The sequence below is a fragment of the Mycobacterium sp. 29Ha genome, from assembly GCF_032883055.1.
Classification (GTDB): Bacteria; Actinomycetota; Actinomycetes; order Mycobacteriales; family Mycobacteriaceae; genus Mycobacterium; species Mycobacterium gallinarum.
The window spans coordinates 1-56,619 of record NZ_JAMQTI010000027.1 but is presented as its reverse complement, the minus strand read 5'-3'; the positions used below and the strand labels follow the sequence as shown (position 1 = coordinate 56,619).

Annotated in this window: 56 protein-coding genes and 3 tRNA genes (1 of these 59 only partly in view); 30 read left to right on the top strand and 29 right to left on the bottom strand. The window is 65.9% G+C overall.

What is annotated here, in order from left to right; translation table 11 throughout:
* Positions 1–124, top strand: partial view of a DUF4407 domain-containing protein gene (locus M1248_RS27310; RefSeq protein WP_317150303.1) — the 3' end only. Its footprint begins 1,586 nt before the window's first position; only the last 124 of its 1,710 coding nucleotides appear in the window; its start codon lies off the left edge, out of view; it ends in the stop codon at positions 122–124.
* 10 nt (positions 125–134) lie between these two features.
* Here M1248_RS27310 and M1248_RS27305 read toward each other — a convergent pair whose 3' ends face one another.
* The 3 genes from M1248_RS27305 to M1248_RS27295 all read right to left on the bottom strand — a co-directional run bounded on the left by M1248_RS27305 (position 135) and on the right by M1248_RS27295 (position 2,089).
* A complete protein-coding gene (locus tag M1248_RS27305; RefSeq protein ID WP_317150302.1) occupies positions 135–749 on the bottom strand; it encodes a dihydrofolate reductase family protein in 615 nt (204 codons plus the stop codon).
* 37 nt (positions 750–786) lie between these two features.
* Positions 787–1,578, bottom strand: a complete 792-nt coding sequence (locus M1248_RS27300) for a DUF4239 domain-containing protein (RefSeq protein ID WP_163735117.1) — start codon at positions 1,576–1,578, stop codon at positions 787–789.
* 145 nt (positions 1,579–1,723) lie between these two features.
* On the bottom strand, positions 1,724–2,089 hold the full coding sequence (locus M1248_RS27295) for a hypothetical protein (RefSeq protein WP_317150301.1): 366 nt from the start codon (positions 2,087–2,089) through the stop codon (positions 1,724–1,726).
* Positions 2,090–2,192: 103 nt separating this feature from the next.
* Here M1248_RS27295 and M1248_RS27290 point away from each other — a divergent pair, with 103 nt between their 5' ends.
* Together M1248_RS27290 and M1248_RS27285 are read left to right on the top strand one after the other, a co-directional pair.
* Positions 2,193–2,738 (top strand): TetR/AcrR family transcriptional regulator, encoded by a 546-nt coding sequence (locus M1248_RS27290; RefSeq protein ID WP_163735123.1) that lies wholly within the window; start codon positions 2,193–2,195, stop codon positions 2,736–2,738.
* 154 nt (positions 2,739–2,892) lie between these two features.
* Positions 2,893–3,759, top strand: coding sequence for a PP2C family protein-serine/threonine phosphatase (locus M1248_RS27285; RefSeq protein WP_317150300.1), 867 nt, complete (start codon positions 2,893–2,895; stop codon positions 3,757–3,759).
* A 191-nt stretch (positions 3,760–3,950) separates the two neighbouring features.
* On the opposite strand, the gene M1248_RS27280 is transcribed toward M1248_RS27285, so the two are convergent.
* From M1248_RS27280 to M1248_RS27270, 3 genes are all read right to left on the bottom strand, one after another.
* Positions 3,951–5,315 (bottom strand): flavin monoamine oxidase family protein, encoded by a 1,365-nt coding sequence (locus M1248_RS27280; protein ID WP_163735126.1) that lies wholly within the window; start codon positions 5,313–5,315, stop codon positions 3,951–3,953.
* A gap of 195 nt (positions 5,316–5,510) precedes the next feature.
* Positions 5,511–6,512, bottom strand: a complete 1,002-nt coding sequence (locus M1248_RS27275) for an alpha/beta hydrolase family protein (protein ID WP_317150336.1) — start codon at positions 6,510–6,512, stop codon at positions 5,511–5,513.
* Positions 6,513–6,626: 114 nt separating this feature from the next.
* Complete coding sequence (locus tag M1248_RS27270) at positions 6,627–7,643, bottom strand: TIGR03617 family F420-dependent LLM class oxidoreductase (RefSeq protein ID WP_410506735.1); 1,017 nt, start codon at positions 7,641–7,643, stop codon at positions 6,627–6,629.
* Between the two features lie 38 nt (positions 7,644–7,681).
* On the opposite strand from M1248_RS27270, the gene M1248_RS27265 reads away from it, so the two are divergent.
* The 8 genes from M1248_RS27265 (at position 7,682) to M1248_RS27230 (ending at position 15,001) form a co-directional block, all read left to right on the top strand.
* Positions 7,682–8,035 (top strand): Fe-S protein, encoded by a 354-nt coding sequence (locus M1248_RS27265; protein WP_317150299.1) that lies wholly within the window; start codon positions 7,682–7,684, stop codon positions 8,033–8,035.
* Positions 8,036–8,063: 28 nt separating this feature from the next.
* Complete coding sequence (locus M1248_RS27260) at positions 8,064–9,887, top strand: GAF domain-containing protein (RefSeq protein WP_317150298.1); 1,824 nt, start codon at positions 8,064–8,066, stop codon at positions 9,885–9,887.
* A 425-nt stretch (positions 9,888–10,312) separates the two neighbouring features.
* The gene (locus M1248_RS27255; RefSeq protein ID WP_317150297.1) at positions 10,313–10,798 is read left to right on the top strand and encodes a DUF5994 family protein; all 486 of its coding nucleotides are present in this window, start codon (positions 10,313–10,315) and stop codon (positions 10,796–10,798) included.
* Complete coding sequence (locus M1248_RS27250; protein WP_174262176.1) at positions 10,798–10,956, top strand: DUF6307 family protein; 159 nt, start codon at positions 10,798–10,800, stop codon at positions 10,954–10,956. Before M1248_RS27255 ends, M1248_RS27250 begins: the two co-directional genes overlap by 1 nt.
* A gap of 10 nt (positions 10,957–10,966) precedes the next feature.
* Positions 10,967–11,164: a hypothetical protein gene (locus M1248_RS27245; protein WP_163735139.1), complete on the top strand. Its 198-nt coding sequence runs from the start codon at positions 10,967–10,969 to the stop codon at positions 11,162–11,164.
* A gap of 185 nt (positions 11,165–11,349) precedes the next feature.
* The gene (locus M1248_RS27240) at positions 11,350–12,501 is read left to right on the top strand and encodes a glycosyltransferase (protein ID WP_317150296.1); all 1,152 of its coding nucleotides are present in this window, start codon (positions 11,350–11,352) and stop codon (positions 12,499–12,501) included.
* Complete coding sequence (locus M1248_RS27235; RefSeq protein WP_163735145.1) at positions 12,498–13,520, top strand: glycosyltransferase; 1,023 nt, start codon at positions 12,498–12,500, stop codon at positions 13,518–13,520. Before M1248_RS27240 ends, M1248_RS27235 begins: the two co-directional genes overlap by 4 nt.
* Positions 13,517–15,001, top strand: coding sequence for a glycoside hydrolase family 130 protein (locus tag M1248_RS27230; RefSeq protein WP_317150295.1), 1,485 nt, complete (start codon positions 13,517–13,519; stop codon positions 14,999–15,001). Before M1248_RS27235 ends, M1248_RS27230 begins: the two co-directional genes overlap by 4 nt.
* Before the next feature lie 58 nt (positions 15,002–15,059).
* Here the strand turns inward: M1248_RS27230 and M1248_RS27225 are convergent, their stop codons facing one another.
* Together M1248_RS27225 and M1248_RS27220 are read right to left on the bottom strand one after the other, a co-directional pair.
* On the bottom strand, positions 15,060–16,130 hold the full coding sequence (locus M1248_RS27225) for a tartrate dehydrogenase (protein WP_317150294.1): 1,071 nt from the start codon (positions 16,128–16,130) through the stop codon (positions 15,060–15,062).
* Complete coding sequence (locus M1248_RS27220) at positions 16,127–17,731, bottom strand: DASS family sodium-coupled anion symporter (RefSeq protein ID WP_317150293.1); 1,605 nt, start codon at positions 17,729–17,731, stop codon at positions 16,127–16,129. The genes M1248_RS27225 and M1248_RS27220 overlap by 4 nt, the downstream gene beginning before the upstream one ends.
* 365 nt (positions 17,732–18,096) lie before the next feature.
* On the opposite strand from M1248_RS27220, the gene M1248_RS27215 reads away from it, so the two are divergent.
* Positions 18,097–19,131 carry a glycosyltransferase gene (locus M1248_RS27215; protein ID WP_163738357.1) on the top strand — a complete coding sequence of 345 codons (1,035 nt, stop codon included), beginning with the start codon at positions 18,097–18,099 and terminating at the stop codon, positions 19,129–19,131.
* A 7-nt stretch (positions 19,132–19,138) separates the two neighbouring features.
* On the opposite strand, the gene M1248_RS27210 is transcribed toward M1248_RS27215, so the two are convergent.
* Both M1248_RS27210 and M1248_RS27205 read right to left on the bottom strand, forming a co-directional pair.
* Positions 19,139–20,317 carry a N(5)-(carboxyethyl)ornithine synthase gene (locus M1248_RS27210; protein ID WP_163735153.1) on the bottom strand — a complete coding sequence of 393 codons (1,179 nt, stop codon included), beginning with the start codon at positions 20,315–20,317 and terminating at the stop codon, positions 19,139–19,141.
* Positions 20,301–20,438 carry a hypothetical protein gene (locus M1248_RS27205; RefSeq protein WP_165799753.1) on the bottom strand — a complete coding sequence of 46 codons (138 nt, stop codon included), beginning with the start codon at positions 20,436–20,438 and terminating at the stop codon, positions 20,301–20,303. Before M1248_RS27205 ends, M1248_RS27210 begins: the two co-directional genes overlap by 17 nt.
* A 210-nt stretch (positions 20,439–20,648) precedes the next feature.
* On the opposite strand from M1248_RS27205, the gene M1248_RS27200 reads away from it, so the two are divergent.
* Genes M1248_RS27200 through M1248_RS27190 form a run of 3 tightly spaced genes read left to right on the top strand, consistent with a single transcriptional unit; the run spans position 20,649 to position 23,347 of the window.
* A complete protein-coding gene (locus M1248_RS27200; RefSeq protein ID WP_317150292.1) occupies positions 20,649–21,854 on the top strand; it encodes an acyl-CoA desaturase in 1,206 nt (401 codons plus the stop codon).
* Positions 21,855–21,856: 2 nt separating this feature from the next.
* The gene (locus M1248_RS27195; protein ID WP_163735159.1) at positions 21,857–22,564 is read left to right on the top strand and encodes a GAF and ANTAR domain-containing protein; all 708 of its coding nucleotides are present in this window, start codon (positions 21,857–21,859) and stop codon (positions 22,562–22,564) included.
* 27 nt (positions 22,565–22,591) lie between these two features.
* Complete coding sequence (locus M1248_RS27190) at positions 22,592–23,347, top strand: GAF and ANTAR domain-containing protein (RefSeq protein ID WP_317150291.1); 756 nt, start codon at positions 22,592–22,594, stop codon at positions 23,345–23,347.
* A gap of 1 nt (position 23,348) precedes the next feature.
* Here M1248_RS27190 and M1248_RS27185 read toward each other — a convergent pair whose 3' ends face one another.
* The 4 genes from M1248_RS27185 to M1248_RS27170 form a co-directional block, all read right to left on the bottom strand.
* Positions 23,349–24,155 (bottom strand): GAF and ANTAR domain-containing protein, encoded by an 807-nt coding sequence (locus tag M1248_RS27185; RefSeq protein WP_163735168.1) that lies wholly within the window; start codon positions 24,153–24,155, stop codon positions 23,349–23,351.
* A gap of 38 nt (positions 24,156–24,193) precedes the next feature.
* Entirely contained in the window at positions 24,194–25,828 is a 1,635-nt protein-coding gene (locus M1248_RS27180) for a fatty acyl-AMP ligase (protein WP_317150290.1), read from the bottom strand.
* 469 nt (positions 25,829–26,297) lie between these two features.
* Positions 26,298–28,094 carry a sulfatase-like hydrolase/transferase gene (locus tag M1248_RS27175; RefSeq protein ID WP_317150335.1) on the bottom strand — a complete coding sequence of 599 codons (1,797 nt, stop codon included), beginning with the start codon at positions 28,092–28,094 and terminating at the stop codon, positions 26,298–26,300.
* 1 nt (position 28,095) lies between these two features.
* The gene (locus M1248_RS27170) at positions 28,096–28,542 is read right to left on the bottom strand and encodes an SRPBCC family protein (RefSeq protein WP_317150289.1); all 447 of its coding nucleotides are present in this window, start codon (positions 28,540–28,542) and stop codon (positions 28,096–28,098) included.
* 56 nt (positions 28,543–28,598) lie between these two features.
* On the opposite strand from M1248_RS27170, the gene M1248_RS27165 reads away from it, so the two are divergent.
* Positions 28,599–29,033, top strand: coding sequence for a nitroreductase family deazaflavin-dependent oxidoreductase (locus M1248_RS27165; protein WP_163735176.1), 435 nt, complete (start codon positions 28,599–28,601; stop codon positions 29,031–29,033).
* A 53-nt stretch (positions 29,034–29,086) separates the two neighbouring features.
* Here the strand turns inward: M1248_RS27165 and recD are convergent, their stop codons facing one another.
* From recD to M1248_RS27135, 6 genes are all read right to left on the bottom strand, one after another.
* Complete coding sequence (recD, locus tag M1248_RS27160; protein WP_317150288.1) at positions 29,087–30,778, bottom strand: exodeoxyribonuclease V subunit alpha; 1,692 nt, start codon at positions 30,776–30,778, stop codon at positions 29,087–29,089.
* A complete protein-coding gene (recB, locus tag M1248_RS27155) occupies positions 30,775–34,062 on the bottom strand; it encodes an exodeoxyribonuclease V subunit beta (protein WP_317150334.1) in 3,288 nt (1,095 codons plus the stop codon). Before recB ends, recD begins: the two co-directional genes overlap by 4 nt.
* Before the next feature lie 2 nt (positions 34,063–34,064).
* A complete protein-coding gene (gene recC, locus M1248_RS27150; protein WP_317150287.1) occupies positions 34,065–37,310 on the bottom strand; it encodes an exodeoxyribonuclease V subunit gamma in 3,246 nt (1,081 codons plus the stop codon).
* A gap of 31 nt (positions 37,311–37,341) precedes the next feature.
* The gene (locus tag M1248_RS27145) at positions 37,342–37,566 is read right to left on the bottom strand and encodes a hypothetical protein (protein WP_163735187.1); all 225 of its coding nucleotides are present in this window, start codon (positions 37,564–37,566) and stop codon (positions 37,342–37,344) included.
* 2 nt (positions 37,567–37,568) lie between these two features.
* Positions 37,569–38,186 carry an HD domain-containing protein gene (locus tag M1248_RS27140; RefSeq protein WP_317150286.1) on the bottom strand — a complete coding sequence of 206 codons (618 nt, stop codon included), beginning with the start codon at positions 38,184–38,186 and terminating at the stop codon, positions 37,569–37,571.
* Between the two features lie 100 nt (positions 38,187–38,286).
* Positions 38,287–39,072, bottom strand: a complete 786-nt coding sequence (locus M1248_RS27135) for a DUF3060 domain-containing protein (RefSeq protein ID WP_317150285.1) — start codon at positions 39,070–39,072, stop codon at positions 38,287–38,289.
* A 92-nt stretch (positions 39,073–39,164) separates the two neighbouring features.
* Between M1248_RS27135 and M1248_RS27130 the strand changes: the two genes are divergently transcribed.
* Both M1248_RS27130 and M1248_RS27125 read left to right on the top strand, forming a co-directional pair.
* The gene (locus M1248_RS27130; protein ID WP_410506739.1) at positions 39,165–40,355 is read left to right on the top strand and encodes a glycoside hydrolase family 3 N-terminal domain-containing protein; all 1,191 of its coding nucleotides are present in this window, start codon (positions 39,165–39,167) and stop codon (positions 40,353–40,355) included.
* A 55-nt stretch (positions 40,356–40,410) separates the two neighbouring features.
* Entirely contained in the window at positions 40,411–41,553 is a 1,143-nt protein-coding gene (locus M1248_RS27125; RefSeq protein ID WP_317150283.1) for an FAD/NAD(P)-binding oxidoreductase, read from the top strand.
* Here the strand turns inward: M1248_RS27125 and mddA are convergent.
* The 9 genes from mddA to M1248_RS27080 form a co-directional block, all read right to left on the bottom strand.
* Positions 41,504–42,307: a methanethiol S-methyltransferase gene (gene mddA, locus M1248_RS27120; RefSeq protein WP_317150282.1), complete on the bottom strand. Its 804-nt coding sequence runs from the start codon at positions 42,305–42,307 to the stop codon at positions 41,504–41,506. The genes M1248_RS27125 and mddA overlap by 50 nt on opposite strands.
* A gap of 47 nt (positions 42,308–42,354) precedes the next feature.
* Positions 42,355–43,917 (bottom strand): HD domain-containing phosphohydrolase, encoded by a 1,563-nt coding sequence (locus M1248_RS27115; RefSeq protein ID WP_317150281.1) that lies wholly within the window; start codon positions 43,915–43,917, stop codon positions 42,355–42,357.
* 31 nt (positions 43,918–43,948) lie between these two features.
* On the bottom strand, positions 43,949–44,686 hold the full coding sequence (locus M1248_RS27110; RefSeq protein WP_317150280.1) for a hypothetical protein: 738 nt from the start codon (positions 44,684–44,686) through the stop codon (positions 43,949–43,951).
* Positions 44,687–44,847: 161 nt separating this feature from the next.
* On the bottom strand, positions 44,848–45,438 hold the full coding sequence (locus M1248_RS27105; protein WP_163735203.1) for a TetR/AcrR family transcriptional regulator: 591 nt from the start codon (positions 45,436–45,438) through the stop codon (positions 44,848–44,850).
* Positions 45,439–45,447: 9 nt separating this feature from the next.
* Positions 45,448–46,146 (bottom strand): crotonase/enoyl-CoA hydratase family protein, encoded by a 699-nt coding sequence (locus tag M1248_RS27100; protein WP_317150279.1) that lies wholly within the window; start codon positions 46,144–46,146, stop codon positions 45,448–45,450.
* Positions 46,147–46,329: 183 nt separating this feature from the next.
* Positions 46,330–47,331 carry a hypothetical protein gene (locus M1248_RS27095; RefSeq protein ID WP_410506738.1) on the bottom strand — a complete coding sequence of 334 codons (1,002 nt, stop codon included), beginning with the start codon at positions 47,329–47,331 and terminating at the stop codon, positions 46,330–46,332.
* 159 nt (positions 47,332–47,490) lie between these two features.
* Positions 47,491–48,159, bottom strand: a complete 669-nt coding sequence (locus tag M1248_RS27090; protein ID WP_317150277.1) for a DUF4352 domain-containing protein — start codon at positions 48,157–48,159, stop codon at positions 47,491–47,493.
* A 105-nt stretch (positions 48,160–48,264) separates the two neighbouring features.
* On the bottom strand, positions 48,265–48,975 hold the full coding sequence (locus tag M1248_RS27085) for an MBL fold metallo-hydrolase (protein WP_163735216.1): 711 nt from the start codon (positions 48,973–48,975) through the stop codon (positions 48,265–48,267).
* 13 nt (positions 48,976–48,988) lie between these two features.
* Positions 48,989–49,849 (bottom strand): NYN domain-containing protein, encoded by an 861-nt coding sequence (locus M1248_RS27080; protein WP_317150276.1) that lies wholly within the window; start codon positions 49,847–49,849, stop codon positions 48,989–48,991.
* Between the two features lie 88 nt (positions 49,850–49,937).
* Here M1248_RS27080 and M1248_RS27075 point away from each other — a divergent pair.
* The 12 genes from M1248_RS27075 (at position 49,938) to M1248_RS27020 (ending at position 56,515) form a co-directional block, all read left to right on the top strand.
* Positions 49,938–50,010: transfer RNA gene (locus tag M1248_RS27075), tRNA-Thr, on the top strand.
* Between the two features lie 36 nt (positions 50,011–50,046).
* Positions 50,047–50,120 (top strand) — tRNA-Met (locus M1248_RS27070).
* A 35-nt stretch (positions 50,121–50,155) separates the two neighbouring features.
* Complete coding sequence (gene rpmG, locus M1248_RS27065) at positions 50,156–50,323, top strand: 50S ribosomal protein L33 (protein WP_003929651.1); 168 nt, start codon at positions 50,156–50,158, stop codon at positions 50,321–50,323.
* A 54-nt stretch (positions 50,324–50,377) separates the two neighbouring features.
* Entirely contained in the window at positions 50,378–50,857 is a 480-nt protein-coding gene (gene hadA / locus M1248_RS27060) for a (3R)-hydroxyacyl-ACP dehydratase subunit HadA (protein ID WP_163735222.1), read from the top strand.
* A complete protein-coding gene (hadB, locus tag M1248_RS27055; RefSeq protein WP_163735226.1) occupies positions 50,844–51,272 on the top strand; it encodes a (3R)-hydroxyacyl-ACP dehydratase subunit HadB in 429 nt (142 codons plus the stop codon). Before hadA ends, hadB begins: the two co-directional genes overlap by 14 nt.
* Positions 51,273–51,275: 3 nt before the next feature.
* Complete coding sequence (gene hadC / locus M1248_RS27050) at positions 51,276–51,803, top strand: (3R)-hydroxyacyl-ACP dehydratase subunit HadC (RefSeq protein ID WP_163735229.1); 528 nt, start codon at positions 51,276–51,278, stop codon at positions 51,801–51,803.
* Positions 51,804–51,955: 152 nt separating this feature from the next.
* Positions 51,956–52,028 (top strand) — tRNA-Trp (locus M1248_RS27045).
* A gap of 78 nt (positions 52,029–52,106) precedes the next feature.
* The gene (gene secE, locus M1248_RS27040; RefSeq protein WP_317150275.1) at positions 52,107–52,529 is read left to right on the top strand and encodes a preprotein translocase subunit SecE; all 423 of its coding nucleotides are present in this window, start codon (positions 52,107–52,109) and stop codon (positions 52,527–52,529) included.
* Positions 52,530–52,654: 125 nt separating this feature from the next.
* Positions 52,655–53,377, top strand: a complete 723-nt coding sequence (nusG, locus tag M1248_RS27035; protein ID WP_410506737.1) for a transcription termination/antitermination protein NusG — start codon at positions 52,655–52,657, stop codon at positions 53,375–53,377.
* Between the two features lie 33 nt (positions 53,378–53,410).
* On the top strand, positions 53,411–53,839 hold the full coding sequence (gene rplK, locus M1248_RS27030; protein WP_317150273.1) for a 50S ribosomal protein L11: 429 nt from the start codon (positions 53,411–53,413) through the stop codon (positions 53,837–53,839).
* Positions 53,840–53,904: 65 nt separating this feature from the next.
* Positions 53,905–54,612, top strand: coding sequence for a 50S ribosomal protein L1 (gene rplA, locus M1248_RS27025; protein ID WP_163735240.1), 708 nt, complete (start codon positions 53,905–53,907; stop codon positions 54,610–54,612).
* A gap of 175 nt (positions 54,613–54,787) precedes the next feature.
* Positions 54,788–56,515 (top strand): PE-PPE domain-containing protein, encoded by a 1,728-nt coding sequence (locus M1248_RS27020; RefSeq protein WP_197905561.1) that lies wholly within the window; start codon positions 54,788–54,790, stop codon positions 56,513–56,515.
* Positions 56,516–56,619 lie beyond the last annotated feature (104 nt).

Below are 56,619 nucleotides of genomic sequence, written 5' to 3'. Positions count from 1 at the left end.
CGGCGGTGCCGAACAGGTGTCACCCGCCGTGGTGAAGGGCGAGGATCGGGCCGAACTCGCCGGGGGAAGCACCCGTGCAGTGCGTGGGCACCGCGGCTCCCGGGAACTACCGCCGCCGCGTTAGCGTCGCTGGCTCACCGGGCCACGGCGTAGCGAAGGTGCGCCACGCCTGGCGCATGGAGGACGCGAACGAGTTGCAGCTCGGGGACGCCCGCTTCGAAGCCGTCGAACAGGCGCTCGCCGGAACCGAGGATCACCGGCGACACCTGCAGGTCGATCTCGTCGACCAGCCCGGCCTTGATCGCCTGCCGCGCGCAGGATGCGCCACCGGCGATCGAGATGTCCCGGTCGCCGGCCGCCGCCTGAGCTTGTGCGTAGGCAGCTTCGATTCCGTCTGTCACGAAGTGGAAGGTGGTGCCGCCTTTCATCTCGATGGGCTCGTGTGCGTAGTGGGTGAGGACGAAGACCGGGCAGTGGTAGGGCGGCTCGTCGCCCCACCACCCTTTCCAGTCCGAATCCGCCCACTCGCCACGGATGGGCCCGAACATGTTGCGGCCCATGATCGTTGCCCCCATGCCGTCGAGCATCTCCGACATCACCTGTCGGTTCACGGGGTGATCGCTGGCCGGCCCGATATGCCAACCATGCACCTTGATCCCACCCACTCCGAGGGGGTTCTCCTCGCTCTGGTCGGGTCCGGCGACATAGCCGTCCGCCGAGATCGACATCGACAGGTTGGTTCGCGTCATACCCAAGGAGACCACCTGGCCCGCCGAAACTCATCGGCTAGTTCTGCGGCTGGTCTTCCCGCCAGATCTCGAGCACGTTGACATAGGGGTCGGGACTGACCGACAGCGCGCCGACGAAGGGATGCTCGAGCGCGAAGATCAGATACATCACGAAGCCCATCAGGCCCGCGGTCAGGCCGACCGCCACAGCGTGGATGAGCAAGTCGCGGGTCCCGAACAGGAACGTGAAGGCCATCACGACCGCACCGCCGCCGAGCAGCAGTACCCACAGTTCGCCGGGGACCGCCGACTCGCCCGTCGACACCCGAAGCTTGCGGTTGTGGCTCAGGTCGTTCAACTTCACGATGTCGTGGTCGAAGAAGGCGATCTCGTTGCGGCTCTGCGGCTCTACCTTGAGGAAGGTCGACCAGAGGGCGGACATGTGCTCGGACTCCTCCTCGATGGTCTCGCCTCGCCGCATCCGAGGTAGTTCGTCGTTGATCACGTCTTCGGTGTACGCGACGAGTCGCTGCCGCACCTCGAGCCGGTACTCCGGAGGAATCGCCGTGGAGTCCCGAAGAAGGTCGGCGATCGCGCTGGCCTCCGCGGCGGTCGCGTCCTCGGCTTCGCCGAACTGTTCCCATACGACGACCACGACGAAGGCGACCAGCACTGCGTAGAGCACGCCTGCGAGCTGGAATACATCGCCCGACATCCCGCTCGCCGCCTCGAGGCGGGTGTGGGACACCGCTTTTCGAAAGACGATCAACCCACCCACCGACGCCGCGACGACGAACGTCACCGCGCAGAACCCGAGCACGGCAGCGGGCAATTGCAGAAGCCAGATCACAGGACCCCCCGATAGCGCGGACGCGTCGTCAGTATGACCGCGAATCCCACGCCGTTCGGTCACATTCGTCGTTGGTGACGGTGTGTCCGAGATGCCTAGCCAGATAACGAAACCCGCAGGCTCGGACTATCGCGAACAGCGAGGCTCAGGCCGCGCGTCGATCCGTCCACTCCGCCACCGCGCCGGCGGGGACAGCCGCAAGCCGGTTTTCTCGCACGGGACGGTAGCTCTGGAGATACCGGTCGATCTGCTCGCGCCGCAAGGGCCGCTCCCAGATGTTCGCACCGTCGATGTCGATGCCGCTGTCATTGGATGCCGCGCGCTTGCGGGCACCGATGCGGAAGCCCGCGACCGTCGCGACCATCAGCACGACCAAGACGGCGCCGATGACCCCGGCCAGCGGACTCGCGGCGGCAAGTGAGTAGACGAACGTTCCAAGGGCGACGAACGTCAACAGGAACAACACATAGGCCACATTCGTCGGAGAAACGCGACCCAACACCTTCATCATCACTCTCACCTTTACCCGATACAAAACGCTACGCGTATCGTAGCGCTACGCTTAGTGTAGCGTTTCGACGACGACACTTATTCCCGGCCACCAGGAGGGCTTGATGCCGCAGCGCCGGACCACGGACGAACGCATTGCCGACGCCACCTTGGCGCTGCTCCGCACCAAAGGCGCGCGCTCGGTGACGGTCGAGGCGGTGGCGGCGCGCTCGGGCATCGCCAAGACGACGATCTATCGCCGGCACCGCGATCGGCGCGAGATGCTGTCCGCCGCGTTGACGGGAATCGCCACTCCCGGACCGCTCGCCGACGACGCCAAGGCACCGGATCGATTGCGGTGGCTCATCCACGAAGCGGTCAAGGTCATCGACGATGGAATCGGCTTCGGCGGCCTGGCATCCCTGCTCACCGACGACGACCCCGACTTCACCAAGATCTTCCGCCGCATCCTCGCTCGTCAGCGGGCCAAACTGGAGTCAGTCATCGAAGAAGCCACGGCCGACGGGTCGTTTCGCTCCGACGTCGACGGTGCGACTCTCGTCGACGCCATCGTCGGTGCGCACATCGCCGAACGCTCCCGCGCGGGCCGCATCGCCGCCGGATCGGAGCAGCGATCGTTCGATCTCTTCCGGCCGAGCGTGCTCGCATGAGTTTCCGAGGATCTCCATTCGGCTCGTTTCCGGGCCGGCCGTGCAAAGCTGTTCATCGTCGGGCGAGTATGTGAGGGGTGCAGTGTCGACGTGTACGACGTGCGGGACGCATGCAGGTCCCGCGGAGGGAGTCTGTGAGAACTGCGGTGCCGCATTGACGGCGATCCGACAACTCGCGGTGCCCAGGTCAGCTCCGGGCGCCGATGGCCAGGAGCCGGATCGCGATGAGAATCAGCTCGGGGCGATTGTGCTGCTCACCGACCGCGGCATCGAGCACACGCGCAACGAAGACGCCGGCGCAGCGGGAATCGTGCTCAACAGCGCGGGGGACCGGCCGCGCGCGATCGCCGCCGTGGTGTGCGACGGTGTCTCCACCTCCGCCGACGCGCAGAATGCGTCGAGGGCCGCGTCGGCGGCAGGCGTCGACGCAATGCTGAAGGCACTGGCCGCATCCCGCGACATCCCGTCGGTGATGGTGGCCGGACTCGCTGATGGAGCGAAGGCGGCCGCGGAATCCACGTCGCCCGAAGGATTCAGCCCTGCCTCATGCACCTACACAGCTGCCGTCGTCGTTCCGGCCGAGGGTGGACAGGTGCAGATCGCGATCGCCAACGTCGGGGACAGCAGGGTGTACTGGCTCCCCGAGCCGCCCGCGCAGCCGCAACGTCTGACCGTCGACGACACCGTTGCGCAGCAATTGATCTCGGCGGGCATACCGGCCGACTCGCCCGCCGTGCTGCGCGGGGAGCACACCCTGACCCGGTGGTTCGGTCGCGATGCCGATCGGGAATGGGACGAATCAAGCGTTTATACGATGACCACCGCCGACCGGGGCGTCCTGGTGCTGTGCTCGGACGGACTGCACAACTACCTGCCCGAGGCCGCCGACATCGCTCAGTTCTGCAACGGAACGGCACCGGACGAGGCCGCCCGCGCGCTGATCGATCACGCATTGCAGGCCGGCGGTCACGACAACATCACCGTGATCGTCATTCCGATCGGACCTCATGAGTTGGGTTGAGCCGCGTCGACTTTGCCCGTGATAATGGACTCCCGGTTGAGGACCAATATGACTGTGTGCCAACCTCATAGCGACTTTGTCGCTCAACTACTACCGTCGCGAACAATGTCAGCGACTTTGTCGCTCTGAGCTTGGCACCAACCACATATGGTCTCGCTGAGCCGCGAAGTCCTTGACGCAGGAAAGCCGAATCAGGCCGACGTCATCGCCTTGTCGTGCTCCATCACCTCGACGGCCGCGCGCTCACCGGAGCGGACCGCCCCATCGATGAACCCGTACATGCGCGCCGAGCTCTCCGTGCCCGCCCAGTGGATCCGCCCGCACGGCTCCCGAAGCGCCGGGCCAAACTCCGTCAACACACCCGGCGGTGTGTGCGCAATCATGCCGCCGCCCGAATACCGCTCGATCGTCCAGTTCTGCTCGACGTAGTCGACCGGCGTCAGCGCCTTGTCGCCGAACCGCTCGGCCACCGCCGCGAGCACCGCTTGCCGACGTTCTGCCTCACTGAGTTTCGTCATCTCGCGTGCGACGGGTCCTTCGGTGATGACCGTCAGGCTCCCGGGTGTCCCCTTGTCTGTGCAGGAGTCGATCGTCAAGTTCGCCATCGATCCCGGCGCGAACGACTGACCCGACAGGCCGTCGGCCCGCCAGAACGGTTCGTCGTAGATCACCGCGATCTTGTACACCGCGCCCGACGGCATCCGTTGCTGCAGGAACGCTCGATCCACGGGAAGCATTGGCTCGAAGATGATTTGGGACACGATGCTCACCGGCACGGCAACGATCGCCCGACGTGCCCGGACCACCATGTCGTCGGACCGGACCGTGACGCCGCCGTCGTCCTGGGTGACGCTGCGCACCGGCTGCGACAGATGAATCACATCGCCCAGCTCGGCGGCAATCGCGCGATGGATCGCGCCCATCCCGCCGACCGGCCGCTCATCCTCGGCCCCATCCTTGACGCCGAGCACAAAGCTCGGCCCGCCGGCCGAGGCCATTTGATACAACACGAACAGCAGCGAAATCTCCGATGCTGCAGAGGTATACAGCCCGGAGACCGAATAATCGAGTAACTGGTGAGCGGGCTTGGACAGCGTATTGCGGTCCAGCCACTCCGCCCATGTGGTCTGATCCCACTTCTTCGCCTTCGGCGCATCCCACGGGGCCTCCGGCGGAATCGACTTGCACATCGAGGTCAGCTCGAGGAAGACCTTGCCGATGTTCGCCACCGCCCACGGGCTCATCGACAACGGGATCGTGCCCTTGTACTTGTACGCCTTCCCGTCGACGTACATCATCGCCTCGCCGTCGGTGTACTGCTTGTAGCTCGGGATGCCGAACTCCTTCATCAGCGCATAGATGGCGTCTTGGCCCGGCCCGATCCACGCGCCGCCCCGATCGATCCACAACCCGTCGTCTCGAGTCTCGGTCCACGTGCGGCCGCCCACCCGGTCGCGCGCCTCCAGCAGCGCGACCGAATGCCCCGCCTGCTTCAAGCGCAACGCCGCGGTCAGTCCGCCGAACCCGGCACCCACGACGCAGTAATCAACATCCATGGCACACCCCAGCTGTCCGTCGCGCCGGCCCCGAACCAACGCGTTCGCTTATTAGACATACGCCTAATTGAACAGTGTGTCAATAGGGCAGTGCGGAGCAACAGCAAATTTGTTACAACGACCGTCAATAGGTACAAACACGGGTTGACGTGCCAGTTAGAACAAAGACGGCCTAGTAATTGCGAAGTGTAGTAACTACCGCGCCGGTACGACTGCGGGCACCGCCGCGACGCCTGGGACCGCACCCGGCACCGCAGGCAACGGTGCAGGCGGTGGGGGAGTCGGGGTGTTGATGATGCGCAGGATGTCCGGCTTCATCTGCTGCAGCTGCGCACCCCAATAGCCCCAGCTGTGCGTGCCGTTCGGCGGGAAGTTGAACACCGCATTGCGGCCGCCCGCGGCCTGGTACTTCTCCTGGAACTCCTTGTTCGTACTCAGCGTGATGTTCTCCAGGTACGACGCGCTGAACTGCGTTCCGAAACCACCACCGCCGGCGTCGAGGTCGGAGCTCGTGCCGTTGCCGCAGTACACCCAGATCGCCGTACGGTTGGCCACCAGTCGATTGATGTTGAGCATCGGGTCATTTCGCTGCCACGCAGGGTTGTTCGGCGGCCCCCACATGTCGGCGGCCTTGAAGCCGCCGGCGTCCATCATCGCGAAGCCGATCAAGGTCGGCCACATACCTTTCGACGGGTTCAGGTATCCCGACAGGGACGCGGCGAAGAAGAACTGCTGCGGATGCCATGCGGCCAATGTCAGGGCGGCGCCACCCGACATCGACAGCCCCACAACCGCATTGCCGCGCGGATCCTGTCCTTTGTTGGCCATCAGCCAGCTCGGCAGCTCGTTGGTCAGGAACGTCTCCCATTTGTAGGTGACCGTTCCGTTGAAGCCTCGCGCCGGCGCGTACCAGTCGCTGTAGAAACTCGACTGCCCGCCGACGGGCATCACGACCGACACACCGGATTCGTAGAACCACTCGAAGGCCGCGGTGTTGATGTCCCAGCCGTTGAAGTCCTCCTGCGCGCGAAGGCCGTCGAGCAGATACACCGAATGCGGCCCACCGCCCTGGAACTGGACCTTGATGTCGCGGCCCATCGACGGCGACGGCACCATCAGCGTCTCGACCGGCAGGCCGTCGCGCGAATAGGCCGAGGACTGCGGCGACGGAACGACCATCAGAGCCGCAGCCATCATCAGGGCACAGACGACCAGCCTGCCGACACGACGCGCGAATCCCTCCACCACGGCGCGAAACTAACAACCCCGCTGCATACTCTTGCGCTCCCGCGCTCGGCAGTGATCAGTCTGTTATCGGGATGAGATCCGTCGTGACACTTCGCCGTAGCGCTCGATGCGGTCCTCATCGGCCAAAGCGTTGTACAGCACGATGCGCGTCGCGCGCTCCCTGTACTTCGAAACCACGGCGTCGGCCAGCCCGTCCCACGTCGACTCCGTCGCGAACTGAGCGATGTGCTCGTCGGTGATCTGCGCGGCCATGCCCTTGAAATCGCCGGCCTTCTGCTTCTCGCGGATCCGCGCCGTCGTTCCCTCGAACCCTGCCTCGTCCCAGATGAACGCGTAGTTCGGTGTGCTCCCATAGAAGCTCATGCTCGTGCGGACCAGTTCGCGCTCACGATCCCGTTCCTCGTCGCTGTCCCCGACGATCGTCATGACCGGCACGATCACCGCGACGTCCGACGCTGACCGGCCCGACTTCGCCGCGCCCTCAGCGATATTCGGCACCACATGCCGCGTGATGTAGCCCGGCTCGCCCAGCGGATGCACGTGCACGCCGTCGGCCACCTCGCCGGCCATGCGCAGCATCCACGGATTGACCGCCGCGATGTCGACTTTCGGATCCGGCGCGCCGATCGGTCCCGCGCTCCACTGCGGCGTGATGAAGTCCATGTCGTAGAAGTCGCCGTGGTGGTCCAGCCGGCCTGTCCGGAATGCGTTGAAGCACGCCTTGACTGCCCGTACGTAATCGCGCAGCCGCGGACCGGGACGCTCGAACTCCGCGCCGTAGCGCCGCACCACATGCGTGCGCACCTGCGTGCCCAGTCCGAGCCGGAACTTACCGCCCGTCGCCTCTTGCAGTTCCCACGCCGCAGCCGCCGTGACGAACGGGCTGCGGGGGAACGCCACCGCCACACCCGTCGACAGGTCAAGGCCCGGCGCGGCCTGCGAAGCCACCGCCGCATTCAGATACGCGGTCCGGCCGGTCTCGGTGAACAACAACCCGGAGAACCCGGCCGCTTCTGTGCGGGCGGCGAGCGCCCCGATCTTCTGCAACGGCTGCGGCGTGATCATCGCGTCGACATACACAGGGGCACGGTACGCCCGCCCTGACGTAGGCTGCCGACATGGAACTACTACGTGACGTAGTTGTACTGCTGCACATCGTCGGCTTCGCCGTCACCTTCGGCGCGTGGGTCACCGAGGCAGTCGCCAGGCGGTTCAGCTTCACCCGGGTCATGGACTACGGGCTGCTGCTGTCGCTGCTCACCGGATTGGCACTGGCCGCGCCATGGCCCGCGGGCATCGACTTGAACTACCCGAAGATCGGCATCAAGCTCGTCATCCTCATCGTGATCGGCGGCGTGCTCGGTATGGGCAGCGCCCGGCAGAAGCGCTCCGGAGCGCCCGTGCCGCGTCCGCTGTTCGTCACCGTCGGAGTGTTGTCATTCGTCGCGGCCGCCATCGCCGTGCTGTGGTAGCTGGGGTTTCGTCACTACGATCGGCGGGGTGGGCCCTCCGACGGCCACCCGATGGCAAACGCTCTACCGCCGGTTCCTGGCGCTGGTGGTACGGCCGACCGCGCCGGCGCTCTGGCTCGGCGTGCTCGTGGGGGCTGCGTTCATCGCCGTCGAATGGCTGCTGGTCGTCCAGCTGAAAAGAGTCGCGCCGGAGAACGCTTTCGGCGCCGTCTTCCTGCTCGGCGTGCTGGTGGTGTCCGCCGGCTGGGGCTTCGGCCTTGCCGTCGCGACGTCGCTGGCCAGTGCCGCGGTCTACGTCTACATCCACAGCGAGGGGGCCGACAGCTTCGTCCCGGCAGTCCTGGTGTTCCTCAGTTTGGCGCTGCTGGCCAACGTGTTGGTGGGACAGGCTCGACTTCGTGCACTCGAGGCCGAGCAGCGCCGGCTGGAAGCCGACCTCTCGGCCGAACTCGCACGCTCGACGCTGCGTGCCGAGGACCTCAATGCCGCACTGGACGCCGCCGGCCGCCGCATCGCCGACGCACTCGATCTGCCGTTCGCCGTACTGGATCCGTCAGACGTGCCCGGCGACGACGAACGCGCGGCCATCGCGCTGCGCGACGGCGGTGATGTGGTGGGGACTTTGGTGGTGCCGTCGGACCTGCCCGCCGCGGGGCATCGGCGCGTCGAACGGATGGTCCCGTCGCTCGAGGCGTTGATGGCGGCCACCCGTGATCGCCAGGAGATCACCGGCGAGGTGACCGCACTGGCCACCCAGCAAGCCGCGCTGCGCGCCGTCGCGACGTTGGTGGCACGCGGCGCCGAGCCGTCCGAGGTGTATCGGGTCGCGGTAGCCGAGCTGGCGCGCGGACTCGGCGTCGAGCATGTCACACTCGTGGGCTACGACGAGGACGACGTCGGCGTCGTGCTCGCCACCCGTGACAGCCCGGACCGCATGGCAATGACTGTGGGCGAACGGTTTTCGCTCGACGGGCACAGCCTGAGCGCACAGATCGTCGATACCGGCACGCCGGCGCGCATCGACGACTACAGCGCCGCGGAGGGCCCTATCGCCGACCGGATGCGCGGGCTGAACGTGTGCTCCGGTGTGGGTGCTCCCGTCGTGGTCGACGGCGAGGTTCGCGCCGCCCTGATGGTGGGTTCGATTGTCGCGCAACCATTACCGACGGGAACCGAAGACCAGGTGTCCGACTTCGCCGATCTGATCGCGACGGCGATCTACAACGCGGAGAACCGCGCCGCGCTCAAGGCCTCACGTACCCGCATCGTCGCCGCGGCCGACGAGGCGCGCCGGGGCTTCGAGCGCGATCTGCACGACGGAGCGCAGCAGCGGATCGTGTCACTCGGCCTGCAACTGCGGGCGTTGGAGGCTTCCGAGCACGGGTCGACGCGCGAGGGCATCGACAGGGCAGTCGCGGACCTGATGGAAATACATGAACAGCTGCAAGAGATCTCGCGCGGCATCCATCCGGCGATCCTCTCGCGAGGTGGGCTGGGACCGGCGATCAAGACGTTGGCCCGACGATCTGCGGTGCCCGTCGCGCTGGACGCCGACGTGGACCGCCGACTGGCCGAAACGATTGAGGTGGCGGCGTACTACGTTGTCGCCGAAGCGCTGACGAACACCGCGAAGCACGCCCAGGCGTCGGAGGTTCAGTTACACGCATCGTCTGACGATGTCGAGCTTCGCATGACGATCAGTGACGACGGCGTCGGAGGAGCGACGATCGGCGGCGGGTCGGGGTTGATCGGGCTCAAGGACCGGGTCGAGGCGGTGTCGGGCCGGTTGGAGATCGTGAGTGCACAAGGGTCGGGCACGACGTTGCACGTGACGATCCCGCTGAATGGTTGACGGTCGCGGGGGCTTTCTGCCGGCGTAGCGCGTCTTCAGCGACCAGATCGTCGATCGAAAGACTTTCTCCACGGCAATGCGTTTTCCACGTCTTGGCGATCACGATCATGAACGCGACGGCGACGATGAGCAGTGCAACTGCGGTCACTGCCATCAAAATAATTGCGTTGGTTGCGATGTCGACCCCTTGGTTCGCTGGCGCCTACGGCACCACTCATCGCGAAGTAGACTCCCAGTACACGCCTGATCAGCACCGATGTCAACAGCACCTGGCCCAGAGGCGAGGCGGAAAATGATTGCGCCCCAAATAATTTAAGAGCGTATGCTTGGGGGATCGGCGGTATCTCGTCATATGATCGTTCAAGGTCGTGTCGTCGTCGATTCGCAGTATCCGGCCGATTCTCGGTCAAGACGGGAGCGTCGCAATGACGCTGAACCAACCTTTGCCCACCGGCGTCACCACTGCGCCGCGCTCTTCTCCGGAACACACGCCCCGATTGCGCTTGAAGCCCAAGGGCCGCATAAGCGGATACGTAGACGGCGCGTGGTGGCCGCACAGCGACGACCTCGCCACACAACTGCCTGATCTGCTGGCAGTGCTCTCCGTTCGACTTGGCCCCATTGACCGGGTGTTGTTCAACGTCAATGAATGGGTGCCGCCGCCCAGGAAACTCTCCGCCGGCGGGCGAGCGGTTCGACTGGACGGCTACCAGCGTCAGCCGGCCCACACGATCGAAGTTCTCGGCTTCAGCGGCGGGGGCAGGATTGCCTTACTCGTCGTTCCCGCGGACTCCGACCCGGACGAGGCGCACGCCACGCTGATGGCCGCCGCGACACCGCACGACAAGTCAACTGTCGACGGGCTTCTCCTCATGACCGACCGTCATGCCGAACAGACAAGGAAGATGTGATGACTTCACCGACAATGTTTCGAACGCCCTACGACATTCGTGTCGACCTCGTCAAAGACACCATCATGGCTCGCACCAAGCTCGATGACAAAGATGCAGCCGACCTGGCTGTAGACATCCTCAAGGTGTTGACCTCGATTCCCGAGAAGATGCGCTGACGCAACGACCATGACAGTCACCGTGACACTCCCCGACGGCGGAACCGACGAATACATGCGGTTCGGCGACACCTACGTCAAGCACGACAACGGGACGCTCGACGTCATCCGCGGCGGCTCCAAACAGGCCTACCAGTACGCGCCGGGTGCGTGGACAGAAGTCGATGGTGACCAGAAGACCTGGAAGACAGGCCGTTTCTGGGGTTGAGCACCGCAGCGGTCGATCCGGCGGCCAGACGAACAGGTGTACCGTCAAAGGTGTTGGGAACCCAGCCACTCCGGAATGGGACAGCCGTCATCCGCTGATCTCGCCGAGCAACCGCTCACGCCCGGCTACACAGGTACCAACCGCACGTCTGGATCAACTTGAAACCCCTAACGACTCTTCCTTCATTGACTAATTCCGTTGTCGAGCGATCACTTTCCGATCCGGCGCGCTTCGGAATTCTCACCACGTATCCGCCGACTGCGTGCGGACTCGCCACCTTCAGTGCGGCACTGGCCAAAGGATTGACCGCCGATGGCGCCGAGGTCAGCGTGGTGCGGGTGGCCGACGGATCGTCGTCTTCGAGCGCCCGCGTCGTGGGTGAGCTCATCGCCGACTCACCGGCATCTGTCTCCGCAGCTTCGGAATTGCTCAACCAAAGCGACGTCGCGATCATTCAGCATGAGTACGGCATCTACGGCGGTGTCGACGGTGACGATGTCGTCGACGTCATCGAGGGCCTGCGCGTACCGTCGATCGTGGTCGCTCACACTGTGCTGAAAGAGCCGACGGCACACCAGCGCTCAGTGCTCGAGGCCGTCACCGCAGCAGCGGATCGCGTGGTCGTGATGTCGGAGGCGGCCAGTCAACGACTGTGCCTGACCTTCAACGTCGACCGGCGGAAGATCATCACCATTCCGCACGGCGCGGCTGTCCCGACGGCCGCTGCGGTGAAGCAGGCGGGCAGACCCACCTTGCTGACCTGGGGTCTCTTGGGTCCGGGTAAGGGTATCGAGAGGGTGATCGGCGCGATGGGTTCACTTGCGCACCTTTCCGGCCGCCCGCGGTACCTCGTCGCCGGGCAGACGCATCCCAAAGTGCTTGTCGCACAGGGCGAGGCGTACCGCAACGGATGTATCGAGCAGGCACGTCGCAGCGGGCTGGCCGACTCCGTCTTCTTCGACTCCGACTATCGCGACGTCGCGTCGCTGAGCGCTCTCGCTCAGTCCGCAAGCGTGGTGGTGCTGCCCTACGACTCCACCGATCAGGTCACCTCCGGCGTGCTGGTGGACGCCATCGCCAGTGGCCGGCCCGTCGTCGCCACGGCCTTCCCCCACGCCAACGAGCTGCTGGCCAGCGGGGCGGGAATCGTCGTCGACCACAGCGATCCCGAGGCACTCGCGCTGGCGCTGCGCCAGGTCATCACCGACCCTCGCGTGGCAGGCTCCATGGCCGCGGAGGCCCGTCGACTCGCGCCGACGATGTCGTGGCGAGTGGTCGCCGGCGCCTATCTGCATCTGGCCCACCGCGTGCTCGCTGAACGGCCGGCGTTCGTATGACCGCCCCCATCCCGACCCCGGTGTTCGACCACCTCGAGCGAATGACAGACCATCGCGGCACGTTCGAGCATGCGCAGTTAGCCGAGCCCGATCCCGTGCACGGCTATTGCACCGACGACATGGCGCGGGTGCTGGTGGTCACCACTCGACAGCCCGGGCTGGAACGCACCCTCAATGGTGTCGCCGGTACGGCAGTGCGGTTTCTCGGCGAAGCGCAGGCTCTCACCGGCGCCTGTCGCAACCGGATGGACAGCAAGGGCAAGTGGACGGACGAACCCGCCGTGGAGGACGCTTGGGGGCGCTGCCTGTGGGGTCTGGGAACCGCCGCCGCGCACAGTGACGTCGTCTGGGCCCGACAATCGGCGATCATGCAGTTCGAGCGCGGTGCGCAGGAGCGGTCGCCGTGGCCACGCGCGATGGCGTTCGCGGCGCTGGGCGCCGCCGAGATGCTGGCGTTCGATCCCGAGAATCGCGCGGCGCGGCTACTGATCATTGATTACGCGGCCTCGCTCGCCGAACCGAACGGGGACCCGGCGTGGCCGTGGCCCGAGCCGCGACTCACCTACGCGAACGCGGTCCTCCCCGAGGCGATGATCGCCGCGGGCGCCGTGCTCGAGGACGGGTCACTGCGGCAACGCGGGCTGGATCTGCTGGCCTGGCTGCTCGACGTGGAAACGATCGACGGTCAGCTCTCGGTCACTCCGGTGGCAGGCAGAGGGCCCGGTGAGAAAGGGCCCGCGTTCGATCAGCAGCCGATCGAGGTGTCCACGCTCGCCGATGCCTGCGCCCGTGCGGCCACCGTCGACAGCGACGCGATGTGGCCGGACGGCGTCCGTGCCGCGGCGGCGTGGTTCCAGGGTGCCAACGACGCGGGGCAGCTGATGTGGGACCCCGAGACCGGTGGCGGATTCGACGGCTTGCACGCCGACGCGGTGAACCGCAACCAGGGCGCGGAGTCCACGCTTGCTGTTCTCTCGACGTTGCAGCACGCACAACGCTTTTCTGCAGTGCCGCAATGACTTCGGTTCAGGTCGGGCTCGTGACACGCAGCCCGCTTCGACTCGCAGCCGATACGTCGCGGGTCATCACCAAATTGTTCGTCCCCGGGCAGGAGGGTTTCGAGCATCAGGACTCCCGCGCGGGCGCGGTGCTGAGGCGCATCCTTGCGCTGGACGAGAACGACGTCCGCGCGTCGCTGGACGATGTCGTCACGCGCTTCGGTTGGCGTCACCGCGACCTGATCGGCGTCTTTCGTGCGCATGCCCGTGAACTTGCCGATCGGCTGGACGCACGCGAACTGTCCGAAGCACGAATGATGTTGCTGGGTGCGACGTTCACGAGCGAGTACGCCATCGAAGGGGCGGCCCTGTGCAATCCCAGCATGGTCGCTCACCCGGACCAGTCGGACACACCGGTCGGCAGCCTGAGATTCGTGATGAGTGTGCGCGGTATCGGGGAGGGGCACGTATCGTCGATCGGTTTTCGGACGGGCCTCATCGATGCCACGGGTGCGGTGACGATCGATGCTTCGGCTCCGTTCGCCAGTGCGGGCGAGATGGTGCCGGCGCTGCTCGACGCTGCGGTCTTGCGTACCGAGCTCTCTCGTCTGCACGATGCCGGCGAAGGCGCTGATTACGTCCTCAACGCGCTCGGCGACCGGTTCACACGCAACGATCTCGAAGAACAGCTCGACAGACTTCAGAAGCATCGGAAGACGCGTGGTCATGCGGCCGAGACGATTTCGCGCATTCGGACGATCGCCGACCGCACATACGGCATCGACTTCGCCGAGGGCATTCCGCTCGCCGAGCGGATTCTATGGCCTGCGATGGGTGCCGAGGCCGGGGGTATGGAGGACGCGCGCTTTGTCCGGTTCGTCGACGACGACGGGTCGGTCACCTTCTACGCGACCTACACGGCATACAGCGGGACGGAAATCAGCCAGCAGTTGCTCGCGACGAAGGATTTCGCATCGTTCACCACCTCGCCATTGGTCGGCCATGCCGCCGCCAACAAGGGTTTGGCGCTGTTTCCCCGCCGCTTCCGCGGTCAATTCGCTGCCATGTCGAGGTCTGACCGCGAATCGAATTCGTTTGCGTACTCGGACTCCCCGCTCATCTGGGCCGACTCCGTACCCTGTCAGCACCCGACCCAGGCATGGGAGGCCCTGCAACTCGGAAACTGCGGGCCGCCCATCGAAACCGACGCGGGGTGGTTGGTGCTCACTCACGGCGTCGGGCCGATGCGCACATACCGGATCGGAGCGATATTGCTCGATCTGGAGAATCCGTCGCGAATCATCGGTCGGCTCCGACAGCCTCTACTGAGCCCGAGTGCCGACGAGCAGAACGGCTATGTTCCGAATGTCGTCTACTCGTGTGGCGCACTCGTGCACGCCGGAACCCTGGTCGTGCCCTACGGAATCGGAGATGCGGCTATCGGTTTCGCGACCGTCCCGATGTCAGAACTTCTCCACGAAATGGAGATGGCTCGAAGCTGAGGTTGTGCCGGGATTTCGGGGGGTTTTTCCTGCATGACTTCAGTTTCGGCCCACATGCTCACCGCAACTGCGCGACGAGTGCCTCGGTCACCTCGACTGTCGACGCGGATCCGCCGAGATCACCGGTGCGCGTCTCCGGCTTGGCCAACGTCGCCTCGATCGCCGCCATCACTTCACGTGCCGCGTCGGAATGCCCCAGATGCTCGAGCATCAACACCGCCGACCACACCGCGCCAATGGGGTTGGCGATCCCACGGCCCGCGATGTCGGGCGCCGAACCGTGCACCGGTTCGAACATCGACGGGTACTCCTTGGTCGGATCCAGATTGCCCGACGGTGCGATCCCGATCGACCCCGCGACGGCTGCGGCGAGGTCAGACAGGATGTCGCCGAACAGGTTCGACCCGACCACCACGTCGAAGCGTTGCGGCTGCAACACGAACTTCGCGGCCAACGCGTCGATGTGCTCGCTGTCCATCCGAACATCCGGAAACTGCGCCGCGCGCTCGGCGACCACCTCGTCCCAGAACGGCAGCGTGTGCACGATCCCGTTCGACTTCGTCGCCGACGTGACGTACCCGCGCCGCGACCGCGCCAACTCGAAGGCATAGTCGGCGATCCGGCTGACCCCGAGACGGGTGAAAACCGACTCCTGCACGGCCATTTCCTCGGGGAACCCGCGGTTGAGCCGTCCGCCGATCTCGCTGTACTCGCCCTCGACGTTCTCGCGCACCACCACGAAGTCCACGTGACCCGGTGCCCGCAGCGGACTTTCGACGCCGTCGAACACCTTGATCGGGCGCAGGTTGACGTACTGGCGGAACGCCCGCCGGATCGGGATCAGCAGCCCCCACAGCGACACGTGGTCCGGTACTCCCGGCCAGCCGACCGCGCCGAGTAGGATCGCGTCGAACCTCCTCAGCGTCTCGATGGCATCCTCGGGCATCATCGCGCCGGTCTGGGTATAGCGCTCGCATGACCAGTCGAAGTCCGTGTAGGACAGTTTGATTCCGTGTTTGGCGCCGACCGTGTCGAGCACCGCGCGGGCCGACGTGATGACCTCGGGTCCGATCCCGTCGCCCGGGATCACGGCGACGGTCTGCATGGCCGGCTCGGCCGGCGTCGTCATGTGCCAAGTCCAAGCAGGCCGACCATGATCGGCAACAGGATGATGATGAGGATCGCGCCCGCGATGTCGAACGTGATGCCGGACCGGATCATCGTGGTGATCTTCACGACGCCGGAGCCGTAGACGATCGCGTTCTGCGGTGTCGAGACCGGCAACATGAACCCGAAGGACGCCGCGAACGTCGCCGCCAGCGCAGGCACGAACGGGTTGACGCCGGCGGCCATCGCCACCGGGATGATGATCGGCACCACCACCGCCGCCGACGCCGTATTGCTCGTCGTCTCGGAGACGATGATCGCCAGGATCACCGCGAAGATCGTGATCGGGACGATGCTCGACAGGCCCAGCGCGTCGTCGATCGAGGTACCGATGGTTTCGGCCAACCCGGTCGAGCTGATCAGCGACCCGAAGATGATGCCGCAGCCGAAGAGAATGATGGTGCCCCAGTCGATTTCGGCGGCGTCACTCCAACGCAGCGTGAACTCGCGGTCCTTCCAGTCGGTCGGCAGCAGGAACAGCAGCGCCGCACCGAATACCGCGACCACGCCCTCGTCGAGGCGGTCGCTGACGAATTCGTACGCGCTCGACTCGGTACCGGAGATCAGCGCGACGACGCCAGGCAGGATCCACAGCGTGACGGTGATGCCGAACGCGATGAGCGTGTTCTTCTCCGCGCGTGAGAGTGAACCCAACTTCTCGCGCTCCTCCGCGACGTACTCGGCGACGCCGTCGATCCGTTTGATTTCGGGCTTGTTCAGCCGCAACAAGATGAGCGCCAGCAGCGCGAACATGACCAGGCAGATCGGTATTGCCATCACCATCCACTGCCCGAAGCTGATCCGCTCCCCGGTGGCCTCCTCGATCAAGCCGCGGCCAATCAGGTTGGGCGGGCTGCCAACCGGGGTCAGCAAGCCGCCGACACTGGCGCCGTAGGCGAGCATCAGCATGATCGCCGAGCCGACCCGCAGCCGTTGCGGATCGAAGTCGGGCTCGACGTCACCGCGCTTCTGCAGAAGTTTGGCGATGACCGCGAGGATGCCGATCGCCGTTGGCAGCAGCATCGCCACGGTCGCGGTGTTGGAGACGAATGCCGACAGCAGGCAGGTGATCGCGCCGAACGCGAGGATCACGCCGGTGGTGGAGCGGCCGACACCCGGCAGCGACAGAATGCGGAACGCGAACCGCCGTGCGAGACCGTGTTTGAGCATTGCCTGCGCCAGGATGAACGCGCCGATGAAGGTGAAGATCGTCGAAGACCCGAACGGACCGAGCACGTCGTCGACCGGGGCGACGCCGAGAAACACGGCCACGGCGACGCCGAGCAGACCGCCGACGGGGATCGGGATCGCTTCGCTGATCCACAGCGCAATGACACCCAGCAACACCGCCCCAAGGACCTGCTGCTCACGAGGGAGGTCGATGGGAAGAACAAGAAAGGCGACCGTCAGGAGCGGAGCGAGGAAAAGGCCGACGGTCCGTCGGCCTTTCTCGAACCGTTCCTCCTTGGGGGAAAGCTTCTGCTCGCCGAGGCTTCGATACGTTGCGCTGCCGAGGAGCGCTTTGTCGACATCGGTCTGTTTGGCCGGGCTGTCCGTGGTCATGGGGCGACTCCATCGCTGCAGCTGTGTTCTACACCACACTCGTGACGGGGGTAGTTCCTGAAAACCGCGCACCTTAAACATGCCGGGATTGGACACGGTCGGCGTTCGACTGAGTCGCCGGCCGTGGCCGCTCGGGCCATCCCGCTGACCTGCGATGTCGTCGCGGAATACCGAATAATCCCCGGTCAGGGTGTAGCGTCGAAGTGTTGGGAGCCCAGCCAGTCCGGGAATGTTTCAGCCGATCCTCGCTGATCCGCCGAGCAACCGCTCACGCCGGACATGCCGGTACTGACCGCGAAGTCTGGACTGCCTTGACTGCTCTACCTGACTATGAGCCGATTCTTCCTTATGCTGCGCCGCAACAAATCTCGCGCACCGTCCGATTCGGGATCGTCGACACCCACACGTCCCCACCATGCGGGCTTGCGAGGTTCGCCGCAGGTCTAGTCGACGCCTTGAGCATCGATGGGTCCAGCGCCGGCTGGGTGGCTGACGACTCGCTCGTCGGGCAGGTCGACGTCGCGATCCTGCAATACCAAGACGGCACGACCGGCCAGGACATGGTCCAGATCGTCAACGGTCTACAGGTTCCCTCGATCGTCGTCGTCCACACGGTTCCGAAAGCCCCTACATCGCAGCAGCGTTCGGTCCTCGAAGCGATCACCGCCGCCGCGGACCACGTGGTGGTGATGTCGGAAACGGCACGGCAACGGCTGAATCACACGTATGCCGTCGACCGCCAAAAGGTGAGCATGATCCCGCACGGCGCGACCTTGCCGACCGCCCCCCGGGTGAAGCGCCCGAGTAGACCCACCATCCTGACGTGGGGTCTGCTGGGTCCGGGTAAGGGCATCGAACGGGTCATCGACGCAATGCCTTCGCTGGGCGATGTCCCCGGCCGGCCGCGTTATGTCATTGCCGGCCCCATGGATCCCGGCATCCCGGAGGCTGAAGCCGAGACGTATCGTGATGCGCGCATCGAGCAGGCCAGGCGACTCGGTGTGGCCGATTCGGTGTCGTTCGACCCCCGCTATTACGACAAATCGAGCCTGGCCGAACTGATTCAGCAGGCCTCTGTGGTCGTGGTGCCCTACGACTCCACGGAACAGGTGAGCTCCGGTGTGCTCGTCGACGCGGTCGCGAATGGCAGACCCATTGTGGCGACGGCATTTCCGCATGCCATCGAGCTGCTGAGCAGCGGGGCGGGGATCGTCGTCGAGCACAACGACGGCGTTGCACTCGCGGCGGCGCTGCGCCAGATCATCACGCAGCCGCGGCTGGCCGGTGCCATGGCGGCCGAGGTTCGTCAACGGGCGCCGGAGGTGGCGTGGCCGGTGGTCGCCGCCGCGTACGTGGCGCTGGCGCTACAGGTCACCGCCGGAACACCCGTCTTGGCCTGACCGCGCGTCAAATCGCGGAGCGGGCTGCGCGTATCGCGTGCGGATAGGCACCGTCGCGGTGCTGGAACGACAGAATCGCGGGGTTGAGGACGACACCCTCGCGGATTTCGATCGCGCGAGCGATCGTCGGAGACTCCTCCCACGCCGCCGGCCCGGCCAGCAGCGTGTCGAGGTGAGGCAGCAACGCCTCGCTGATCTCCCAGGTCGCCGAGTTCCACAGATACGACGGGCTGTGGTCGACGGCGTAGTAGTGGATGCGGTTCGCGACCTCGATCATCGGCTCGGTGAACGACGTCGGCGCCGCCCAGCTGAAACCCATGCCCACGTCACAGGAGACGTCGACGATGAGACTGCCCGCAGTGAAGTCGGCCAGGTCTTTCTCGGTGACGAAGACCAGCGGTGCGTTGGGATCCTGGAGGACACAGTTGACGACGATGTCGTTGCCGGCGAGCAGTTCGGCCACCGGAACGACCCCCTCAGGGGTGTCCGCCAGAATCTTCTCGGGTGCGTCCGGATCGGGGATCATCTGGATGATCTGGGTGGAGTGGATCGGCGACCCGACGGCGGCGACGTCCCGGTTGGTCAGCACACGGACGTCGTCGACGCCGTGGGAGTTGAGCGCGGTAACGGCGCCGCGTGCGGTCGCACCGAACCCGATGACGGTCGCCCGCAGCCGCCGGCCGTAGCTGCCGGTGACGCCCACGGATTGCATCGCGTGCAGGACCGAGCAGTAGCCCGCCAGCTCGTTGTTCTTGTGGAAGACGTGCAGGCCGAAGCCGCCGTCGGACTGCCAGTGATTCATCGCCTCGAACGCGATCAGCGTCAACCGCGAATCGATGGCGATCTGGGTCAGCTCGGCGTCCTGCACACAGTGGGGCCAGCCCCACACAACCTGGCCCGCGTTGAGTTCGGCCAAGTCTTCCGATTGGACTTTGGGCAACAGAATGACGTCACAATCGGCGATCAATTGCTCGCGGGTGCCGATTCCACCGACAAGGGCGGCGAGTTCGTCGTCCGTGGCGCCGAAATCGGAGCCGTAGCCATGCTCCAGAAAGATGCGCTGCGCCAGCCGGCGGTCAATCCGGTCGAAATGTGCCGGATGAATCGGCAATCTGCGCTCGTTCGGTTTACGCGAGCGAGCGAGAATTCCAAGCGAAAGCGGTTGACCTTCAGCGCTTCTTGTCATGGAACAAGGCCTCGGCAGACGACGCCTTGGCCGCCGCCTTCTGGTGCTTCGCCGCGCGTTTCTCTTTCAATGACTTGCCGGACTTCTTCGCCATGGCTTGTCGAGGAGATTTATCAGACATCGATGCCCCTTGGTAGTGGGGGCCTGAATGGTCCCGATGCTCAAACCCTACCCCTTGGACGCGCGATTACCGGAGGTCTCGAAGGGGTAGGCTGTGCTTACGCCGACGCGCAACCGTCGTCTAGCTCGATTTCGACCGCTCGTCCGCATTCTCGGGGTTCGCTCAGGAGCCCAGACCTGATTCGCAGCCGGCTCCACGGGGACTCTAGTAATGGCAATTGCCGATGTTGCCGCGTACGCGCATCTAAGCGACGCAGATGTCGATGCGCTCGCTCGTGAGCTCGACGCCATCCGCAGCGACGTCGAAGAGTCACTCGGCGAACGCGACGCGGCCTATATCCGACGCACCATCAAATTGCAACGGACGCTGGACGTCGCCGCGCGCCTGATCATCGCCTGCTCTCGGTCAAGGGCGGGTTGGCTGCTGGGAACCGCATCGCTGGCCTTCGCGAAGAGCGTCGAGAACATGGAGATCGCCCACAACGTCGGCCATGGTCAATGGGATTGGATGAATGACCCGGAGATCCACTCGAGCACGTGGGAGTGGGACATGGTCGGTGTGTCGTCGCAGTGGAGGTACTCGCACAACTACCGCCACCACGTGTTCAGCAACGTCGTCGGGGTGGACGACGATCTCGGCTTCGGCGTGATACGGATGACCCGCGACCAAGCCTGGAAGCCCGAACATCTGTTTCAACCGCTTCGTAATCTGTTGTTGGCCAGCATCTTCGAGTGGGGGATCGGACTGCACGGTATCCATTCGGAGCGTGATCGGCTGGCTCCGGATGCCGCCAAGGTCGGCGCGGCCAGGCGCGCGTTCGTCGGCAAGATCGCCCGGCAATCACTCAAGGACTACGTATTCTTCCCGGCGTTGAGCCGATCCCGCTGGCGCAGAACCCTGGCCGCCAACACGGCGGCCAACCTACTGCGCAACCTCTGGGCGTATGTGGTGATCTTCTGCGGTCACTTTCCCGATGGCGCAGAGAAGTTCACCGCCGACATACTGGATCGGGAAACCAAAGGCGAGTGGTACCTGCGCCAGATGCTGGGTGCCGCGAATTTCAGGGCCGGCCCGCTGCTTGCCTTCTCGAGCGGGAATCTGTGCTACCAGATCGAGCATCATCTGTTCCCCGACCTGCCCAGTAACCGCCTCCCGCAGATCGCGGTGCGCGTGCAGGGACTGTGCGAAAAGTACGATTTGCCCTACACCACCGGATCTATTGTGCGCCAATACTTTCAGGTGCTGCGCACAATCCACACGCTGGCGTTCCCCGACCGACTTCCGCGCACCGATGCCGACGGCGCGTCGTATGACGACCCCGCTGCTCTCACGATTTCCTCTGGAGAGGACGCTGAAGGAATGACGAACTCGCCACGACCCGCGGGCAACGCTGTAGCCCCGCCGCTGTTCGGTTAGATGTGGCGATCCAGGATCAGTTGCTCGCCGCTGTCGACGGCCGGCGAGGGGTGGATGCCGCCGATCGGCTGTGTGAGGCGTGCGTGGTGCTCTTCGACGTCGACGCGGCGGCGATCTCGCTGGTATTCGATGGCGCCAACACCGGAACGCTGGGATCCAGCGGTGAGCACGCGCGCACCTACGACGAATTGCAGTTCCTGCTCGGAGAAGGTCCGTGCCTGGAGTCGGTGGCCCGGCGCGCGCCTGTCCTCGCCCTGGACCTTGCGGACCCCGACGATGTGCGCTGGCCCGTCTACGGCCCCGCAATGGTGGACCTGCAGATCCGCGGCGTGTTCGCGATGCCCGTCGTCGTTGCCGGTGAGTATGTCGGCGCCCTCGACCTCTTCCGAACCCAACCCGGCGGTCTGGAAGACGAGCAGCTCACGGGCGCCGTCGTCGCTGCCGAGCTGGCCGGGATCCCGCTGCTCGACCTCCTCGACGCTGACCTGCAAGCCGCCGCCGCAGACCCCGCCAGCAATGTCTGGGCCGAACTGCACACTCTCTCGCGCGCCGAGGTTAGCCAGGCGACCGGCATGCTCGTCGCACAGCTCGAGGTCGATCCCGCCGAGGCGCTGTTGCGCCTGCGCGCCCACGCGTACGCCACCGGCCGCAGTGCCACCGATGTCGCGCGCGACATCCTCGATCGCAAACTCAGGCTAGAGGCCGACTGATGCGCCCACCCAGGGACGGAGTGTGAAATGACCGAAACCCCTCGTAAAACCCGCGTCCTGGACGCGGTTGTTTCGCTCGTCGACAGCCTTCTCGAGGACTTCGACGTCGTGGACTTGCTGACCGAACTCACCGAACGGAGTGCCGAGCTGCTCGACGTCGCAGCCGCCGGCTTCCTGCTCGCCGACCCGCTTGACCGACTGCGTCTGCTGGCCGCCACGACCGAGGAGGCCCGCGAGTTGGAGCTCTTCCAGTTGCAGGCCGACGAGGGTCCCTGCGTCGACTGCTACTCCACCGGCGAACCCGTGTCGGTCGCGGACATCCGGGCCGCCGAACAGCGCTGGCCACGCTTCGTGCCCGCTGCACTCGACGCCGGCTTCGCCTCGGTGCACGCCGTGCCGATGCGGGCGGCGGGCATCGTGCTGGGCGCACTGGGGCTGTTCGGCTCCCACACGGGCGAACTCAGCGACGCGGACCGCCTCGTCGCGCAGACGCTCGCGCACATCGCCTGCGTGGCCGTCTTGCAGGAGCACGCGCCAACGCCGTCGACAGTGGTCCCGCAGCTGCGCTCCGCGCTCGCGCGCCGCGTCATCGTCGAGCAGGCCAAGGGATTTCTGCGCGAGACTCTCGATGTCTCCGTCGAGGAGGCCTTCAGGCTGCTGCGCGCCTATGCCCGCGGCAATGGCGAGCATCTGACCGACGTCGCGCAGCGCGTGATGACCGACCGGCAGGCGCGCCCGGTGCTGGTCTCTGCCATCGCTGAATTCGTTACGCCAGCAACGTAACTCAGTCGCGGTGCCGCGCTATGGCGCGCCGCACCGCCTCATCGACCATCCGCTCGGCCAGGATGTGGAGCTTGACATTCTCGGCTTGGCTCATCCGCACGAGACGGTCGAACGCTTCCTCGGCGCCGACTCCGGAGCGGGATCGGATGATTCCGATAGCCTGATCTATCACCGCGCGGCTGCCCAACGCGGTCTGCAATTGTTTCGTCCGCTCCTGGGCGCGGTCGAGCAGCTGCCCGTTGTGGACCGACACCGCCGCGGACGCGGCGAACTGCGAGCCCAGCTCCACGGCGTGCTCGCCGAACGCGTCGCGGCTACGGGCATAGGTGTTGATGGCGCCGATCAGCTGATCGCCGACCAGCAACGGCAGGGCCAGCGCGGAATGCACACCCATCCGGGCGACGCCGCCGCCGAAGCGCGGCCACCGCTTGTCACTTCCCAACGATCCGCTGACCGTGGGCCGCCGCGTCTGCATGCACGTGATGCACGGCCCCTCTCGGTGGTCGACGTACTGCAACTTGTCGATGTCTTCGATGAACTGCGCGGTGACCGCCCACGTCTTGATCGAGGGTTTGTCTCCGGACATATCGATCACCGTGACGCCCGCGCCGTCGGCACCGGGAATCGCCCGGGCCGCGAACTCGGCCACGTCGCCAAGGAGGTCGATCACCCCGCGGGCCCCGGCCACCAGTCCGGCGACCCCTCGAAGGCCGGCATACAGGTCGACATCGTCCGCTTCGCGTTGGGCGGCAGATAAATCGGGCTCCGGATCCGAAGATCGGCCGGGCTGGGGGTCGTAGTCAGCCATGTGCCCCGTGAATGTTACTCGCGTATTTGGCGTGTCGGTCAGTCCACGAGCGACAGCGCATGCGCGCGCCTCAACTTGCCCGACGCTGTCTTGGGGATCATCCCCGGTTCGAGCACAACCACGTTGCGCGGACGCACGTCGACCTCGGCGAACACCTCATGCGCCACCTGGCGCTCGACACGGCGCACCTGCTCGGGATCCGCATAGTCCTTACACTCCACCGCGACCGCGAACGTCTCCCGTGACAACCCCGCGTCGAGTCGCACGGCGATCGCACAACCGGGCCGCACGCCGTCAACGCGGCTGGCGGCCCGTTCGATGTCGGTCGGGTAGATGTTGCGCCCGGCCATGATGATCACGTCTTTGAGCCGCCCGCACACCACCACGTCGCCGGTCTCGGTGAGATAGCCGAGGTCGCCGGTGTCGTACCAGCCGCGCGCGTCCTGGGCTGGGATGAATCCGGCCACCGTGGTGTAACCCCTGGTCACCGGTTCGCCGCGGACCTCGATGACACCGACTCCACGCGGCGCCAGCACGCCGCCGTCTTCGTCGACGATGCGGACCTCCAGGCCCTCCAGAGGCTTGCCGAGCGACACCAGTCGCCGGGTGTTCCCCCTGGTTGCCGGGACGGCGCGGTGCAGGACCGACAACAGGTCCGCATCCACCTCGTCGACGACCATGCCTCCGCCGCACTCGGAGAACGACACGGCCACCGTGGTCTCGGCCATCCCGTACGCCGGGATGATGGCCTCGGGCTTCAACCCGAACGGTGCGCCTGCCTCGCAGAGATCCTCGACGTCGAGTGGGTCGACCTGCTCGGCGCCGGACAATGCCCACCGCAGCGAGGACAGATCGAATTCGCCGGGCTTGGCCTGCCTGCGCAATCGCTTGGCGAACAGGGTGTAGGCGAAGTTCGGCGCGGCCGTCATCGTGCCCTTGTACTTGTCAATGAGCTTGGCCCACAACAACGTATCGCTGAGAAAGTCCATCGGTGTCACCTTGACGAGCTCGGCTCCGATGTACATCGGCACCGTCAGGTACCCCGTCATGCCCATGTCGTGGAAGCACGGCAGCCAGCTCACGATCACATCCGTGTCGAGATCGAAGTCGCAGCCCACGACCATCGCCTCGGCGTTGGCGACGATGTTGGCGTGCGTGATCTGGACGGCCTTCGGCGAGCCGGTCGAGCCCGACGTCAGCTGCATCAGGGCGACGTCGTGGTCGAAGGTCTCCAGCGGCTCGATGGGGTCGTTGGCCAGCAGCGATTCGATCGTCAGCACTGCCATCCCGAGTCCCTCGAGCACCGGCGCCGCGGCCATGAACGGGTCGGAGATGACGACGGCCTTCGCCGAGATCATCTCGATCACGGCGGTGGTCTCTTCGGCCCATCGCACCAGGTCAGTGCGGGGAGTGGGCTGGTGAACCATGGTCGCGCTGGCACCGCGCATCCAGATGCCCTGAGCGGTCGGCGCGATCTCGACCGGGGCGCCGGCGAGAACGGCGACGGCGTCACCAGGGCCTATGCCCGCTTTTGCCAGGCCACCCGCCACGCGACGGGCCCGTTCGTGCACCTGAGCCCAGGTATGGCGCACAGGTGCGCCGGGCTCCCCGGTGACCATGCCCTTTTTGCTGGTGAGGGCATTGCTGTACATCGTCTCGGTAAATCGGCTCACGACAATCCCTTTGGCCTAGGCGCGACGACGCCGCGAATTGGCTGTTCTGGTAGACCCGGCGCGAAATTGCTGCTGCGCCAGGTGATGTGGAAGCCGCTGGGGTTCGGCCGTCGCCAAGCCCGGTTCAGGGCCGACGATGACGGTGGAGGTGCGTATCTCCTCTGTGTTCACCCCAGATGGTTCGCCGCGCCGGTCGGCGCGACGTTCTGTGTATGACGGACGCACTGACTGTACAGACCCGACCGTTGCCGGACACCTTTGCACGCCGACACCGCCCCAAGTCGTTATCAACTCTGTACTTGCAGGCAACCGAGCCCCCCAGCCCAACATTTGCACCTGTGAGTTTTCGGCCGACGTCGGAGGTCAAAGACCTAATCGGCGGGGAGGCGTAGTCGCCGCCGAGACGTTTCCGTAAGGCTGGAAAATCAACCCGGTCAGACTTTACCGTGTCGCCTGGCGTTATGGACTATTAGGCGAGACGTGTGCCGCCCAATCGTTGCCGTATCCGACCCACAAACGACGGCTTGGCGGTCGGTGGCCGGCGAGAAACATATGGCCACGGGTTGTTGCGCTCTGGAACGGTGTCGGTACGCGCCTGCTTCAACTCCATCCGAAGGTGGCGACGCAGTTCGTCGAGATCGGGATCGGTCCATCGGTTGACGGCCTCGGTCGGGTCGACGGTGAGGTCGTAGAGCTCCCACTGATCGTCCAGCGGCGACGTCCGATACGCCTCACCGCCAAGCCCGTTGGCCGCGAGGTGCCGTACCCCGGGCTCTGTCCAGGTCGCCGGATCGTCGAACGTGCGCACCAGCTTCCACAGGTGTTCGTCGACTCGCACGACCAGCCCTTCGAAGTTTGATCCGACATGCGCGGGTATCTGAATACGTAGTGGCATAGGGGGATTCACCGTCAGCTTCAATTGACGCGCCACGCCCGACGCGCCGGTGTCACCTTCGAGCATGTTGTCGCGTGTCATCAAGTACACGGGACGCGACTCGTCGGCGGGCGCACCGTCGACGACAGGCATCAGATCGCGGCCCGGCAGGTCGTGCACCTCGGAGAACGAATCACGCAGCGCCGCCGCCACCGCCGCGACGTCGATACCCGCCGCACCCAGCAGCGTCGGCACCAGATCGACATGCGACGTCGGCGCGGTCACCGTGCGGGCCGACGTCGCGCCCGCCCCGGTGCGCGCGACGACGAACGGAACGCGGGTGGCCTCGTCGTACAGGTTGAACCACTTCTGATGCAGGCCGCCGTGGGCACCCAGCAGGTCGCCGTGGTCGGAGGTGCGCACCAGCACCGCGTTGTCCGAGCCGCCATCGGTCACCATGCGACGCACCCGGTCGATAGGCCCGTCGACCTCGGCATGCAACCGGTAGTAGAGGTCGCGATAGCGCTGGGCGTTGCGGTTGTAGGTCCGGTCGACTGCGGGCGCCACGCCGTAGCCGGTGTAGTACGCCTCGCGGAACGCGATCTGCGCGGCCGGCTTGGTCGACAGGTCCTCGTCCGCCGTCGGCGCCGCGGGCACGTGCGGCGGATCCAGCGGCGACGGTTGCAGCGGACTCCTGCGCGACCACGCCGGGAACAGCACGATGTCGTGGGGGTTGACGAAGCTGGCGACCAACAGGAACGGTGTCAGCGCGTCCGCGTCACCTGCGCGGCGCCGCGCATACCGGTCGTCGAGGCAGGCGACGACGCGGTCGGCGATCAACCCGTCGCGCCGAACCCCGGCGTTGGCCAGCAGCGCGCCATGCGGTTCGGGGCCCACCCAGCCCGAAAACCCGAACGGTGCAAGGGGATCGGCGTCGAGGTAGGCGCGCACCGCGTCGTGGTCGACCACGCCGTCGTCGTCGTTGGTCGCGAGCGGCTTGCCGGTGGCCGGGTCGGTGAGATCCGCGTGGGTGATGTGCCATTTGCCGTCGTAATGCGTGTCGTATCCGGCGGCACGAAACCAATTTCCAAGCGTGGGCACCTCGCCCTGGCGCAGCCAACGCATGCGAGAGTCGTTGTACACCTTGCCGATGCCGTCGGTCTGTGTGACGCCGTGCAGGTCGGGATACTGGCCGGTGAAAATCGTTGGGCGACTTGGCACGCAGGCCAACGAGCCGGTGTAGTGGCGGCGGAAGCTGACGCCGTGCTCGTCGAACCACTTGCGGCCGGGCAGCGTGTGGTCACGCCAGGCGAGCACCTCGGGTGACTCGTAGGGCGGTATCGCGCGTTCCTCGTCGGTCATCAGGATGACGATGTCGGGACGCTGAGACAGCTCAGACACGAGTGTTCTCCAATCGTTTGGCGAGCCCATCGAGCAGGCCGTCGGACTCTCGGGTCATCAGACGGCACATGACGCGTTCGGCGAGCTCGCGTACTCGGCCGGAACCGATGTCGACGGTGCTTGTCAGGGTGACGACGGTCGACTGCCCCGACGGCCGCAACGTCCAGCGGTTGTTGACCCTCTTCAGCTGCCTGGGCAGGCCTTCGATGTCGTAGGCGAGCGCGTGCGGCGGGTCGAACTCGACAATGCGCTCGACAAGGGTCTGGCGCCCCAGCTGAACCCGTCGCGTCGTGCCGATGGGACCGTCGGCGCCGTGCACCAGGATGCAGGAATGGTCGACGCGGTCGACCCACGTACTCAGCGCGCCGAAATCGGCAAGAAGTTCCCAGACGTCCTGCGGGGCAGCTGCGATGGTGCGCGAGCGGTCGATCCGGGCCACCGCCTCACGCTACGCGTTTCGGCTCGCCTGGTCCGTGCAAGTGCCACGATAGGAGCATGTCCGACGACGCAATGACCGAAGAACGTGAATTCAACAAGCGCAACATCGACGAGTTCCGTCGCAACGGCGGAAAGGTCGGCGGGCAGTTCGAAGGTTTTCCGCTGCTGATTCTGACTTCCTCGGGCGCCAAGAGCGGCGCTGAGCGGGTCAATCTCATCGCCTACTTCGACATCGACGACAAGATCTACGTCGTCGGTTCCGCGGCGGGCCGCGAGGAGAGTCCCGCGTGGGTGTTCAACCTGCGCGCCCACCCGCACGTTCAGGTCGAGATCGGCGCGGATCCGAAACGCCCGGTTGTGGCCCGAGAACTGACTCGGGAGGACCGCGACCGCATCTACCAGACCGTCGTGGAACGGGCACCGGGGTTCGCCGAGTACGAGAAACGGACCGACCGCGTGATTCCGGTCTTCGAGCTCGTCGCCGACCGGTGATTTCGGTGTAGTTGGTCGCGGTCAGCGCGACTGCGGACACCGAAATCGCAGCGTCAGGCGCGTAGCCGCTGCGCCAGGCCCGACGCTCGGACCGCCCGCCGCTGCACCGCGGCGCGCACCGAATCCTCCGAACCGATGACCCGGATCTTCTCCTTGGCCCGCGTCACCGCCGTGTAGAACAGCTCGCGGGTCAGCAGCCGCGAATCTTCGGGCGGCATCAGCACGGTCACCTCGTCGGCCTGGCTGCCCTGCGACTTGTGGATCGTCATGGCGTGCATGGTCTCGACATCGGAGAGCCGGCTGGTCGCGAACTCCACCTCATCGGAGCCCGCGATGGTCACGCGCATCGCGCCGTCGCGCAGCAGCGTCACACCGGCGTCACCGTTGTACAGGCCAAGGCCGTAGTCGTTGGCCGTTACCAACACCGGACGCCCCGGATACCACTCCGACCAGATCGGGTCGCCGGTGATCTCCGCCAGCCATCGCTCGATTTGGTGGTTCCAGTACCGCACGCCGTACGGACCCCGGCGATGCGCGCACAACAGCCGATGCTCATCGAGTGACGCCAAGGCTGCTCTCCGATTGTCGAGCACGGCTGCCTGGCGCAGCGCATTCGCCTGCGGCAGAACGACTCTCCGCAGATGTTCGGCCGGTTCGTCGGTGTCGATCCACTCGATGTGCTTTCCACCCGCGCGCAGCACTTCGATGACCTGATCGGCATCGCCGGTTCGGATGGCCGATGCCAACGTGCCGATCGATTCGCCGAACCGGTGCGATGTCGTCAACTCGGCGATGCGAGCACCGCCGAGTCCGTCGACGAGATCGGCGAGTACCGCACCTGCCTCCACCGACGCCAACTGGTCCGGATCACCGACCAGGATCAAACGCGCGTCGGGACGGACCGCCTCGAGCAATCGCGCCATCATCGTCATCGACACCATGGACGTCTCGTCGACGACGATCACGTCGTGAGGCAACCGGTTGGCCCGGTTGTGCCGGAACCTCGCCGAGGTGTCCGGCTTGCTGCCGAGCAGGCGATGCAACGTCGTCGAATGCAGACCCGACAGCGCCTCCCGGTCCGCGGCATCCTCCAGCTTGTCGACCTGGAGTTGAACCGCTTCCTGCAGTCGGGCGGCGGCCTTGCCCGTCGGTGCCGCCAGCGCGATCCGCAGCTGTGTCCCGCTGGCCAGCAGGGCGAGCAGTCGCGCCACCGTCGTTGTCTTGCCTGTGCCCGGGCCGCCGGTCAGCACCGTCAATCCCTGTGCCAGAGCCACTTCCGCGGCGGCGCGCTGCTCCTCGAAGCCCTTCGGGAAGAGGCGGTCGATGTCGGTGGTGGCCGTTGCCGGTTTGGTGGCGATCAGAGTGAGGATGTCGTCGCACACCTGCTGCTCTTCGAGCCAGTACCGGTCGAGGTACAGCAGGTCGCCGTCGACCCGGAGCACAGGTGGTTCCCCGCTCAGCGGACTGTCGCGGATCGCCGTCAGCCAGGCGTCGACAGCAGGCCACGGCAGCCCCTCGACGCCGACCTGCTCCTCGACCGAGCGCACAGCGAGGCACACCGATCCGTTTCGCAGCGCACGCACCACCAGCGCCACGGCAAGTGCCACCGTGTCGTTGGTCTCGGACGCCATCGCGCTGAGGCGCTGTGCCACATGCACATCCGACGCATCGATGACCTCGGCATCGGCGAAGGTCTGCAAGAGTCCGGTCGCGCTGACCGCGCGCCGCCACTCCACGCTCGTCATGCCACCACCCTGCCTGCGTCGAGGAGATCGGACATCGAGGTGATGAGTGACGTGGGCGGCTGCCAACTGAACACCCCCGCCGGGTGGCCGTCGACCACCGGTGTGTCCGGTCCGCACATGCCGCGCAGGAACAGGTACATCACGCCGCCCAGATGCGTGTCCGGCAGGTATCCCGGCAGCCGCCATCGCAGGAACCTATGCAGCACAACGTTGTACAGCAACGCTTGTAACGGGTAGTCGGAATGCAGCATCGCCTCGATCAGCCGGGGGCGCGCGTAGTCCGCAGCAGTGAGCGGCTGATTCTGGTCGCCCAGCCAGTTGGTCTTGTAGTCGACGACGATGTACCGCTCACCGATCCGCAGCACGACGTCGACCGAACCCGACAGGTAGCCCTTGAGGGACTGCCCGCCCAGTGCCGCCCCTCTCAGTCGGTCCGCGTACGGCGCGAGCGGATCGTCCGTGGCGAGGTGCTGCCCCACGAGCTCGCCGACGGCAGCAAGCCGGATCTCCGGCGCCGATCCCCGCAGATCCCCTCCCGCGAGGGGGAATTCGAAATCCATCTCCCGCATACGGTCGTGCAGACCGATCTGGCGCAGCGTCCGGCCGGCGGCGAGCGGACCCAGGGGAGTGTCGTGCATGGGCAGCATCGCGGCGGCCAGGTCGGAAGCCGCGACGTCGACCGGCCACCAGACAGCGTGTTCGGTGATCTGCGTTTCCAACTCCGCCGCGAGATCGGGCGCGAACGGATCCGCGGTCTCCAGCACCGCGTGCACCAGGGTGCCGAACTTCGCCCCGCTCGGCAGGTCAGCCATCGGTGACGGCACATCCGTCCCCACCGCGGCGGTCACCAATGGGATCTCGGCGACCTCGTCGTCCAGCTCGATCACCTCGGGTTCACTACTCACCGGCGTCGACTCGCTCGTCCGGATCAGTCCGCTGTAGGAGGTGCGCCGCCATGCCGTGTCGATAGATCGGTGGAAGTGCCGGGCCTGCAGTGTGATTGGCGTGTCATCCGACGGTGGCGACGGCAGGGGCTGCGGGATCGATTCCTCGATCGCCGGCCCGTTGACCGCCTCCCACTCCTTGAATCTCGCCATCGCCTGGTCGTCGGTGACCTTCACCGGCGAAACAATGTCCGGTATCACCGGCTCGCCGGGTGAACGGCCCCGGAGCAGACGCGACAGCCCGCCGGTGGGTTCGTCTCTCGACGGCGCCCACCACGTGACCACCTGCGCCTGCGCCCGTGTCATCGCCACGTACATCAGGCGGCTGTCGTCGCTGGCGTCTTCTTCGCGGCCCTGTTTCGCGACGGCGTTGAAGTCCGGGCTGTCCGGCCCGCCGACATGCAGGCATCTGGTGTCGCCCTCGTGATACAGCACCAGTTCGGGTTCGAACACGTTGTTGTTGAACGCGAACGGCAGATACACGACCGGGAACTGCAGGCCCTTCGCGACGAAGACCGTCATGACCTGGACGGCCGCCGCGTCGTTGTCGAGCCGGCGGGCCCGTTCGGCCGCACCGGTGCGATCCTCCCGCTGCGCGCGCAACCAGTCCCTCAAGGCCGGGAGGGTGAAGTGCTCGCGATGGGCGGCTTCCTGCAACAGCTGCGTCATGTGTGCGAGGTCGGTCATCATCCTGTCGCCGTTCTGCCACGACAGCACACGGTCGCCCATACCGTTGAGTTGGGCGGCTTCGAAGATCGCCGAGACGCCGCGTTCGCGTGCATGACTTGCCCACTCCCGCAACGTCTCCGCGATGCGGTCGGTCAAACCGTCACCGCCCTCGACGAGCGATTCGGCCGTTTCGCCGAAGAACATCGTCGCCGCAGCGGCCCGGACGATGCCGGGGCGGTGCGGCTGGTCGAAGGCCTCCAGCAGCGCCAGCCAGTCCTCGGCGGCATCGGAGGTGAAGACGTCGGAGTCGCCGGTGTAGACCGCGGGGATGCCCGCCTCACACAGCGCGTTGTAGCAGACCCGGGCATCGCGGTGCTTCTCCACGATCACCGCGATCTGGCCCGCGTGCAGCTTCTCGCCGCCGAAAGTCGCGCCCGAGTCGAGCAAGATGCCGATGTCGGCGGCCAGGTCCTCGGCGATGTGGCTGCGCAGTTGGTCGATGAGGATGACGTTGGTTCCACTGCGGCCGAACGCATTCCGGCGCACCACCCGCAGCCGGAAGGGATCGGGGTTGGGGGCACCTGCCAGTCGGGCGCCCTGATGGTGCGCGGCGACGTCGTGCACGACGATCCGCTCGTGCCCGAGTTGGGCACCGCGCAGCACCGCCTGGAGACGATCGACCAGCGCGGCGTCGCTGCGCCAGTTCGTGCCGAGCGTCATCTGTGTACCCGCGGTCGCGGATGCGGACAGGTAGGTGACGATGTCGCCGCCGCGGAACGCGTAGATGGCCTGTTTGGGATCCCCGATCAGCACCAGCGTGGAGTGGCCGGTGAATGCCCGATCGATGACCTGCCATTGCACCGGATCGGTGTCCTGGAATTCGTCGACCATGACGATCGGCCAGCGATGACGCATTCGCGAGCGCGCCGCCGAATCGCTGTCCTCCAGTGCGTCGGCCAGCCGGGTCAGCAGATCGTCGTAACCGAGAATTCCCCGCTGTCGCTTGCGCTTCTCGAGCTCGTTCTTGACATCCGCGGCGAACCTGAGACACACGGCTGCGCGTGAATCGGGGTCGGGATCCTTCGGGCGCAGTTCGGTCGCCGGATGATTGACCACCTCCCGGGCCAGTCGCAGCGCGTCTGGATGCGCCAGCAGCGGGTTGTCCTTCTCGCGGCCGAAGTGCCGGAGGTAGAGGTCATCGGCGACCTCGGTAATCAACTCGTCGAGGCTTTCCACCAGTGTCACACCGCTGTCGGTGTCACCGGCCACGCCGAGCGACTTGAGTACCAGCTGGCAGAACTGATGTGTGGTCGCGATGGTCGCGGCGTCGAAGGCGGCGAGGGAGTCGCGGAGCCGACGCTGCCGTTCCTTTCGCTCGTCATCGCTCGCGTTGAGCAGATGCGTGATGACCTCATTGTTACCGGTCACCTCTTTTCGGTCGAAAGCGTGTACTGCGTCGACGATTTGACGGCGCACACGGTCGCGCAGCTCCTGCGTTGCAGCGCGGCTGAACGTGATCAGCAGCATCTGGTCCAGCGTCGCGACGCCCTCGGCGATGTACCGAGTGACCAGACCCGCGAGTGCGAACGTCTTCCCCGTCCCTGCGCTGGCCTCCAGCACGGTGGTCGACCGCGCGGCGGGTAGATCCCCGACGAGACTGAACGGCTGCATGGTCATTCGAGTGCTCCGAGCATCGGCAGCCACAGCCGGCAGGCATAGGCGTCCAGGCCGCGCTCGACGAGGTGCTTCAGCCACGTGCCTTTCCCGAAGGCCAACTGGTAGGCGGGCTCGTCCTCCTCACCCGGGTACCGCCCCGAGCGCCACTTGTAGCCGGCCCGCTGTTCGGGATCGCGGTGACCGTGTCTTGCCTCCGCCCACGCGTAAGACGTCTTGACGGGCAACGGCAGCGGTGCGCGACGCCCCTCGTCATACAGTGCGACCAGATCGGCCAACAGCTCCACCGCGGGTCGCTCGGGCCTGGACAAGATCTCGACGCGCGGTGCGGTTCCCCGTGGCGCACGTCCGATCGTGATGGCGCGCCACTCGCGTCGGGGGCGGTGAGCGATCAACGCCAGCAACGGAATCCACGGCTGCAGCAGATGGCGGCCGTCGAGCTTGGAATAGGTCACCGACACCAGCCGGTCACCGTAGACCGGCGAGACGGTCCCGGTGAGCCTGCGCCCGCGACCCAGGTCGACGTCCACGTCGACGGCGCCGGGTTGGGCGTCACGATACGGCCTGGCGGCGTCGGCGATCTCGGTGACCTGATCGCGAATCTCGTTGGCCTTGCGCCACCCCAGGTTTCCCGGCGGGAGCGTTCCACGCCGCCATTCGGCCTGGCGCGCCTGGTCGGCATCCATGCCGCGCAACATGTCCTGCAACATGCGGTCGCCGACGGTCCACTCCTCGAGGGCGTTGATATCGACGGGCATCGCGTCCTCGACGCCGTCGACCTCCCAGGGCAGCGTGTAGTCCAGCGCGCGGAAGAAACCCTTGACCGGATCGCGGAAGAACGAGACGAGATCGGCGAGGACGACGTCGTCGGCCGGGGGAGCGGGCAGCAGACCGGAGATGAACAGCGGCCGTTCGGCGCGCTCGCCTGCGCGGGCCAGTGCGGCACGTTTCACGGTGGAGTCGAAGGTGAATGGTTCGCCGGGTATCAGCTTGCCGGGGATGACATTGCGAGTGTCGAAGGGCTGCAGCGGATGTTTGACGACAACCTCGCGTTCCTTGGTCTCGGTGGTCAGGTCGAGGGCGTCGAGGAGTTCGGCGAGCGGGACCGCGGGTGGACGTTCCTGGCCGGAGTATTCGTTGGCGCCGGTGTAGGTGATGACGAGCGATTCCGTGGCGGCGCCGATGGCGTCGAGCAGCAATTGCCGGTCCTCGGAACGGATGTCGCGCTCACCGGTCATCGGAGCGCGGGCCAGGACGTCGTCGCCGTCGACCACCCCGAGCCTGGGGAACACCCCGTCGTCGAGCCCGACCAGGCACACCACCCGGTGCGGTACCGACCGCATCGGCACCATCGTGCACACCGTCAGCGTGCCGGTCCGAAAGTTGGCTCGCGTCGGCCTGCCGGCCAGGTGGCGGTCGAGCAGCGCCTTGATGTCGGGGAGTCGCATGAGGCTGTCGGCGCGGGTGCCAGCGGTGGAGAGCACGTCACCGAACTCGCGTTGCAGCTGGCTGGTCTGCCAGGCGTCATCGTCGCCGACCTTGGCGAGCAGATCGATGCTGTCGGCCAGTGACTGCAGCCAGTCACTGAGTGGCCTTGCACCGGTGAGTGATTCGACAGCGCGCTGTAGCCGGTCCACGTACTCTGCGAGCTGGCCGGCGAGCTCCACGCGGTTGCTGCTGACGTCGTCGAGCGGAAGCGTGGTGTCGATCCAAGCGTGTGAGTCGTCGGACATCGCGACACCGGCGAGTACGCGGTCGATGCCGAAGCGCCAGGTGTTCTGGATGAAGTCGACGCCGTAGGGCTTGCGGTGGTCGGTGTCGAAGCCCCAGCGGATGTTCGCCTGGCGGACCCAGCGGGTGATGTCCTCGAGGTTGTCGTCGGTGAAGCCGAAGCGGGCACGCACCGGCGCGGTCTGGGCGAGGTTGAGCACTTCGCTCGCGGTCGCACGCCCCCCGGCGAGGGTGAGCAACTGCGACGCGACGCCGAGCAGGGGGTTGGTCTGCACGAGCGACCGGTCGGCCAGTCGCACCCGCAGTTGGTGTGCGGGGTGCACACCTTTGATCATGTCGCCGAGGCCGAATCCTGCGACGATCAGTGGCGCGTACGTCTCGATGTCCGGGCACATGACGAGAATGTCGCGTGGTTCGAGGGTCTCGTCGTCGGCGAGCAGGCCGAGCAGCACTTCGCGCAGCACATCGATCTGGCGGGCCGGACCGTGGCAGCTGTGCACCTGTACCGAGCGGTCGTCGGACTTCAGCGTGCGGCCCTGCGGGCGAACGGCGTTGGCGGTGATGTCGGATTGCAGCCAACCGAGCAGTGTTTCGGGATGGGTGGCCCCGCCGAGATATTCGTCGGTCTGCCGGTCGGCGGGCAGGCTGCGCTGCAGCTCGCGCAGATCGCGTCCGAGCGTCGCCAGCAGCGGGTGGTGGACGCTTCGGTGGGTGGTGTCGTCGCGACGGGGGATGGCTCCGTGGTCGCCGGCGAGCGATGCCCAGAGTTCGTCGCTGGGGTGCGGCAGCCACAGGTGAAGGTCGTGGTGGGTGGCCAGCGCGTCGAGCAGTTCGATCTCGGTGCTCGGCAACCGCGTGTGGCCGAACAGGGAGATGCGCTGCGGCAGGTCGGTGGGGGACTCCCGCAGTGTGGCAAGGGTTTTGGCGTGGCGGACGTGTGGCGGGTCGGCGTCGATGCGGTCTACCAGCGCGCGCCAGAGGGGCGGCTGCCACAGCAGGTCGTCGTCGATTGAAAGATCCGGGTCATCGGCACCGTTCTCCCAGTCGATGAGGAGATGCGGACGTTGGCGGGCGTAGGACGCGAAGAGTCCGGCGAGTCGACGAGCCACCGAGTAGCGCCTGCCCTGCCGGAGTTCGCGCTCGTCGCCCGATTCGAAGTGGCCGAGGTGGGTTGACAGGGTCTTGCACCAGGGCTGATCGCAGCTTTCGTCGATAACGTCCAACAGCGGCCAGACCATCGCGTCGGGCGTCCACGGATCGTCACGATCTGTGCCGCTGATCTCTGCGATCAACGAATAGGGGTTGCGGAAGGCGATGCCTGCGCACACGCCGTCGGCGCCGCTGCCGCGACCGAGGACGTGCGAGAGCCGCTGGCTCAGCCAGCGTTCGACGCCCTTGGCGGGGACGATGACGACTTCCTCGGCGAACGGGTCGGGCAGAGGGTTCGAGAGCAGGGCGCCGAGACCGTCGGCCAGCAGATCGGTGCGCTCAGCACGGTGCAGATGCAGTGCCATCGCGGTCTACCTTAGGAGGCCGCGCAGCTACTTAGGTGCTGTTGCGCCCGATGATCAAGTCCTTGAGTTCGGCGATGTGTTCTTCGACCGTGCGGAAGCCGGCCCGAGTTTCCTGTCGGAGGTCGGCGAGCCCGGACTCGACTGCTGTCAGCCGTGTCTCAACCGAGGTCAATTGCTGCGAGTGCTCCCGCTGATTGGCGCCAAGGGCGTTGACGGCCGACAGCACCGCACGGTAATCAGCCTGCGAAGCCTCCATCGTCAGACCAGCACGATTCGGTCGCCGCCTTCGACCAGGCGCCTCAATTCGTCGACGACGCGCTCGAGCTCGCCGACCATCCAGCTGTCCAGGCCCCGGTTGCGGTACGCGTCGAGCAGCCCGCCGAAGTACCAGAGGTGATCGCGCGGGTCTTTCACGGTGAAGCGCTCCCACAGCGTGGGGCCGTGTTCGTGGTAATCCCGCAGCATCGACCGGGCGTTGTCGAGTTTGTCGGCGACCGACACCAGCAGCGTGTCCGTGCCCACCTGTGCGAGGTGATCGATGTAGGCCGTCTTGCGTTCACGCCACGGCGGTTTCGGCTCGACGTCCGTGTCGCTGCACTCTTTGACGATGGTGGCGACGCCCGCGCCGAAGTTCTTCCGGATCTCCTCCAGCGTCGGCTGGCCGCCGGCGTCCTCGACGCAGTCGTGGAGCAGCGCGGCGATGGCCTGATCTTCGGAGCCGTTGTCGTTGATCACCAGGCCCGCCACCGACAGCAGGTGTCCGAAGTAGGGGATGTTTCCGCCCTTGCGGACCTGGTTGTGATGTTTCAGCTCGGCGTACACGAGCGCCTTGGAGAACTGGCCAGTCAGCTTGGGTGTCGAGGTCTGTTCACTCACGTCGTCTCCTCTCCGACATCCCGACCATAGCCGTGGGTGATATGCCCGTGATGCCAAGCTCGGAGCGACAAAGTCGCTCACCTACGACGGCGACGCCCGCTCAGCCGCGGGTGACCTTGTTGGAATCGGTGGTGTTGATCTGCGGATCGCCCGAGAGATAGACGATTTCGTTGTCGAAGCCCGAGGCGCTGATCGCGTTGGCGCTGTCGACGGTGATCTTGTTTTCGACGCCGGATACGGAAACGGTGCCGCAGTTTCCGGTCAGCGTGATCGTGTTGTTGACGCCGCTGATGTTCACGTCGCCGCTCTGGCAGACGACCGTTTTCGTCTCGTCGATACCCGAGACACTCGCCGGGGCGCCGGGCGTCGCGGTCTGTTCGGTGTCGTCGCTCGGCAGGCCCGTGATGTCCGGGAAGCTCGGGAAGGTGATCGTCGGCGGGACGAACGTCCGCGTGGCGCCCGGGTTGTCGACCGATCCGCCGCCGCCCGCCACGCCCGACTCCTCGACCGTCGACGACATGAATGCCACCACCACGCCGATACCGGCGAGGATGACGAACACGAGCGCGATGAGTCCGATGACCACTCCGACGGGAATGCCGGCTTTCTTGGGGATCGGCGTGTAGTGCGTGCCGAACGGCGGCTGGTACGGATCGCCGTAGGGCTGCTGGCCATACGACGGCTGCCCGTACGGCTGCTGACCATAGGCCGGTGGGCTTCCGTAGGCCGGTGGCGGTGTGCCGTAGGCCGGCGGCGGCAACGGCGACGACGGGTTCACACCTTCGCCGTACTGGGGCTGGTCGCTACCCAGCTCCCGTGCCCCGTATGCGGCCGCCGACTGCTCAAGCTGCCGGATGCGTTCCTCGGGGTCGTCCGGGGAGGTCATGGGCAGATCCTGACATATCGGGATGACGTGCGGGCGGTGAAGCAACCACGCCGGGTAACTTCTTTCCCATGTCGCCGAGCCTCAAGGAACGTATGCAGGCATCGAGGTGGATCACGATCGCGTTCGCCGTGCTGGCGGTGGCGCTGCTCGGCGCCGCGGTGGTCCTCGTCATCAAGCCGCGTCTGTCGGGAACGTCGACAGCGCCGTCAACCGAGGCGTCGGCGCCCAGCTCGCCGGCGCCCACCTCGCCCGTCGCGCCGCCCTGCGGCGAGGCCGAAGGCCTGGTCAACTCCATGTCCACCCGCGACAAGCTGGCCCAGCTCCTGATGGTCGGCGTGACCGGCGCCGAGGACGCCCGCGCCGTCGCCGCCGACCACCGCATCGGCGGCATCATGATCGGAAGTTGGACCGACCTGTCGATGCTGCAGGACGGATCCCTGCCCGCCATCGCCGCGTCGACCGGCCCGCTGCCGCTGGCCGTCAGCGTCGACGAGGAAGGCGGCCGCGTGTCACGGCTGGCGACCATCATCGGCGAGCAGCCGTCGCCACGCATCCTGGCTGCCACCAGTACGCCCGACCAGGTGTACGCCATCGCCTTCGAGCGGGGCACCGCGATGAAACAGCTCGGCATCACAGTCGATTTCGCCCCGGTGGTCGACGTGACGGACGCCCCCGACGACACCGTCATCGGCGACCGTTCCTTCGGCTCCGACGCCGAAACCGTCACCGCGTACGCCGGTGCGTACGCGCGCGGACTGCGCGACGCCGGAGTGCTTCCGGTGCTCAAGCATTTCCCCGGGCACGGCCACGGCTCGGGCGATTCGCACACCGGGGGCGTGACCGTCCCGCCGATCGAGCAACTGCAGGTCGACGACCTGATCCCGTACCGGGCGCTGACGACGCAACATCCGGTGGCCGTGATGCTCGGTCACGTGCAGGTGCCGGGCCTGACGGGCACTGATCAGGCCAGCCTGTCCAAGCCGGCGTACGACCTGCTGCGATCCGGGGGTTACGGCGGCCCGCCCTTCACCGGGCTGGTGTACACCGACGACCTGTCCAGCATGGCTGCGATCAACGAGCAGTACGGTGTGCCGGAGGCGGTGCTGCGCGCGCTGCAGGCCGGTGCCGACGTCGCGCTGTGGATCACCACCGACGAGGTGCCCGCGGTATTGGATTCGCTTGAACAGGCGGTCAATTCGGGTCAGCTGAGCATGGACCGCGTCAACGAGGCGGCGACGCGGGTGGCTGCGTCGAAGAGTTCGACGCCGAACTGCGGGGGCTGATTCTCGTTTGCCGTGTCGCGAGAACGGCAACTCCGCAGTAATGATCGGCAAGCCGATGGCTCGTGGGGGAGTACCGCCACCGGGTTTCATCGCCATCGGGAGCGGTCCCGCGGGGGTGAGCGCGGCGGAGACGTTCCGCAGCAAGCACCCCGGCATTCCGGTGCGCATCCTGACCGTCGATCCTGCGCTTCCCTACGCCAAGCCGCCGCTGAGCAAGGGCTATCTGTGCGGCCGTGAGGACCGGCGCGAGTTGCACAGCGCCGGCTGGTTCGACCGCAACAACGTCGACCTCATTCGCGGGGTCACCGTCGACCACATCGACACCGACGGCCAGGAGGTGGTCACGGCGGGCGGGCAGCGTTACCCCTACTGGCATCTCGTCGTCGCGTCGGGCGCGACGCCGATCAAGCTGACGATCCCCGGCGCCGAGTCCGCACTCACGCTGCGGTCGTTCAGCGATGCGGTCGCGCTGAAGATGGCGGCCCGTTATGCCGACTCGGCAGTCGTCATCGGCGGTGGCCTGATCGGCTGTGAAGCCGCCGCGGCGCTGGCGACCGGGGGCGTGAAAACCGCGCTGGTGGCCCCGGAAACCGTTCCCCTGCAACGACGATTCGGTGTCGAGGTCGGCGAGCGTGTGGTGAAGATTCTCGCCGACAACGGGGTCGGGTTCGTCGGTGGTACCACAGTCGCCAAAATCGACGGCTCTGGCGTGGTGCTCGACGACGGCACGGCGATCCAGGCCGATCTCGTCGTCTCCGCCAATGGTGTGCGGCCGGACGTCCGGCTGGCCGAATCCGCCGGATTGGACACCCGAGACGGGCGCATCGTGGTCGACGAGCACATGCACGCGTCGGCGCGCAACGTCTACGCCGCGGGGGACGTCGCACTCGCCCACAATGTCACCGCCGGGCGCCGCATCCGCGCCGAGCACTGGCGCGATGCCGCGCAGGAGGGGCTGGTCGCCGGACTCACGGCCGCCGGCTTCTCCGCCGCCTGGGATCAAGTTCCCGGATTCTCGTCGACCATCGGCGATTCGGTGTTCAAGTACCGCGGCTGGGGCAGTTACGAAACGTGTCGACTCGTCGACCACCACGACGGGTTCACGGTCTGGTACGAGTCTGACAGCGAGGTCGTCGGGGTGTTGACGCTCAACGCCGACGAGGACCTCCGTCGCGCGGAAGAACTGCTGCGCGCGTAGCGATTACAGCCAATCCCTCAGTGCGTCGCTTACGTAGGCCCGGGATGAGCATGGGCACTCGCTGCCGGTACTCGGCGTAGCGTGCCCCCAGCGCCGCGGTGAGGTCATGCTCTTCGAATTGCAGGGCGAGCAGGATGTATCCCGTCATCACCGCCGCGAACAGCAGATGACCCGCAGACATCGTCGGGGCCGCCCAGAACGCGATGAGGAAGCCCAGCATCAACGGATGGCGCACCACCCGGTACAACAGCTTCACCCGGAAACCGGTCTCCGCGGGTGGCCGCGCCCGCCAGGCCGCGAACACCTGCTTCAGCCCGAACAGCTCGAAGTGGTTGATCATGAAGGTCGACGCCAGCACCATCGCCCAGCCCAGCCAGAACATCGTCCACACCGCGAGACGGGCGGGCTGCCACGTCACGTCCCAGACAACTGCGGGCAGCTCACGCCACTGCCAAAACATCAGGACGAGAACGAGACTCGCGATCAGCACGTAGGTGCTTCGTTCGATGGGCGCCGGCACGATGCGCGTCCACCATCGCTTGAACGCCGGACGGGCCATGACGCTGTGCTGCACCGCGAACAGCGTCACGAGGACGACGTCGATCGGCACCGCCCAGCCAGCCGCGGCGACGAGGGCGTTGTCGACACTGCGTGGCACGGCGATTCCGCCGACGAAGCCGATCAGGTACAGGAAGACGACGAGAAACAGGGTGTAGCAGAGTGTGCCGTAAACGACGGCGATGGTTCGTTTCATGGTTCGACTCTTCGCCACAGCGGTGCGCAGGGCGTGAGGCGTATGCCTCAACTTTCGGCGACCAGGCCGTGCTCGAGGGCATACATGCTGGCCCCGATCCGGTTCGAGACGCCGATCTTGGTGTACGTGCGTTCCACGTGATTGCGGACCGTCTTCTCGCTGAGGACGAGTTTGGCGGCGATCTCCCTATTGCTGACCCCTTGCGCGACGAGCCTCAGCACCTCGACCTCTCGCGCCGTGAGCCCGTGCGGGCGCGCTTTCGGCTTGGCCGGCACGTGACCGGAGGCGTACAGCACGGCGTCGGCGGCCACCGAGTCCAATTTCCCGTCGCGGACTCGTTCACGCAGCCGACGTGCCGCACCAGCGGGCCCGAGCGCCTCGCGGTAGGGCCGCGGTTCCAGTGCGCCCTGATAGCTCACCGCACACGCCAACAACCGGTCGGGCATCGTCAACTGCCGCGCGGCCAGCCCTCGCGGATACCCGGAGCCGTCGAGGCATTCGTGATGGTTGGTGGCCACGGTCGCGACGTCCTTCAGGCCCGGCACCCGCGACAGGATGCGCTCGGACAGATAAGGGTGCAGCCGCATCCGCTCGAACTCCGCCATGGTCAAATCGCTTGACTTGGAACAGATCTGATTCGACACGCCGATGCGGCCGATGTCGTGGACCCATGCGGCGCGACGGGTCAACGTCACGGCGTCCTCGTCCAATCCTGCGGCGACGGCGGCATCGGCCGCGAGCTGCGCGACCGCGCGTGAGTGCCCGAGGGTGAACGGGCATTTGAGGTCGACGAAGTCGCCGAGCGCCATCAGCAGCGAGTCCAGCGACGGCCCGTCGAGGCGGGTGCTGCGGTCGGGCGCATGCTGCAGCGCGGTGGCCCATACGTCGCCCGCCGACGGTACGGCGAGCACCCCCGACGGGTCGGCGACGAACGCGTCGACCACTGCGGGATCGAACTGCCCGCCGCGGCGGCTGCGTGCCATCGCGACCGCACCGTCGGTGCCGTATTCGCGTTGATGCACCTCGACCATGTCGGCGAGCTGCGCGACGCGCATTTCGATCGGAATGGCTTCGCCTGCAGCGCCGGTCGGCAGGCCGCCACCGTCGAATCGCTCGAAGGTGAACCGCAGCGCGGTCTGCACGTCGTCGGCCAGGCCGATCCGCTGGGCGAGCAGCGCCGCCGAGGTGCAATGCGAGTGGATGAGTTGCGAAATGTGGCCTCGCGCATTGGCGTACAGCGTCGCGGCGGTCTTCAATCGCGACAGCAGAGATTCACCACGGCCGATGTTGGTGAGCAGGAATCGTTGATACGGCAGGCCCGACCAGTCGACCAGATACGAGCCGCGGCGCACGGCGATGTCGTCGCCGAACCACCGCGCATACTCATGCGAGTCGGCGTGACAGCCGATCCACATGATCAGCGTCGCGTAGTAGATGCAATCGCGCTGGGCGGCAGTGAGTCCCAGGCGGTCGGCGATCCGCGTCGCGATCAGCGCCGACCGCAGCATGTGCTCGGCGGGCTGGCCCAGCCCGAGGTCGATGGCCACCGACAGCGCCGCCAGCACTTCCGCGCGGGTGGGAAGGGCTGGCGGCGACTGCCGAGGGGGCATGTGCCGATTCTGCGCCGTCGTCATCGCTTGGTCAGCTGGAAAGGTCAAGACGGTCGCCGTCGCGATGCCGGGCGACGTCGAACACCTCGAAACGGCCCTGCGCGACGACGCAGATGCCGCGCTGGGGCAGTTGGAAGTCGGCCAGGTTGCCCTGGACCGGGTGGGGTCCGACGGGTCCGAGGTCCTCGCCCTTGACGACGGCGCTGGAGTCGGCGACCGCCCACACCCGTCGCGGAGCGATGCGGAATTCCTGGCCGTTGGGCAGGTGGCCGGTGAGCTTGATGCGGCCGATGCCCAGCAGCGGACCGACGATCGGGCTCATCGCGGCGAGCACTCTGCGGCTGCGCGACATCGTCGCAGGCAGCTTCGAGCCGACGACGCTCATCAGCCGCGTCGCGGGTGTGGTCGTGATGTCGACGCGCCAATCCAGCACGCCGTCAATGGAAATCGCCAGCGACCACGGGGTGACCCAGCGCGACGTGATGTCGCAGACGACCGGGTCGACCGGGGTCGCCGAGCTGAAGTAGCGCGAGCAGCTCTGCGGGCCGGGTGTGGTCGCGTAGAACGTCCACACGCCGTCCGGGGTGCGGTGCCACACCGACAGGTAGGCGGGGGAGAAGGACGTCTCGGGGAAGTCGCGGAAGGCCAGATAGTGCCCGTTGGCGAAGGGCAGGCCCATGACGCCGAAGCCGACGACGCGTTCCTCGTCTCCTTCGGGCAGGGGCATGGTCTTGGACGCGGTCGCGGCCGCTTCAGGTGTTGTGGTCATGCCGTCATCATTTGATGACGGCGGGGGCAGCCACATGGGGCAATTGCCCCAAGTTCGGCCGCCGAGTGCTCACGCGCAAGCCGGCGAGCGGCCGTGTCTGTACGCCGACACGCCGATTACTGCGTGCATTTTGGGGCCCCTCGCGGCGGTTCACGGACCCGCTAGCCCCGGAAGCCCGCCAGCACCGCCCCGACGCCCAGCTTCCAGCGCCGCTCGACCGACGGCCCCGTCGGCCCCAGCCAGCGGCCCAGCTCCTGCACCGCCAAACCCTGCGCCAGCGCGAGCAATACGTGCGCGATGTCCGTGACGTCTCCCGACAGCAACCCGGCGTCGACGCACCGCTGGATCCGGCCGATGAACACCTCGCGCACCGACGCGCCCGCCGCCAGCTCGTCGGGCCCGGGTTCGAAGTCCATGAACGGTCGCGAGAACATCACCTGCGCCAGCCGCGGGTACGCCCGGCAGAAGAGCCGGAACACCGGCACCAGCCGTTCCAGGTCGGCCAGCGGGTCATCACTCACCGGGACCTTGGCCAGCTCGGCCCCGAGCAGCCGAAACCCCTCGAAGAACACCGCCCGCACCAGGCCGGCCTTGTCGACGAACAGCTCGTAGACCGCAGGGACCGACGTGCCGGCCCGTTCGGCGACCCGCCGCGTGGTGAAGCCGGTGAAACCGTCCTCGGCGAGTGTCGCGATCGCGACCTCGAGCAGATGCTCGCGAAGTTCCGGCGTACGTTGCTTGGCTCTCGGCATCTCAGCGGCCTAGCCGAGACTGAATTCCGTTGCCAATCCGTCGATTCCGGCCCGGATCGCCTGCAACGCCGATTCGCGCGCCTTCAGTTTGGTCGCGACGTGGGAGCCGGTGTGCAACTGCGCCGCCGCAACTGCGGCTTCCTGCGCCTTGGCGAGAACCTGGTCCTTCTCGACGATCTCGTCCAGCCAGCCCGCCGTGATCGTCTCGTCGCCGACGTAGATCGACGCCAGCGCCGCGCCGCGATGGAACGCCGCCGGCGTCAACCGCATCCGCATGATCTCGATCGCCGAGATCGGGATCGTCATGCCGATCGCCACCTCGATCGCCTGACACTTGGTCTTCGGCTGCCCGACGCGATGGTCGCCCGACAGCAGGAGGAACGAGCCCATCGCGATGGCCGAACCCGTCGCGGCCATGATCACCGGCGCGGGGAATGTCAGACACCGCACCGACAACTCGAAGCCGCCGGCGAGCATGTCATGCGCGGCCTTCGCGTCGCCGGACTGGAACACCGCGAGGTCGAACCCGCCGCTGAACACGCGATCGTTGCCCGCCAGTACCACGGCCTTCGCGGCGTCCTTCTCCGCGCGGTCGAGGGCCTCGTTGATCGCGGCCTGCATGTTCGGACCCAGGACGTTGACCTTGCCGTCGTCCATGGTGATCGTCGCGACTGAATCATTGAGTTCGTAGCCAACTGGGCTGGTCATCGCCTCTCCTTTGAGTGCGTCAAGAATTTGGATCGATGTTACGTAACGGTGTTACGAAAGCCAACCCCGAGTGGGGTAGTCGATTACGCACGACGCCCGACGGCCACCGTCGTAGGTTTGATTCAGCCCGGCAGCGATGGGGGCGGTGCCGGGCTCCTAAAACTTCCACTGCACTGGCCCGCGCTAGCCGAGATCGCGCCGGTGCCTCGGCCGTCCGTTGATCACCTGGGTGTGCGCTTCATCGTCGTCATAGTTCGCGTCGTCATAGTTCGTGGTGTCGTTGTGGACGACGTCCTGGGGTACCGGCCCATTGAACTGCGCTTCGCGTGGTGGCGTGATGAACGGCACCTCCTGCGGGCCGGTGCTGAACGGCACCTGACGCGGCGGCGGCGCGTCGAACGGGACGTCGCGCGGGGGCGCGGGGCGCGGCGGCTGCGGGGCCGGTTGTTCAGTGGGCGGTTTCACCTTGGCGGTCGTCAGGCGTTCGCGCATCTTGTCGGCCGCGGTGCGGACCCTGTTGATTTCGCTGCGCAGCACCTCTTCGCGACTCTCGCTGGCGGCGTAGTGGTAGTAGGTCAACAGGTTTCGCAGCAGCTCGAGCTTCTGCTTCTCCTGTCGCGCGAGATCATGCGTCGTCAGCAGCTCCAGGCGCTCGACGGGATGCAGTGTGGCCCAGTCCAATACGGCTGCGGACCGGAACTGACGGCCACTGCGCTTCGATCCCTTGGTCGTCGGCTGATCGGAGTAGATGACGGCACCGTCGAACCGCGACGCAATGGTTTCTCCGAGCTCGCGGCGGTCCAGCGCCGAATCCCACACGATGCGAAATTCCTGCGACGGCGCCAGATACGGGATCTCCGCGGGCAGATTGAGCGGGACGATGTCGACGTAGCGGTCCTCGTAGACGTTCTCGTACTTGCCGACGGTGGGAGGGTGGGCCCACTCGAATCGGATGCCGTACGCCGGTGTCTGACCGAAGTTCCTGACGACGAGTTCGACGAGGTGCCAGTCGTGGGCGGCGGGCTCCATGAACATCGCGACGTTCGGCTGCATGAGCTCTTCGGCGTGTGCTCGGGCCCGCTGGTATGCCCGCCACGCGTAGATCAGCGCCGCGACGAGCACCATGACGGCCACCCAGGCGGCCAGTGCAATCCACCCGTGGGCCGATACGTCGGTCACGCTCAGCGCCCGGAGGTCGGTTTCCACGTCCCGGTGTATATCACGGTCGGCGGGCCGCTACCGCATCAGAGAAATTTGCATCAACGTCATTTGCTGGAAAATCCCAGGAAGGTGGGTAAGCAGAGACGGGAGTGCTTATAGAGGCTTGCGGCTACCTTGCCACAGCTATGGCAACGGAACCTGGATGCCGGGCCCGCCCGGCTCGCCGTGCAGCTCGACGAATTCGGGCACAGAGCCCGGCGGCACGTCGAACGCGATGGAGACGACGGTCGTCGCCCCCGGATCGAGTGTTGCGGCCGTGCCCCCGAGGTAGGCCGTCGCCTCGTCGGCCAACGGATAGATGACGCCGCTGGCCTGGAGTTTCTGAAACGTGCCGACGAAGGACGCTGGCTCGGTGCCGACGTTCGCCACGGTCATGTGCACGACGATGAACACGCCGTCCGCGGTCTTCTCCAGCGGCGCGTCCGACATGACGACCTTCGGCCCGATCTCGACGCCGTCGACGGTGAACGACAGGGGACCGTCGGTGGCGCCCGCGGTCGGGCCGGGAATAGGTGGCGCGTTCGTCGTCGGCGCTGCGGCCGGCGTCTCGGATGGGTCGCTGCCCGGTGACGAAAGTGGTACGTCCGTATTGTCTTTGATCAGAAACCCGTAGATGGCTAGGCCGACGAGCACCACCAGCAGGGCCGCGCATGCGGCGCCGAATCGGAGGAGGAGGCTGCGGTTGTCGTCCGGCGGTGTCGTCGCAGGGTCCACGGTGGGCGGGTACGGGACGGCTTCGAGCCGCCGCGGCGTCTTCGGGGGGACGTCCGGTTCGCTCGGCGGGGTCGTCATCGCGTCGGCCCCCTCCCGCGCACCGTAGGCGCTGAGGCGGAGAATAACGCAGTTTCGGCGCTACCCGGCGAGTTTTGCTGACGCGAAACCCGACGTCAGACGGGGTTAACCACCCATCAACATGCGCCACTGGTCCAGGTTGCTAGCCCGGTATACATAGTTCGTGCGCTTGACCTCCGACAGCGCCGCGCTGGGCTCTTGCGAGTACCAATGGCCAGGAAAGACTGTCGGATCGCCAGAAAGCTGTGCCAGCGCCTGCAGGCTGCGGAACATCTCGTCGACGTCGCCGCCGGGGAAGTCGGTGCGCCCGCATCCCTCCAGGAACAGTGTGTCGCCCGCTACGAGTCGGCCGTCGAGCAGGAAGCACTGGCTGCCGGGGGTGTGGCCGGGAGTGTGCAGAAGCTCGATGTCGATGTCTCCGACCTTGACCACGTCGCCGTGCTGATGGTCCGTCAGCTCGCTGCGGGCGATGCCCGTGACACGTGAAACCCATTCAGCTTCAACACTATTGACGTGGACGGGTACGCTGACCCGCTCAAGCAGCTCGGCAAGGCCTTTCAGTTCGAAGCCCATCATCGAGCCGCCGACGTGGTCGGGGTGGTGGTGGCTGACCAGCACGCCGGACAGGTGCATGCCGTCGGTCTCGAGCGCGTCGACCAGATCACCGGCGGCATACGCCGGATCGACGACGACGCAGTCGCCGGTTTCGCGGTCGCCGATCAGATAGGCGAAGTTGCGCATCTGCTCGGCGATCATGTCGCCGGCGGCGAAATCCCTGCCGGACAGCAGCTGACGGAAGTACAGGCGGTCGGTCATGCCGTAAGACTATTCAGTCGTTGGAACGCAGCCGCACCATGCGGGTGGTGCTGCTTTCGTCCAGCTCGGCCACCTCGGCGCGTGAGCGCAGGAAATCGCTGAACGAGCGGAATCCCAGCGACTTCTCCGAGAACGACGGGTCCATCCGCTTCATCTGCGCCTTGACCGCGGAGTTGTGCAGCCACTCGGCGTCGTCCTTTTCGTGACCGATCCGCAGCGCCCGTTCGAGTAGAGCGGTCGCGGCGGCCTGCGGATCGGGTGCGTCTGGCTCGGTCTCACCTTCTGCCGCCTTCTTGCGCGGCTTCTTCTTGGGCGGCTCGGTCACCGGCACACCCGGCAGCGCGTCGTAGGTGACGAACTCATCGCAGGCTGCCGTCAGCGACTTGCTGATCGAACCGGTGATCCCGATGCCGACGACGTAGCGGCCCAGTCGCTTGCAGCGTTGGGCCAGCGGGATGTAGTCGGAGTCCCCGGCCACGATGACGACGTGGGTGAGGTCGGGCAGCCGGAACATGTCCTCGACCGCGTCGACCGCCAGCCGGATATCGGCGCCGTTCTTGGCGTAGGCGGCGGCGGGGAACAGCTGAACCAGGTCGACGGCGCGGCCGACGAGCTGGCCCTGGTATTCGGCGTTGACGTCGGCCGACCAGTCCGCGTAGGCGCGCGTCAACACCAGGGTGCCGAACGAGGACGCGAAGTCGATGATCGCGCTGACGTCGACGGTCGCCTCGGTGAGCCGGCCGGGTTTGGTGTGAAATCCGGCGGCCTTGTCCTTCTGGAACGAGTTGCGACCGTGAATCTGGTCGTATCGGGAGATGACGATGTTGTCGAAATCGAGATAGACGGCCACGCGCGGGGCGCCGGGTTCGGTCACTTGTCCGTCCTATCACCACCAGCGGTTTGGCGTGGCAAACGGGTTGAATGTACCCTCTTTAAGGCCCACGACGAGACTGTCAGGGCAGGCCCCCTTAGCTCAGTCGGTAGAGCGTTTCCATGGTAAGGAAAAGGTCAACGGTTCGATTCCGTTAGGGGGCTCGGTGGACGGACCGGTTCGCCGGACCGGACTATCGGGGCGGTGTAGCTCAGCTGGTTAGAGCGCACGACTCATAATCGTGAGGTCGGGGGATCGAGTCCCCCCACCGCTACAAGACGTTAAAACCGTAAGACAAAGGACAAAAAAGTGGCCTCCAGTACTGACGTACGGCCCAAGATCACCTTGGCGTGCGAGGTGTGCAAGCACCGTAACTACATCACGAAGAAGAACCGTCGCAACGATCCCGACCGGCTCGAGATCAAGAAGTTCTGCCCGAACTGCGGCAAGCACCAGGCGCACAAGGAATCGCGCTAAGGCGCTCCAATCCGTGGGCGATTGCCCGCGGTTGACGGATAGGTTCACCTCCACGTGGCGCTGTCAGAGCAGATCGTCGGGATGCACTACCGCTATCCCGACCACTACGTCGTCGGGCGAGAGAAGCTGCGCGAGTACGCCGTCGCAGTGAAGAACGACCATCCCGCGCACCACGATGAAGACGTCGCCGCGCAGCTCGGCCACTCCGCGATTCCGGCGCCGTTGACGTTCATCTCGGTGTTCGGCTACATGGCGCAGTCGGCGTTCTTCGAAAGCGCCAATATCGGCATCACCGACATGAAGATCGTGCAGGTCGACCAGACGTTGAAGTTCCGCAAGCCGATTCATGCCGGCGACACGCTCTTTTGCGACGTCTACGTGGACTCTGTCCGGCAGGCGCACGGCACCGACATCATCGTGACCAAGAACGTCGTCACCGACGACGAAGGCGAAATCGTCCAGGAGTCGTACACGACCCTGGCGGGGCGAACCGGGGAAGAAGGAGAAGAGGGTTTCAGCGATGGCATTGCGTGAGTTCGATTCGGTGAAGGTGGGCGACCAGCTTCCCGAAAAGACGATCCCCCTGACCCGGGGCGACCTGGTGAATTACGCCGGGGTGTCCGGCGATCTGAACCCCATCCACTGGGACGACGAGATCGCCAAGCAGGTCGGTCTGGACACCGCGATCGCCCACGGCATGCTCACCATGGGATTGGGCGGCGGATACGTCACCTCCTGGGTTGGCGACCCCGCGGCGGTCACCGAATACAACGTGCGTTTCACTGCGGTGGTGCCGGTTCCCAACGACGGCGTCGGCGCTGAAATCGTGTTCAATGGAAGAGTGAAATCTGTTGAGCCCGAAACGAAGTCGGTAACAATTGCGTTAACTGCCACCGCTGGCGGCAAGAAGATCTTCGGTCGCGCCGTCGCCACCGCGAAGCTGGCATGACCGATGGCGCTTAAGACAGACATCCGGGGGATGGTCTGGAAGTACCCCGACACTTTTGTGGTGGGCCGCGAGCAGGTCCGCCAGTACGCCAAAGCCGTGAAGTCGGCCGCACCGGCCACCGTCGACGAAACCGCGGCCGCGGAGCTCGGGCATGACGCCCTCATCGCGCCGCTCACCTTCGCGTCGATCTTCGCCGTGATGATCCAGAACCACTTCTTCCAGCACGTGGATGTCGGCCTGGAGACCATGCAGATCGTCCAGGTCGACCAGAAGTTCCACTTCCACCGGCCGATCAAGGTCGGTGACGCGCTGACCGGGACCATGTACATCGAGACGGTCGACGAACGGTTCGGTGCCGACATCGTCACCACTCGCAACGTCTGCACCGATCCCGACGGCACCGTGGTGATGGAGGCCTACACCACGTTGATGGGCCATGAGGGCGACAACTCGATCTCGGCGAAATGGGACCCCGAAACCGGCCAAGTTGTGCGCACCGCCGTCAGCGCGAACGGTCACGTCGCGGATTAGTAACTGACGTGGGTGGCGCGCTACACTCGCTACTCGGGGTTTCCCCAGTCCAGCGCGCTGTCCGTCGGTTTCAGATCGACCGAACGGGGAGCGCGCGGTTTGTGTGAGCCCCGGAAACCGGCGATATCGCAGCGCCAGCGGTGTCAAGGTAAAGGGGCGTAGCTCAACTGGCAGAGCAGCGGTCTCCAAAACCGCAGGTTGCAGGTTCAAGTCCTGTCGCCCCTGCTCAACTGAATACTCGACACGGCGTGGACACTGGAAGGTGTCCACACAACTAGACGACCAGAACAAGGAAGGCATGCGGTGAGCGACGAGCGTGATCGTGACGGCTCCGCAGGGTCCGACGACACCGGCGGTAGCGGCGCGGTCGTAACCCGGCCTACTCGGCCCAGCGGCAAGCGGTCGCGCCGCGTAGCCAGCGGCGAGAACGTCAGCAGCGCCGTCGACCTGGAGACCGGCACCGAGGCGTCGCCGACCAAGAACGGCTCGGGCACGGCGAAGAAGACGGCCAGGAAGCGCGGCGACGGCTCCTCGAGCAACCCGTTCGCCTATGTCTGGAACTACCTGAAGCAGGTCGTCGCCGAGCTGCGCAAGGTCATCTGGCCGAACCGCAAGCAGATGGTCAGCTACACCATCGTGGTGCTGGTCTTCCTGGCGTTCATGGTGGCGCTGATCGGCGGAGTCGATCTGGGCGTCGGCAAGGTCGTCATGTGGGTGTTCGGCTGACGTGGAAGTACTGAGAGGACTGACAAGTGACTAGCTTCGAGGGCGATACGCCTTCGGCCGTGTCCGACGCGATCGCAGAAGCAGCGGACCCGGCAACCGTGATTGCAGATGAGGCGGCTGAGCGTCTGGAGGACAGCACCGCCGCCGAGGCTGTCGAAGACGCGGCACCAGTTGAGGTTGCCGAGCCTGAGGCCGCCCCCGAGGCGGCTCCGGAAGAAGACGAGGACGAGGACCCGGCGGTCGCGCTGAAGAAGGATCTGCGTCTGCGGCCCGGTGACTGGTACGTGATCCACAGCTACGCCGGCTACGAGAACAAGGTGAAGGCCAACCTCGAGACCCGCGTGCAGAACCTCGACGTCGGCGACTACATCTTCCAGGTCGAGGTGCCCACCGAAGAGGTCACCGAGATCAAGAACGGCCAGCGCAAGCAGGTCAACCGCAAGGTGCTGCCCGGCTACATCCTGGTCCGCATGGAACTCAACGACGAGTCGTGGGGCGCGGTGCGCAACACGCCCGGCGTGACCGGCTTCGTCGGCGCGACGTCGCGTCCGTCGCCGTTGTCATTGGACGACGTCGTCAAGTTCCTGTTGCCGCCGGCGTCGGCGAAGAAGCCGGCCAAGAGCACGGCCGGGGCGGCCGCGTCCACCGAGGCCTCGTTGGAGCGTCCGGAGATCCTCGTCGACTTCGAGGTCGGCGAGTCGGTCACCGTCATGGACGGCCCGTTCGCGACGCTGCCCGCATCGATCAGTGAGGTCAACGCCGAGCAGCAGAAGCTCAAGGTGCTGGTGTCGATCTTCGGTCGCGAAACTCCTGTCGAACTGACCTTTACTCAGGTCGCCAAGATCTAAAGACAAGTAAGAAAGAAAAGGAACCGAATACTCATGGCCCCGAAGAAGAAGGTCGTCGGGCTGATCAAGCTGCAGATCCAGGCCGGGCAGGCCAACCCCGCCCCGCCAGTGGGTCCGGCGCTCGGCCAGCACGGCGTCAACATCATGGAGTTCTGCAAGGCGTACAACGCCGCGACCGAGAACCAGCGCGGCAACGTCATCCCCGTGGAGATCACCGTCTACGAGGACCGCAGCTTCACGTTCGCGCTGAAGACCCCGCCCGCCGCCAAGCTGCTGCTGAAGGCCGCAGGCGTGCAGAAGGGTTCGGGCACCCCGCACACCACCAAGGTCGCCAAGGTGACCTGGGATCAGGTGCGCGAGATCGCCGAGACCAAGAAGGAAGACCTGAACGCCAACGACATCGACGCGGCGTCCAAGATCATCGCCGGCACCGCCCGGTCGATGGGGATCACCGTCGTTTAGACCGGATCCCGTGGGAGAGCCAGCTTCGGCTCGACTAACCACACCTCATCAATTAGGAGACAGCAATGAGCAAGAACAGCAAGGCATATCGCGAAGCGGCCGAGAAGATCGACAAGGACAACCTGTACTCCCCGCTGGAGGCCGTGCGCCTCGCCAAGGAGACGTCGTCGAAGAAGCAGGACGCAACCGTCGAGGTGGCGATCCGGCTGGGTGTCGACCCGCGCAAGGCCGACCAGATGGTGCGCGGCACCGTCAACCTGCCCAACGGCACCGGTAAGACCGCGCGTGTCGTGGTGTTCGCCGTGGGCGACAAAGCCGAGGCGGCGCTGGCCGCAGGCGCCGACGAGGTGGGCAGCGACGACCTGATCGAGAAGATCCAGGGCGGCTTCCTGGACTTCGACGCCGCGATCGCGACGCCGGACCAGATGGCCAAGGTCGGCAAGATCGCCCGCGTGCTGGGTCCGCGCGGCCTGATGCCGAACCCCAAGACCGGCACCGTGACTCCCGATGTCGCCAAGGCGGTTTCGGATATCAAGGGCGGCAAGATCAATTTCCGTGTCGACAAGCAGGCCAACCTGCACTTCGTGATCGGCAAGGCATCGTTCGACGAGACGAAGCTGGCCGAGAACTACGGCGCCGCGCTCGACGAGGTGCTGCGCGCCAAGCCGTCGTCGTCGAAGGGTCGTTACCTGAAGAAGGTCGTTGTGTCCACGACGACCGGTCCCGGCATCCCTGTGGACCCGGCGGTCACGCGCAACTTCACCGAGGCTTAAGTCTTCGGCCGGCTACCGGCCGTCTGCCATAACGCGGCCGTCTCCGTGGCGGCGTCGAGCCGAGTAACGGGGTCGGTGACGCATTGCTCGGGCATGTAGATGTTTGCCAGAAGAAATCTTCGCGAAGTTTGCTGTTTCGCGGTGGCTAGTCGCCTGATTATGTGATTGTTGACAGATGCGCAAGTCCATCAGGCTTCTCCTCATTTCTTTGCTGGGCCTACTGAGCGCAGCATTGTTCACCGCCTTGACGGCCCTGGTGGCGGCCGTCAGTCTGGCCGCGACGGCGCTGATCGTGCCGGGGACTGGGACGCCCAAGGCGAACGAGGTCACCAACTACATGGAGAACTTCCGGGACTACTACATGCAGACGCCATGTGAGCCCAACGGTTGCGCAGACGACCAGTTGTACGGCATCGACTACGACGCGTCGTTCTGGCCGATACCTTTGCCCGGCTGGTGCGATCCCGGCCGTTGCGAGAAGTTCGACGTGTCGGTTGCGGGAGGCGTGCAAGGACTGCGCAACACACTGGGGACCATTTCGACACTCGACCCCGACTTCGACGGGAGCGTCGTGATCGCCGGCTATTCGCAGGGCGGCCGCGTCGTCAGCATCGCGAAGGCCAAGATCGCCAACGGCGAATGGAATGACGTGCTTGACGACATCGATTCCATAAAGTTCGTGTTCATCGGAAACCCGAACCGTCCGAACGGCGGCATCCTGTCGCGATTCGGCATCCTCGGGACCATCCCGATCTTGGACGTGACGACCGGCCAGCCCACGCCGACGGACACCGAATTCGAAACCGAAGACTGGGCCATCCGTTGGGAGGGCATCGCGGACTTCCCGCAGTATCTGTTGAATCCGCTGGCGGTGGTCAACTCGCTCCTCGGCTTCTACTACGACCACGGCACCTACTTGGCGATCAACGGCGACAGCGATCCCGGTGAATTGCCCGCCGGATACTCCATTGCCGAATGGCGTGAGCTCACCACGAACCCTGAGCTCTATCCCCAGAATGTCCAGATCCAGAAGGTGCCCGGCAGCGACACGACCTACTACACCATTACGCCGAAGGTGTTGCCGCTCGTCCGTCCGCTGCACTCCATCCCGCTCATCGGCAAGCCGATCGCGGACCTCTTCGAGCCCGCCCTGCGCGTGATCATCGAGGAGACCGGCTACAACCGCAACATACCCTACGGTCAAGCCACGCCCATTGGGCTGTTCCCGCTCTTCAATCCGTTCACGCTCATCGTCAAGCTGATCCCGGCAATCTTCCAGGGCATCAACAACTTCCTCGCGAACTTCGGCTTGGCGACGGAGATCCCGCTGACCCCGCCGATACCGGTTCCCGAGGAGGACGAGGAGCAAGACGAAAATCTTGAGCAGCTCTCGTTGCTCAGTAACTTCGACGATATGTCCCGGGCAAAATCGAGACTGTCGCTGTTGCAGGACGACGGCGGCCTCGAGCAGCAGCTCGACGGCGACGAGAAGGCGGTTCCTATCGGTCTCGACACCGAAGAAGCGGTCACGCCGCCGGAGATCGTCGAGACGCCCAACGCCGATGACACGGTCGGACTTGAAGGGGCCGGGCTCCAGCAGGCCCCCGCGGGCAATGTGGATGGACTGCTCGAAGAAGGCAACAACTCCAACCAGGGCGACCCCAACCAGGGCACCCAAATAGTCGTCAAGGATCCGGAAGAGGACCAGGACCTGGATGACAACAGGGTCGACGCGAACGGCGGCAGCGTGTCGTTGAACTTCTCACCGAACAAGCCCGAGGGCGCGCCGGCCGGTGGCGAGAACGCCGATCCGCTCGCCCCCGTCGACCCCGTCAAGCCCGAGGACGTCGACGGCGCGGAAGGCGCAGAGCCTGCGGAGGGCGCAGAGGCGGCCGCTGCCTGACTAATGGGAGTCGATCGGCGTGGCGTTGAGGGGTTTGAGTTGTTGAGCACGGGACGCTGATCGTCGAGCCGCTGACCGGTGAGCACTATGTCTGACGGGGATGA

What these genes read in the sequence shown, in the direction of transcription:
- hadB (WP_163735226.1), top strand. Translation starts at nt 50,844, where the DNA reads ATGGCATTGCGTGAGTTCGATTCGGTGAAGGTGGGCGACCAGCTTCCC.
- M1248_RS27190 (WP_317150291.1), top strand. Translation starts at nt 22,592, where the DNA reads ATGACCGAAACCCCTCGTAAAACCCGCGTCCTGGACGCGGTTGTTTCG.
- M1248_RS27290 (WP_163735123.1), top strand. Translation starts at nt 2,193, where the DNA reads ATGCCGCAGCGCCGGACCACGGACGAACGCATTGCCGACGCCACCTTG.
- M1248_RS27255 (WP_317150297.1), top strand. Translation starts at nt 10,313, where the DNA reads ATGACGCTGAACCAACCTTTGCCCACCGGCGTCACCACTGCGCCGCGC.
- rplA (WP_163735240.1), top strand. Translation starts at nt 53,905, where the DNA reads ATGAGCAAGAACAGCAAGGCATATCGCGAAGCGGCCGAGAAGATCGAC.
- M1248_RS27225 (WP_317150294.1), bottom strand. Translation starts at nt 16,130, where the DNA reads ATGACGACGCCGGCCGAGCCGGCCATGCAGACCGTCGCCGTGATCCCG.
- mddA (WP_317150282.1), bottom strand. Translation starts at nt 42,307, where the DNA reads ATGAAACGAACCATCGCCGTCGTTTACGGCACACTCTGCTACACCCTG.
- M1248_RS27230 (WP_317150295.1), top strand. Translation starts at nt 13,517, where the DNA reads ATGACTTCGGTTCAGGTCGGGCTCGTGACACGCAGCCCGCTTCGACTC.
- M1248_RS27135 (WP_317150285.1), bottom strand. Translation starts at nt 39,072, where the DNA reads ATGACCTCCCCGGACGACCCCGAGGAACGCATCCGGCAGCTTGAGCAG.
- M1248_RS27275 (WP_317150336.1), bottom strand. Translation starts at nt 6,512, where the DNA reads ATGATGGCTGCGGCTCTGATGGTCGTTCCGTCGCCGCAGTCCTCGGCC.
- M1248_RS27110 (WP_317150280.1), bottom strand. Translation starts at nt 44,686, where the DNA reads ATGACCACAACACCTGAAGCGGCCGCGACCGCGTCCAAGACCATGCCC.
- M1248_RS27250 (WP_174262176.1), top strand. Translation starts at nt 10,798, where the DNA reads ATGACTTCACCGACAATGTTTCGAACGCCCTACGACATTCGTGTCGAC.
- M1248_RS27130 (WP_410506739.1), top strand. Translation starts at nt 39,165, where the DNA reads ATGCAGGCATCGAGGTGGATCACGATCGCGTTCGCCGTGCTGGCGGTG.
- recC (WP_317150287.1), bottom strand. Translation starts at nt 37,310, where the DNA reads ATGGCACTGCATCTGCACCGTGCTGAGCGCACCGATCTGCTGGCCGAC.
- M1248_RS27200 (WP_317150292.1), top strand. Translation starts at nt 20,649, where the DNA reads ATGGCAATTGCCGATGTTGCCGCGTACGCGCATCTAAGCGACGCAGAT.
- M1248_RS27105 (WP_163735203.1), bottom strand. Translation starts at nt 45,438, where the DNA reads ATGCCGAGAGCCAAGCAACGTACGCCGGAACTTCGCGAGCATCTGCTC.
- hadC (WP_163735229.1), top strand. Translation starts at nt 51,276, where the DNA reads ATGGCGCTTAAGACAGACATCCGGGGGATGGTCTGGAAGTACCCCGAC.
- M1248_RS27145 (WP_163735187.1), bottom strand. Translation starts at nt 37,566, where the DNA reads ATGGAGGCTTCGCAGGCTGATTACCGTGCGGTGCTGTCGGCCGTCAAC.
- M1248_RS27235 (WP_163735145.1), top strand. Translation starts at nt 12,498, where the DNA reads ATGACCGCCCCCATCCCGACCCCGGTGTTCGACCACCTCGAGCGAATG.
- recD (WP_317150288.1), bottom strand. Translation starts at nt 30,778, where the DNA reads ATGACGAGCGTGGAGTGGCGGCGCGCGGTCAGCGCGACCGGACTCTTG.
- recB (WP_317150334.1), bottom strand. Translation starts at nt 34,062, where the DNA reads ATGCAGCCGTTCAGTCTCGTCGGGGATCTACCCGCCGCGCGGTCGACC.
- M1248_RS27280 (WP_163735126.1), bottom strand. Translation starts at nt 5,315, where the DNA reads ATGGATGTTGATTACTGCGTCGTGGGTGCCGGGTTCGGCGGACTGACC.
- M1248_RS27090 (WP_317150277.1), bottom strand. Translation starts at nt 48,159, where the DNA reads ATGACGACCCCGCCGAGCGAACCGGACGTCCCCCCGAAGACGCCGCGG.
- M1248_RS27100 (WP_317150279.1), bottom strand. Translation starts at nt 46,146, where the DNA reads ATGACCAGCCCAGTTGGCTACGAACTCAATGATTCAGTCGCGACGATC.
- M1248_RS27265 (WP_317150299.1), top strand. Translation starts at nt 7,682, where the DNA reads ATGGAACTACTACGTGACGTAGTTGTACTGCTGCACATCGTCGGCTTC.
- M1248_RS27085 (WP_163735216.1), bottom strand. Translation starts at nt 48,975, where the DNA reads ATGACCGACCGCCTGTACTTCCGTCAGCTGCTGTCCGGCAGGGATTTC.
- M1248_RS27295 (WP_317150301.1), bottom strand. Translation starts at nt 2,089, where the DNA reads ATGATGAAGGTGTTGGGTCGCGTTTCTCCGACGAATGTGGCCTATGTG.
- M1248_RS27185 (WP_163735168.1), bottom strand. Translation starts at nt 24,155, where the DNA reads ATGGCTGACTACGACCCCCAGCCCGGCCGATCTTCGGATCCGGAGCCC.
- M1248_RS27125 (WP_317150283.1), top strand. Translation starts at nt 40,411, where the DNA reads ATGGCTCGTGGGGGAGTACCGCCACCGGGTTTCATCGCCATCGGGAGC.
- M1248_RS27020 (WP_197905561.1), top strand. Translation starts at nt 54,788, where the DNA reads ATGCGCAAGTCCATCAGGCTTCTCCTCATTTCTTTGCTGGGCCTACTG.
- rplK (WP_317150273.1), top strand. Translation starts at nt 53,411, where the DNA reads ATGGCCCCGAAGAAGAAGGTCGTCGGGCTGATCAAGCTGCAGATCCAG.
- M1248_RS27115 (WP_317150281.1), bottom strand. Translation starts at nt 43,917, where the DNA reads ATGCCCCCTCGGCAGTCGCCGCCAGCCCTTCCCACCCGCGCGGAAGTG.
- M1248_RS27245 (WP_163735139.1), top strand. Translation starts at nt 10,967, where the DNA reads ATGACAGTCACCGTGACACTCCCCGACGGCGGAACCGACGAATACATG.
- M1248_RS27165 (WP_163735176.1), top strand. Translation starts at nt 28,599, where the DNA reads ATGTCCGACGACGCAATGACCGAAGAACGTGAATTCAACAAGCGCAAC.
- M1248_RS27205 (WP_165799753.1), bottom strand. Translation starts at nt 20,438, where the DNA reads ATGTCTGATAAATCTCCTCGACAAGCCATGGCGAAGAAGTCCGGCAAG.
- M1248_RS27210 (WP_163735153.1), bottom strand. Translation starts at nt 20,317, where the DNA reads ATGACAAGAAGCGCTGAAGGTCAACCGCTTTCGCTTGGAATTCTCGCT.
- M1248_RS27305 (WP_317150302.1), bottom strand. Translation starts at nt 749, where the DNA reads ATGACGCGAACCAACCTGTCGATGTCGATCTCGGCGGACGGCTATGTC.
- M1248_RS27220 (WP_317150293.1), bottom strand. Translation starts at nt 17,731, where the DNA reads ATGACCACGGACAGCCCGGCCAAACAGACCGATGTCGACAAAGCGCTC.